At 69.4% G+C, this 57,671-nt stretch carries 47 protein-coding genes and 1 pseudogene (1 of these 48 running past the window's edge); 34 read left to right on the top strand and 14 right to left on the bottom strand.

The features are described from left to right. Nucleotides 1-366, top strand: the 3' portion of a protein-coding gene (locus ABZ193_RS13020) for a LacI family DNA-binding transcriptional regulator (RefSeq protein ID WP_084022780.1). The gene continues 672 nt to the left of window position 1, outside the view; 366 of the gene's 1,038 nt are visible here — the last part of the coding sequence; the start codon falls outside the window, past its left edge; it ends in the stop codon at nt 364-366. Between the two features lie 23 nt (nt 367-389). Here the strand turns inward: ABZ193_RS13020 and ABZ193_RS13015 are convergent, their stop codons facing one another. After that, nucleotides 390-1,547: a mandelate racemase/muconate lactonizing enzyme family protein gene (locus ABZ193_RS13015; RefSeq protein WP_237336894.1), complete on the bottom strand. Its 1,158-nt coding sequence runs from the start codon at nt 1,545-1,547 to the stop codon at nt 390-392. 213 nt (nt 1,548-1,760) lie between these two features. Between ABZ193_RS13015 and ABZ193_RS13010 the strand changes: the two genes are divergently transcribed. The 11 genes from ABZ193_RS13010 (at nt 1,761) to ABZ193_RS12960 (ending at nt 22,361) form a co-directional block, all read left to right on the top strand. Then, the gene (locus tag ABZ193_RS13010; RefSeq protein ID WP_237336895.1) at nt 1,761-2,660 is read left to right on the top strand and encodes a PhzA/PhzB family protein; all 900 of its coding nucleotides are present in this window, start codon (nt 1,761-1,763) and stop codon (nt 2,658-2,660) included. A 2-nt stretch (nt 2,661-2,662) separates the two neighbouring features. Continuing rightward, on the top strand, nt 2,663-4,129 hold the full coding sequence (locus tag ABZ193_RS13005) for an aldehyde dehydrogenase (RefSeq protein WP_237336896.1): 1,467 nt from the start codon (nt 2,663-2,665) through the stop codon (nt 4,127-4,129). Nucleotides 4,130-4,178: 49 nt separating this feature from the next. Then, complete coding sequence (locus ABZ193_RS13000; protein ID WP_354709982.1) at nt 4,179-5,579, top strand: MFS transporter; 1,401 nt, start codon at nt 4,179-4,181, stop codon at nt 5,577-5,579. Between the two features lie 10 nt (nt 5,580-5,589). Beyond that, complete coding sequence (locus ABZ193_RS12995; protein WP_354709981.1) at nt 5,590-6,627, top strand: helix-turn-helix domain-containing protein; 1,038 nt, start codon at nt 5,590-5,592, stop codon at nt 6,625-6,627. Beyond that, complete coding sequence (locus tag ABZ193_RS12990) at nt 6,624-7,427, top strand: CmcJ/NvfI family oxidoreductase (RefSeq protein ID WP_237336899.1); 804 nt, start codon at nt 6,624-6,626, stop codon at nt 7,425-7,427. Before ABZ193_RS12995 ends, ABZ193_RS12990 begins: the two co-directional genes overlap by 4 nt. Nucleotides 7,428-8,809: 1,382 nt before the next feature. After that, the gene (locus tag ABZ193_RS12985; RefSeq protein WP_354709980.1) at nt 8,810-9,199 is read left to right on the top strand and encodes a hypothetical protein; all 390 of its coding nucleotides are present in this window, start codon (nt 8,810-8,812) and stop codon (nt 9,197-9,199) included. Beyond that, nucleotides 9,180-10,250: a DNRLRE domain-containing protein gene (locus tag ABZ193_RS12980; protein ID WP_354709979.1), complete on the top strand. Its 1,071-nt coding sequence runs from the start codon at nt 9,180-9,182 to the stop codon at nt 10,248-10,250. Before ABZ193_RS12985 ends, ABZ193_RS12980 begins: the two co-directional genes overlap by 20 nt. 2 nt (nt 10,251-10,252) lie before the next feature. Further along, nucleotides 10,253-13,069 (top strand): LamG domain-containing protein, encoded by a 2,817-nt coding sequence (locus ABZ193_RS12975; RefSeq protein ID WP_354709978.1) that lies wholly within the window; start codon nt 10,253-10,255, stop codon nt 13,067-13,069. 40 nt (nt 13,070-13,109) lie between these two features. Beyond that, nucleotides 13,110-19,925, top strand: a complete 6,816-nt coding sequence (locus ABZ193_RS12970) for an RHS repeat-associated core domain-containing protein (protein ID WP_354709977.1) — start codon at nt 13,110-13,112, stop codon at nt 19,923-19,925. 113 nt (nt 19,926-20,038) lie between these two features. Beyond that, complete coding sequence (locus ABZ193_RS12965) at nt 20,039-20,422, top strand: hypothetical protein (RefSeq protein WP_354709975.1); 384 nt, start codon at nt 20,039-20,041, stop codon at nt 20,420-20,422. An 859-nt stretch (nt 20,423-21,281) separates the two neighbouring features. Next, nucleotides 21,282-22,361, top strand: a complete 1,080-nt coding sequence (locus ABZ193_RS12960; RefSeq protein ID WP_354709974.1) for a hypothetical protein — start codon at nt 21,282-21,284, stop codon at nt 22,359-22,361. 736 nt (nt 22,362-23,097) lie between these two features. Here the strand turns inward: ABZ193_RS12960 and ABZ193_RS12955 are convergent. Continuing rightward, a complete protein-coding gene (locus ABZ193_RS12955; RefSeq protein WP_354709972.1) occupies nt 23,098-23,538 on the bottom strand; it encodes a hypothetical protein in 441 nt (146 codons plus the stop codon). A gap of 48 nt (nt 23,539-23,586) precedes the next feature. On the opposite strand from ABZ193_RS12955, the gene ABZ193_RS12950 reads away from it, so the two are divergent. The 10 genes from ABZ193_RS12950 to ABZ193_RS12905 all read left to right on the top strand — a co-directional run bounded on the left by ABZ193_RS12950 (nt 23,587) and on the right by ABZ193_RS12905 (nt 33,599). Beyond that, nucleotides 23,587-23,997 carry a hypothetical protein gene (locus ABZ193_RS12950; RefSeq protein WP_237336905.1) on the top strand — a complete coding sequence of 137 codons (411 nt, stop codon included), beginning with the start codon at nt 23,587-23,589 and terminating at the stop codon, nt 23,995-23,997. A gap of 27 nt (nt 23,998-24,024) precedes the next feature. Continuing rightward, nucleotides 24,025-24,159, top strand: a complete 135-nt coding sequence (locus tag ABZ193_RS12945) for a hypothetical protein (RefSeq protein WP_272882755.1) — start codon at nt 24,025-24,027, stop codon at nt 24,157-24,159. Between the two features lie 176 nt (nt 24,160-24,335). Further along, a complete protein-coding gene (locus tag ABZ193_RS12940) occupies nt 24,336-25,448 on the top strand; it encodes a CaiB/BaiF CoA-transferase family protein (protein WP_237336906.1) in 1,113 nt (370 codons plus the stop codon). A 246-nt stretch (nt 25,449-25,694) separates the two neighbouring features. Beyond that, the gene (locus tag ABZ193_RS12935; RefSeq protein ID WP_354709969.1) at nt 25,695-27,245 is read left to right on the top strand and encodes a serine hydrolase; all 1,551 of its coding nucleotides are present in this window, start codon (nt 25,695-25,697) and stop codon (nt 27,243-27,245) included. Nucleotides 27,246-27,288: 43 nt separating this feature from the next. Then, complete coding sequence (locus ABZ193_RS12930; protein WP_354709968.1) at nt 27,289-28,506, top strand: serine hydrolase domain-containing protein; 1,218 nt, start codon at nt 27,289-27,291, stop codon at nt 28,504-28,506. Between the two features lie 155 nt (nt 28,507-28,661). Beyond that, on the top strand, nt 28,662-29,279 hold the full coding sequence (locus tag ABZ193_RS12925) for a TetR/AcrR family transcriptional regulator (RefSeq protein ID WP_167499114.1): 618 nt from the start codon (nt 28,662-28,664) through the stop codon (nt 29,277-29,279). Nucleotides 29,280-29,318: 39 nt separating this feature from the next. After that, nucleotides 29,319-30,284, top strand: coding sequence for an amidohydrolase family protein (locus ABZ193_RS12920; protein ID WP_354709967.1), 966 nt, complete (start codon nt 29,319-29,321; stop codon nt 30,282-30,284). An 81-nt stretch (nt 30,285-30,365) separates the two neighbouring features. Next, on the top strand, nt 30,366-31,109 hold the full coding sequence (locus ABZ193_RS12915; RefSeq protein ID WP_237336910.1) for a 3-oxoacyl-ACP reductase family protein: 744 nt from the start codon (nt 30,366-30,368) through the stop codon (nt 31,107-31,109). 29 nt (nt 31,110-31,138) lie between these two features. Beyond that, nucleotides 31,139-31,999 carry an SDR family NAD(P)-dependent oxidoreductase gene (locus ABZ193_RS12910; protein WP_237336911.1) on the top strand — a complete coding sequence of 287 codons (861 nt, stop codon included), beginning with the start codon at nt 31,139-31,141 and terminating at the stop codon, nt 31,997-31,999. Between the two features lie 112 nt (nt 32,000-32,111). Then, the gene (locus ABZ193_RS12905) at nt 32,112-33,599 is read left to right on the top strand and encodes an SDR family oxidoreductase (RefSeq protein WP_354709965.1); all 1,488 of its coding nucleotides are present in this window, start codon (nt 32,112-32,114) and stop codon (nt 33,597-33,599) included. An 11-nt stretch (nt 33,600-33,610) separates the two neighbouring features. On the opposite strand, the gene ABZ193_RS12900 is transcribed toward ABZ193_RS12905, so the two are convergent. Next, on the bottom strand, nt 33,611-34,831 hold the full coding sequence (locus tag ABZ193_RS12900; protein WP_354709964.1) for an acetyl-CoA acetyltransferase: 1,221 nt from the start codon (nt 34,829-34,831) through the stop codon (nt 33,611-33,613). Nucleotides 34,832-34,999: 168 nt separating this feature from the next. On the opposite strand from ABZ193_RS12900, the gene ABZ193_RS12895 reads away from it, so the two are divergent. From ABZ193_RS12895 to ABZ193_RS12875, 5 genes are read left to right on the top strand one after another with little or no spacing between them, the layout of a single operon-like run. After that, nucleotides 35,000-36,235, top strand: a complete 1,236-nt coding sequence (locus ABZ193_RS12895; protein WP_354709963.1) for an ABC transporter substrate-binding protein — start codon at nt 35,000-35,002, stop codon at nt 36,233-36,235. Next, nucleotides 36,232-37,116, top strand: a complete 885-nt coding sequence (locus tag ABZ193_RS12890) for a branched-chain amino acid ABC transporter permease (RefSeq protein WP_354709962.1) — start codon at nt 36,232-36,234, stop codon at nt 37,114-37,116. Before ABZ193_RS12895 ends, ABZ193_RS12890 begins: the two co-directional genes overlap by 4 nt. Next, nucleotides 37,109-38,896 carry a branched-chain amino acid ABC transporter ATP-binding protein/permease gene (locus ABZ193_RS12885; protein WP_354709961.1) on the top strand — a complete coding sequence of 596 codons (1,788 nt, stop codon included), beginning with the start codon at nt 37,109-37,111 and terminating at the stop codon, nt 38,894-38,896. Before ABZ193_RS12890 ends, ABZ193_RS12885 begins: the two co-directional genes overlap by 8 nt. Beyond that, nucleotides 38,896-39,666, top strand: a complete 771-nt coding sequence (locus ABZ193_RS12880) for an ABC transporter ATP-binding protein (protein WP_237336917.1) — start codon at nt 38,896-38,898, stop codon at nt 39,664-39,666. Before ABZ193_RS12885 ends, ABZ193_RS12880 begins: the two co-directional genes overlap by 1 nt. Before the next feature lies 1 nt (nt 39,667). Beyond that, nucleotides 39,668-41,242, top strand: a complete 1,575-nt coding sequence (locus ABZ193_RS12875; protein ID WP_354709960.1) for an AMP-binding protein — start codon at nt 39,668-39,670, stop codon at nt 41,240-41,242. On the opposite strand, the gene ABZ193_RS12870 is transcribed toward ABZ193_RS12875, so the two are convergent. The 3 genes from ABZ193_RS12870 to ABZ193_RS12860 form a co-directional block, all read right to left on the bottom strand. Continuing rightward, a complete protein-coding gene (locus ABZ193_RS12870; RefSeq protein ID WP_354709958.1) occupies nt 41,214-41,840 on the bottom strand; it encodes a TetR/AcrR family transcriptional regulator in 627 nt (208 codons plus the stop codon). The genes ABZ193_RS12875 and ABZ193_RS12870 overlap by 29 nt on opposite strands. Nucleotides 41,841-42,016: 176 nt before the next feature. Next, nucleotides 42,017-42,343 carry a hypothetical protein gene (locus tag ABZ193_RS12865; RefSeq protein WP_354709956.1) on the bottom strand — a complete coding sequence of 109 codons (327 nt, stop codon included), beginning with the start codon at nt 42,341-42,343 and terminating at the stop codon, nt 42,017-42,019. Between the two features lie 157 nt (nt 42,344-42,500). After that, nucleotides 42,501-42,740: a TetR family transcriptional regulator gene (locus tag ABZ193_RS12860; RefSeq protein WP_308191159.1), complete on the bottom strand. Its 240-nt coding sequence runs from the start codon at nt 42,738-42,740 to the stop codon at nt 42,501-42,503. Between the two features lie 35 nt (nt 42,741-42,775). On the opposite strand from ABZ193_RS12860, the pseudogene ABZ193_RS12855 reads away from it, so the two are divergent. Next, nucleotides 42,776-43,054 (top strand): annotated as a pseudogene (locus ABZ193_RS12855) (SDR family oxidoreductase); the annotation flags it as partial. A gap of 83 nt (nt 43,055-43,137) precedes the next feature. Then, nucleotides 43,138-43,272 (top strand): SDR family oxidoreductase, encoded by a 135-nt coding sequence (locus ABZ193_RS12850; RefSeq protein WP_354710020.1) that lies wholly within the window; start codon nt 43,138-43,140, stop codon nt 43,270-43,272. Between the two features lie 6 nt (nt 43,273-43,278). Here ABZ193_RS12850 and ABZ193_RS12845 read toward each other — a convergent pair whose 3' ends face one another. Continuing rightward, a complete protein-coding gene (locus tag ABZ193_RS12845; protein ID WP_354709954.1) occupies nt 43,279-44,349 on the bottom strand; it encodes a pyridoxamine 5'-phosphate oxidase family protein in 1,071 nt (356 codons plus the stop codon). 67 nt (nt 44,350-44,416) lie between these two features. Here ABZ193_RS12845 and ABZ193_RS12840 point away from each other — a divergent pair, with 67 nt between their 5' ends. After that, complete coding sequence (locus tag ABZ193_RS12840) at nt 44,417-45,067, top strand: TetR/AcrR family transcriptional regulator (protein ID WP_354709952.1); 651 nt, start codon at nt 44,417-44,419, stop codon at nt 45,065-45,067. Here the strand turns inward: ABZ193_RS12840 and ABZ193_RS12835 are convergent. Next, on the bottom strand, nt 45,049-45,399 hold the full coding sequence (locus ABZ193_RS12835; RefSeq protein WP_020419963.1) for a helix-turn-helix transcriptional regulator: 351 nt from the start codon (nt 45,397-45,399) through the stop codon (nt 45,049-45,051). The genes ABZ193_RS12840 and ABZ193_RS12835 overlap by 19 nt on opposite strands. Nucleotides 45,400-45,438: 39 nt before the next feature. On the opposite strand from ABZ193_RS12835, the gene ABZ193_RS12830 reads away from it, so the two are divergent. Further along, the gene (locus tag ABZ193_RS12830) at nt 45,439-46,824 is read left to right on the top strand and encodes an MFS transporter (protein WP_354709951.1); all 1,386 of its coding nucleotides are present in this window, start codon (nt 45,439-45,441) and stop codon (nt 46,822-46,824) included. On the opposite strand, the gene ABZ193_RS12825 is transcribed toward ABZ193_RS12830, so the two are convergent. Then, nucleotides 46,800-47,735 carry a helix-turn-helix domain-containing protein gene (locus ABZ193_RS12825; protein ID WP_354709950.1) on the bottom strand — a complete coding sequence of 312 codons (936 nt, stop codon included), beginning with the start codon at nt 47,733-47,735 and terminating at the stop codon, nt 46,800-46,802. The genes ABZ193_RS12830 and ABZ193_RS12825 overlap by 25 nt on opposite strands. 101 nt (nt 47,736-47,836) lie before the next feature. Here ABZ193_RS12825 and ABZ193_RS12820 point away from each other — a divergent pair, with 101 nt between their 5' ends. Continuing rightward, on the top strand, nt 47,837-48,856 hold the full coding sequence (locus tag ABZ193_RS12820) for a saccharopine dehydrogenase NADP-binding domain-containing protein (RefSeq protein WP_354709949.1): 1,020 nt from the start codon (nt 47,837-47,839) through the stop codon (nt 48,854-48,856). On the opposite strand, the gene betA is transcribed toward ABZ193_RS12820, so the two are convergent. The 3 genes from betA to ABZ193_RS12805 are packed head-to-tail and all read right to left on the bottom strand — an operon-like array spanning nt 48,835 to nt 53,540. Then, a complete protein-coding gene (gene betA, locus ABZ193_RS12815) occupies nt 48,835-50,493 on the bottom strand; it encodes a choline dehydrogenase (RefSeq protein WP_354709947.1) in 1,659 nt (552 codons plus the stop codon). The two genes, ABZ193_RS12820 and betA, sit on opposite strands and share 22 nt — an antisense overlap. A gap of 11 nt (nt 50,494-50,504) precedes the next feature. Then, the gene (locus tag ABZ193_RS12810) at nt 50,505-52,025 is read right to left on the bottom strand and encodes an amino acid permease (RefSeq protein ID WP_020419958.1); all 1,521 of its coding nucleotides are present in this window, start codon (nt 52,023-52,025) and stop codon (nt 50,505-50,507) included. A gap of 45 nt (nt 52,026-52,070) precedes the next feature. Continuing rightward, nucleotides 52,071-53,540 (bottom strand): aldehyde dehydrogenase family protein, encoded by a 1,470-nt coding sequence (locus ABZ193_RS12805; protein ID WP_354709945.1) that lies wholly within the window; start codon nt 53,538-53,540, stop codon nt 52,071-52,073. 158 nt (nt 53,541-53,698) lie between these two features. On the opposite strand from ABZ193_RS12805, the gene ABZ193_RS12800 reads away from it, so the two are divergent. Beyond that, the gene (locus ABZ193_RS12800; protein WP_354709943.1) at nt 53,699-54,277 is read left to right on the top strand and encodes a TetR family transcriptional regulator; all 579 of its coding nucleotides are present in this window, start codon (nt 53,699-53,701) and stop codon (nt 54,275-54,277) included. A gap of 742 nt (nt 54,278-55,019) precedes the next feature. Here ABZ193_RS12800 and ABZ193_RS12795 read toward each other — a convergent pair. Together ABZ193_RS12795 and ABZ193_RS12790 are read right to left on the bottom strand one after the other, a co-directional pair. Then, nucleotides 55,020-56,183 (bottom strand): FAD-dependent oxidoreductase, encoded by a 1,164-nt coding sequence (locus tag ABZ193_RS12795; protein WP_354709941.1) that lies wholly within the window; start codon nt 56,181-56,183, stop codon nt 55,020-55,022. Further along, the gene (locus ABZ193_RS12790; protein ID WP_020419952.1) at nt 56,183-56,503 is read right to left on the bottom strand and encodes a bifunctional 3-phenylpropionate/cinnamic acid dioxygenase ferredoxin subunit; all 321 of its coding nucleotides are present in this window, start codon (nt 56,501-56,503) and stop codon (nt 56,183-56,185) included. The genes ABZ193_RS12795 and ABZ193_RS12790 overlap by 1 nt, the downstream gene beginning before the upstream one ends. A gap of 120 nt (nt 56,504-56,623) precedes the next feature. Between ABZ193_RS12790 and ABZ193_RS12785 the strand changes: the two genes are divergently transcribed. After that, nucleotides 56,624-57,412 carry an IclR family transcriptional regulator gene (locus ABZ193_RS12785; protein ID WP_237336929.1) on the top strand — a complete coding sequence of 263 codons (789 nt, stop codon included), beginning with the start codon at nt 56,624-56,626 and terminating at the stop codon, nt 57,410-57,412. The last annotated feature ends 259 nt before the right edge of the window (nt 57,413-57,671 follow it).

The raw sequence follows: 57,671 nt of genomic DNA, 5'->3' as shown, positions 1-57,671 counted from the left end.
CCGCTCGATGCCGATCACGGCCAGGCGGCGACCTCGCGGCTGCTGGACATGCGGGAGCGGCCGACCGCCCTGGTCGTCGGCGGGAACCAGCTGCTCAAGGGATGCTTGCGCGAACTGCGGTCGCGCCGCGTGGTGGTCGGGGCGGACCTGTCGCTGATCAGCTGCGACGAGACCGATTTGACAGAGATGCACGATCCACCCATCGCGGTCGTGCGGCGTGACACCCACCAGCTGGGGCGGACGGCGGCTGGGCTGCTCCTCCGTCGCATCCAGGATCCCGAAGAGGGCCCAGTCACCACCGTCCACCCCACGCAGTTCGTTCCCCGGGCGAGCGTCGTCCCGGTCCGCGAGACCGCCGGCGCCTGAGGGGCGGCGCCCGCCGCGTGCTGCTACCCGGCCTCGACGCGGTGAAAGCGGATGTAGTCCTCGTCGAGCTCCCAGCCCAGTCCGGGCCGGTCGGGCAGCGTGATGACGCCGTCGACCAGCGACGGCCGGTTCGCGATCAGGTTCCACCAGATCGGGTCCCGCTGCGGATCGAAGCACTCCGCGTAGAGGCCGTGCGGGATCGAGGCGAGGAGGTGGCTTGAGAGCTGGGGCTCCTCGTGGTGAGCCATCTGCACGTCGAAGGCAGCCGCCATCCCGGCGACCCGGCGCCACTCGGTTGGCCCGCCCGTCCACGACGCGTCGAAGTTGCAGACGTCGATCGCGCCGGCGACCATCAGATCGCGGGCACCGCCGGCCGAGTACTCGCTCTGGCCCGCGCACACGCGCACCCCGGTGGCGTACCGGACGTCCCGCATCGCGCGCCGGTCGTTGTGCCACTGGCAGGGTTCCTCCAGCCAGTGCAGGTCGAGGTCGGCGACCCGGCGGGTGAAAGTGATCGCGTCCTGCACGGTCCAGCCCTGATTGGCGTCGGCGGCCAGGATGAAGCCCGGGCCGGCAGCCTCGCGGGCGCGCCGGAACCGCTCGGCGTCCTCGACCGGGTCCGCGCCGCCCACCTTGAACTTCATTCCGGCCAAGCCCCGCTCCTTCAGGACGGCGATCTCGTCCTCGATGCTGAGCGGACTGTCGTAGTAGCCACCGATCGAGATCATCGGCACGGCGTTGCGGTATCCACCCCAGAGCCGCCACAGCGGCTGGCCCACCAGTTTGCCCACGGCGTCCCAGATCGCGCTGTCCACGCACGCGCACGCGACCAAGCCGAGCCGCCGGTCTCGCAGGATGTCGAAGGTTGCGGGGCGCGCGAGCGACCAGCAGCGTTCGACCGCCATCGCGTCCTGGCCGATCAGCCGCGGCTCGATCTCGCGGTGAATGATCGCGTCGATCTCCAGAAGGGCCGCGTCCTCGTCGCCGGCGTAGGCTTCGCCGACGATCCCTTCCTCCGTGTACACGCGGGTGACGATGGTCGAACGGTGGCTCATCTGGTAGTAGCTGCCGCGGAACACCCGGGCCAGCGGAACGCGGATCGGAACGGTCTCGATCTTGCGGATGGTCAGTCCCGTCAACGTGGGGATTTCCGCCGCGACCGGCGAAACATCGAGCGGCATGGTTGATCGGACTCCTCTGTCTAATGTCTGGGAACGTTACCAGAATAGCAGCATGGAGAAGTGTCCTCCAACCTTCGCTCCGGCGACCCCAAGTGGCCGTTCATACAGCGGTTGACCAGGGATTATGTGGAACATGATTCAGTGCTTGGCCGATCGGAGCCTCGACTGGTAAGGTTTCCAGCCAGCAAGCGAGTACACGACGGAGGCCGAGCCATGACGACGATCGATGCCGAACTACGCCGGAAGAACCGGGAGGCCGTCGAGACGTTCATCGACACGAACAAGCGGGACCAGTACCTCGACCAGTGGGCCGACGACGGTGTGAAGGAACTGCCGTTCGCCGTGCTGGAGGAGACGCGCTGGGCCGGTATCGCCGAGATCCGCCGGAACAGCGAGGAGAACGCCGTCCGGCGGGCCGGGGGTGACGCCTCCCGGCTCGACCTCCGTATTTTCGAGGGTGCCGATCCGAACGTCTTCTGGGTGACCAACCGGTGCTCCGAGGAGAAGACGTTCAACGGGGCGCCCTACCCGCAGCGGTACGTCCACCAGCTCGTCCTGCGGGACGGGAAGGTGGTCGTCTACCGGGAGTTCTTCAGCTCCTTGGTGCTTGAGCGCGCACTGCTCCGCCAGGCGCCGCCCGGCCTGCCCGGCTGGACCCCGGTCGCCTATGACCCCCCACGGGAATTCGACCAGGCCGCCGCGACAGCCGCCGCGGAGAGTGCGCGCGTCGTCGAGGCCTGGCTGACGGCGGACCTGTCGGACCCGAAGTCCCGGGACGAGCTGTGGGCCGACGATGCGCTCTTCGAGTTCCCGTTCGCCCCGCCGAACCAGGCGAAGGCGGCCTGGCGCGGCCAGGAAGAACTCAGAGCCCGCGCCGAGTGGTTCGCCGAGAATTTCGCGGGCTGCGCCCACGTTGACATCGAGCTGTTCCCGTCGGTGGACCCGGGCCTGGTGTGGGCACGCAGCCGGATGGCGGACACCGCCACCGCTTTCGGCCGGCCCTACCCGCAGAGCTACCTCTTCGCGTTCAACGTGCGCGACGGTCTGGTGCAGCTGGCGCAGGTCTACCACGACCCGCTGCTGGTGGCGACCGTGCTCCCGTTGGCCGGCTGAGCATGCGAGAGTACGAGCTCGCGCTGGGCGGGACCTGGCGGCCGGCGGTGTCCGGGGCCACGTATGAGACGGTGAACCCGTACACGGGGCGGGCCTGGGCGCGGGTGCCGGACGCCGGCGCGGCGGACATCGACGCCGCCGTCCGCGCGGCGCGGACCGCGCTCGACGGCGTGTGGGGGCAGCTGTCCGGATTCGACCGTGCCGCGCTCATGCGGCGGCTGGCGGACATCGTGGAGCGGGACGCCGACCGGCTGGCGGTCGTCGAAACCACGGACAACGGAAAGCTCCTCAGGGAGACCCGTCAGCAGGCGGCCGGGTTGGCGGCCTGGCTACGCTACTTCGCGGGACTCGCCGACAAGCTCCACGGCGACACCATCCCGTCGGCCAAGCCGAACTACTTCGTCTACACCCGCCCAGAGCCGGCGGGCGTGATCGCGGCCATCGTCCCGTGGAACTCGCCGCTGGCCCTGCTGCACTGGAAGCTGGCGCCGGCACTGGCGGCGGGATGCACGCTCGTCGTCAAGCCGTCGGAGTCGACGCCGGTGTCCGCCCTGGAGTACGCCCGGCTGTTCGAGGAAGCCGGCTTCCCGCCCGGGGTGCTGAACGTGATCACCGGGCAAAGCGCCGAACTGGGCAGGGCGCTGGTCGACCACCCGGGCGTCGACAAGATCGCCTTCACCGGATCGCCGGCGGTCGGAGCGGCGATCGCCGCGAGCGCGGGGGCCCGGCTGACGCCGGTCCTGCTGGAGCTGGGCGGCAAGTCCGCCCAGGTCGTCCTGCCGGACGCCGATCTCGAGGCCGCGGCGAACGGCGTGATCGCCGGCATCTTCGCCGCCGGCGGGCAGACCTGCATCGCAGGCTCCCGGCTCGTGGTCCACCGCGACGTCCGCGAGCAGCTGCTCGGACTGATAGTCGATCGGGCAAAGGCCATCCGGCTGGGCGACCCACTCCTGCCCGACACGGAGATGGGGCCGCTGGCGAACCAGCGACAGCTGGACACCGTCCTGGGGTTCATCGACCGTGCGGTCGCGGCAGGCGCCTCTGTAGTCACGGGCGGCCGGCGTGATCCCGAGCTGGGTGGACTCTTCGTGGAGCCGACGATCCTCACCGACGTGGTGCGCGACGCCGAAATCGCGCAGAAGGAGGTCTTCGGGCCGGTGCTGGCCGTGTTGGACGTCGCGAGCGAGGAGGAGGCGATCGCCGTCGCCAACAGCACCGAATTCAGCCTCGGGGCCGGCCTGTGGACCTCGGACGTCGGGCGGGCCCATCGTGTCGCCGCCCGGCTGCGCGCCGGCACCGTGTGGGTCAACAGCTACCGCGCGGTCGCGCCGAACGTGCCCTTCGGCGGCAGCGGAGCCAGCGGCTGGGGGCGCGAAAACGGCCGCCACGCCGTTGACGAGTTCCTCCACACGAAAGCGGTGTGGATCGAGACCGCGGGCGAAGTCCGCGATCCGTTCGTCGTCGGCTGACCGCCGGCATCCCGTCCACCCATGACTGGTCAAAGGAGATCAGGAAGACATGGCCACACCCACCGACCCGCCACGTGAAGCGGGTGAACTCACGTCACGCCGCTCGGCCCGTGCGATCATCGCGGGCAGCGCGGGCACCTTCATCGAGTGGTACGACTACGGCCTCTACGCCTACGTCGCCGGGATCGTATTCGCCCCACTGTTCTTCCCGCCGAGTGCCGGCAGTGCCGCGACGATCGGGACCTTCGGCGCGTTCGCCGCGGGCTTCATCGCGCGGCCGATCGGCGGTATCGTGCTCGGCGCCTTGAGCGACCGCTGGGGCCGGCGCCCGATCCTGCTGGCCTCCATCGTGCTGGTCGGTGTGGCCACCGCGGCGATCGGGTTCATCCCGCCGTACGCGTCCATCGGAGTCTGGGCACCGGTGCTGCTGGTCCTCTGCCGGGTCGCCCAGGGGTTCGGCACGGGTGCCGAGCTCGGCACCGCGATGGTCTATGTGAACGAGTCCGCGCGGCCGCGCACCAAGGGCTTCCAGACGTCGTTCCTCTACAACGCCACCATGGCCGGGTCGATCCTGTCATTGGTCTTCTTCGCCGCGATCAACCTCGTGGTCGGCCAGGCCGCGTTCGTGGCATGGGGCTGGCGCATCCCGTTCCTGTTCGCCGGGATTCTGACAGTGCTCGCGCTCATCCTTCGCCGTGGGATGGAAGAGACCGCGGAGTACCGACGTGTCGAGGAGGCGCGCGCCCAAGGGCGCATCGCTCGCAGCCGGGCGAACCCGCTCGCCGCGATCAGGGCAGCGTTCGCCGCGAGCCCACGGAACTACCTCGCGGCCTTCCTCATGCCGACCGCCAGCAACGTGATCGGGTACGTGGCCAACGCCTTCGGCATCAGCTACATGGCCAACCAGCTCAAGCTCACCTTCTCCCAAACGGCCCTCGCGCTGCTCGTCATGTACGTGGCCGGTGTCGTCGCTCTGCCCCTGTGGGGAAAGGCGTGCGACCGCTGGAGTGCGAAGACCGTCCTCCTCGTCGGCGCGATCGCCGGGATTCTGCTGGCGTTCCCGTACTTCGCGCTCCTCGGCACGCGAAACATGACCCTGGTCGTCATCGCGGGCGCAGTCCTCTGGGCCGTTTGCTGGTCCCCGAGCGTCGTCGCGCAGCTGGTGATCGGCCCGGTGCTCTTCCGCACCGAGTCGCGCGCCGCGGGCTTCACCTCGTCCCGCGAGCTCCAGCAGGCGCTCGTCGCGGGGCCGACCCCGCTCCTCGCTGCGGCCCTGATCATCCAGCTGGACGGCGCGCCGTGGTTGGTCGCGGGGCTGATCGTGGTGGCCCAAGTCGTCACGGTGTTCTCGATCCGGCTCGGCAAGCCGCAGCTCTCGGCCGCCGAGATCGGCGCGGTGCCCGCGCATCGGGGCCTCACCGCCGCCGATCGCGAGCCGGCGAAGGCATGAGGGCGAGCGGATGTCGAGTTCGGCCTTGCTGGAACGGTACTCGGTGCTGCGCGCCTCCGACATCGACGCGTTCCGGACGTCGGTGTCCCAGGTCCTCACCCCGCACCGGCTGACCCCGCACCGCGGACGCGGCGTAGTGACCGCCGATGTCGCCGTTGCCCCGCTGGGTCCACTCTCGCTGGTTTACGGCCAGCATCGCGGCGCCGAGCTCGGGGTGACGCTGACCGAGCAGATCGACTACTACGACGTCAACCTCTCGTGGGGCGGGCACAATCGCATCACCTGCGGCGCCGACGAGATCGTCGTGGACCGGAACACCGGCGGGATCATCTCACCGTCGATGCCGGTGAGCATGCGGCTGAGCGCCGAGTACCGGCAGCTCCACGTCCGGATCGAGCGCGCTGCGCTCGAGGCTCGCCTCGAGGAACTGCTCGACCGCCCGATCACGACGCCGTTGGTGTTCCGCCCCGCGATGGACCTGCGCGCCCCGGCCGCGGGGACGTGGGCGCGGGCGGTGACTCTGCTGGTCGGCGACCTGGGAACGGGCACGGGGCTGGCGGCGGCCTGGACACTCGGCGACAACCCCTGGTCGGCGTTTCTGATGAGCGGCCTGCTGCTCGCCCAACCACACAACTACAGCGCCCAGCTCGCCGGCAGCCGCGCCTACGCCCACCGGCCCGGACCACTGCGGCGGGCTGTCGAGCTCATCGAGACCCGGCCCGGCAGCGACCTGTCATTGGAGCGGCTCGCGCGCCACGCAGGAGTGAGCTCTCGCTCGCTGCAACGCCATTTCCAAGATCACATCGGCGTCTCACCGCGCGAGTACGTTCAGCGCATTCGGCTCGCGCGTGTCCGCGACGAGCTCGCCGCCGCCGGTCCGGGATCCGGCGTGACGGTGACGGAGGTGGCCCTGCGATGGGGCTTCACCCACGTTCCGCGCTTCGCCGGCGCTTACCGACGCCGCTTCGGCGAGTCACCCTCGACCACCTTGCGCGCACTCCCCGAGGGGACGCGCACCGACACTTCGAACCTTCAGGAGGAACTATGACCACACAGGCTCTTTCGTCCGTGACGGTGCCGCTGCAGTACGCAGACCCGGCCGAGCCTGCCGGGATCTTCTACGCCGGCCAGCACGCTGCTTCCACAGCCCGCTTCCGCTCCGTTGACACCACGATCACGAACGCCCGCCCGATCAGCGAGGACTTCCGTCTCGACGTGCACGGGTTCGCTCTGGTCGAGCACCAGACGAAGGTGCAGGACTTCACCGACGTCGAGGAGGTGGAGCGGGTCTACACGGCTGAGCTCGAGGAGCTGGTCAAGGCGGCGACCGGTGCGGTGAAGGTCGTTGTCTTCCACACGATGGCGCGCTTCGAGGACGGCGAGAAGCGGGGCGAACGCCCACCGGCGCGCGCGGCGCACGCCGACTACGACGGCGCGAGCTTCGAGGTCTGGATCCGCCGGGCCATGGGCGCCGAGGCCGACGAGTGGCTGGCGGGACGCTGGTCGGAGATCAACGTGTGGCGCGGCATCCGTCCGGTCGAACGGGTTCCTCTCGCTGTCGCCGACGCCCGCACCACCGGTCTGGACCAGTACGTGCCGGTCCCGATCCACGAACGACCGGACCAGCCGACGCCGTTCATCGGCCTGAACCTCGTGCACCACCCGAACCAGCGCTGGTACTACTTCCCGGACATGCAGCCGGACGAGGCGCTGCTGTTCCGCCTCTGGGACACCGACTCCTCGGTACCGTTCCCGGTGGCGCACAGCGCGATCGACGATCCCACCTCGCGCCCCGACGCAGCCCCGAGGGCCAGCGTGGAGGCGCGCACCGTGGCGTTCTTCCGTTGAGAGAGGCTGATTTGCGCTCGTAGACAAGGTCTGCTCGTCGCGCGGTTGGTCTCGGGGGGCCCGGGGGACCGGCAGCCACGCCGCCTGTGCCGGCGAGCGGAGGGATGCCGCAGACCACGGCCGTCGACACGTTCCGGACGCGAACAGGAAGGTCATATGACGAAATTCTTCCGGCCCATGCCGAATCGAGTCACGGTTCGCGAGTTCGCGATCAGATCGGCCATCTCTTGGCACACAGCCCAAAAGCAGTAATGCCGAGGACTCGAACCTGCGTGGCCAGGCGTACGGGCTGTCCGATTCCGCGGCACATGACGAGTGCAAGTCGCGAGCAGCGCCCTGCGCGGTGATCGGCCAGGAGCGGCTCCTCAATGGACCTGAACGATCCGCGCAGACTTGTGGAAGCCATGTTTCGCGAGTCGGCGCGGCGTCGGCCGCACAGTTCACGCCGAAGGGGTCATTCGTCTAGCCGTCGATGCCAGGTCGCGCCGACGGAGCGGGACGCGCGCAATGGGCTGTGGGGACGGAGCGAAAGTGGAGCCGCGAATGTTCGCATTGTTCGCTGAACCTTCCCGAGCGTGTCGCAACTGTCCCGCCTTACGCAGGGTATTCTCTGTTTTCGCAGGTCAGCGCTCTGTGCCGACCACGCTGGGGGAGAAGTTTGACCTGTAGTAAAGGGGTCGGCCCTTCGATTTCCGGCGGTTGTCTGATCGAAGAACCTTGATAGTAGCTCTCGTCCGCTACCATGCCGCGGCCGGAACCTCGATCAGGGGCCGGGCGCGGTGAGGTGCTGAGTATTCCCGGCGTTCCTCGTTTGCCTCGGCTCGTTGAGGCGTAGGGCGGTGTGGCTGTTGGTCTGCTCGACAAGGCTGGACCCAACCCTTCTTTTGGAGCTTTCGGGTGGCACTCAGCGGTGCGTCGCAGGGCCACGAGGGGCGTGGCCGGCAACCGCCCGGTGAACTGAGTCAAGAAAGCGGCTCGTCGCCTCAGCGTTGTTGTTCATGTTTCGCCGTGCGCTGCCGCGCAGCTCGTCGCTGTTCTCTTCGCGATGGTGCAACTCGACCCCGCCTTGACGTCGCGACATCTGGGAGGAATCCGACACTCCACTTGTTCTGCCATCTTTCGGGCTTTGTGATCCGGGGTTGCAGAGATGTGCTTGAGAGTCGGCAGTTGATGGCTTGTTGTCCGTTTTCTCGGCTGTTGGAAAATAGCGACCGGTTCAACGAGTGGCAATTGGCGACCGTCTTGATCACGCTGTGCTGATTAGCCTTTTCGGACTATTTTACTTACGTCAACTATCTGTGAGTCTGATCTTCGCTCTGGGTGGGTTGGGACCACCCGCTTGGGGATGAGGGGACCTCTTCGTGAAGTCACGTCGTGGGTGGTTGCTGCTCGGAATCGCGGTGGTGACGGCCGTCGCGTCCGCGGTTGCGGTCCCGCCGGCTTCGGCTGTGAGCGCGGGCCTGGTGCCGGATTCGGCTCCGGATGAGGCGACCGCGGCGCTCTGGGCGCAGCAGGGTGATAAGCCCGTGGTGGTGTCGTCGGCGACCACCGAGACCTCGGAAACGGTCGCCAACCCCGATGGGTCCTGGACGCTGACTGAATACACCCATCCGGTACGGGTGAAACAGGGCGCTACCTGGGCTCCGATCGACACGACACTGGTCAAGCGGGCGGACGGAAGCGTCGGGCCGAAGGCGACGACCGTCGATCTGGCGCTGAACCCGGGTGGGGCCGGGTCGTCTGGTGCCGATCGTGACCGCTGGAGATGGTGACGGCCACTCTGTCGGCCTGGTCTGGACCTCCGATCTGCCGGTGCCGACGCTGGCTGGGGACACGGCCACCTACGCGGAGGTGCTGCCCGGCGTGGACTTGCAGGTGGAGGCGGTGCCGGAAGGCTACATGCAGAAGGTGGTGGTGAAGACCCGCGAGGCCGCGGACAATCCCGCTCTGGCCACCATCCCCTTCGGGCTCTACACCAAGAACACCACGGTCGACCTCGCGGAAGGCGAAGGACACGGCACGCCGACGGACTCCACAGAGGCGACCGACGGCTTCGTGGTCAAGGATCCGGAAGGCAAAGTGCTCTTCGACGGGGACGCGTCGCGCATGTGGGACTCCGCCGGTGAGGGATCGGAAGCGGAAGCCCAGCTGGGGGAAGGCGGTGGCCGGCACGAATCCGTGATGGAGGTCGAGCTGACCGATGACCAGGTGAAGGTCTCGCCGAACCAGGAGTTCCTGGATGATCCGGAGACGCAGTACCCGGTCACCCTGGACCCGGACAACTGGTGCACTTCGTGCGGGATTCAGGCGCACGTCGTCGTGCAGTCCGGTTACCCGGCCGCGCACAACTACAACGCCACCGCCGGTGATCTCTCCGATCTCAAGGCCGGGTACGAGAACTACGACGCCGCGGGTGTGTCGCGCTCCTACATCCAGATGAACGCCGCCCAGTTCGCCGGCACCGTCGTGAAGTCCGCATCGTTGAACGCGACGGTCTTGCATTCCTACAACTGCTCGGGAACCAGCCCGACCGACCTGTGGCTGGCCGGCGCGATCGACGGGAACACGACGTGGAACGCCCAGCCGATCTGGGGCTCGAAGCTCGGTTCGAGCAACGTTGCGAACTGCAACGACGCGCCGAACGTGATCGCCCAATTCGACGCGACCGCGGGGGCACAGACGTCGGCGAACCAGCGCTGGCCCAACGCCACGTTCATGCTCATCGGCAGCACCGAGAACTCGGTGTCGGCGTGGCGGCGATTCGCGCTCAACCCTTACCTGCAGGTCAACTACAACTCCTACCGAACACGCCCTGGAACCTGACGATGCAGCACGGCGCGCTGAAGTGCGTCCAGGGTGCCAATCGGCCGTGGATCCAGACCAAGACCCCGCAACTGGCCGGCCTGGTGTCCGACCCCGATGGCGGAACATTGTTCGCGGGTTTCGCGCTGGGGGCCGGCACTGCAGGGCACAGCACCAACGTGCACGACAACGCGGGAAGCCTGGTCACTGTGGGCACCCCGGGCCCGAACCAGGCGGCGACCGCGCAGTTCGCCGCCGTGCCCGCGGGATGGATCACCGGCGACGGTATCTACAACTGGTCGATGCAGGTCAACGACGGCCAGCTGTGGTCACCCTGGGTGGGCAGCTGCGAGTTCTACGTCGACTCGACCGTGCCGCTGGCGCCGACAGTCAGCATGACCGGCACCTCACCCGCCTACCAGGGCGACACCGCGCACTTCAGTGTCTCCGTCGGGATGGCCACAGCCAACTTCTACGACATCGACCACTTCATCTACACCACCGACGGTTCCGAACCACAACCGCAAGGGTCGCCGAGTATCACGGCGACGAAGGCCACCGACGCGAGCGGAAAGATGATCGCGACTGCGAACCTGTCCGCAATCGCCGTCAACGGGAACCAGAACTACATCAAGGTCAAAGCCGTCAACAAAGCCGGCACCCCCGGCCCTGACGCCACCTGCGTCGCCAGCGGGAACCTCGATGCTCCGTCCTGCACCTTCCACGTCCTCCCGTTCACCCCGGCCGTGGGACTGGTCGGCGCGTGGCCGCTCGACGAAATGGGCGGCCGGGTGCTGGCCGACACCGCCAACACCACGCCCGACAACGCCGGGCTGACCGTGCACGGCGCGGAGCTCCTCGGCGGCGGTGACTGGATCGCCGGCTACGACCACGGCAACTCCTGGACCCATCCGGACACCGGGGGCTACAGCGAGGGAACCAAGGGCGCGCTGACCCTGGACGGTTCGAGTGGCTACGTCGACACCACAACCGGTCCCGTGGCGGACACGACGAAATCCTTCAGTGTCGGCGCCTGGGCGAAGCTCAACAACACCAACGGTTACCAGACCGTGGTCTCGCAGGACGGCAACCAGGCCAGCGGCTTTTACCTGCAGTACTCAAAAGCCGACAACGCCTGGGCGTTCAGCATGACCACCGCCGACCAGGCCAACGCCACCACGGTCCGGGCCAAGTCCACGAGCCCGCCCACGGTCGGCGTCTGGACCCACCTCGTGGGCACCTACGACGCATCCACCGGCACCACCACCCTCTACGTCGACGGAGTCAAGCAGTCCACCTCGGTCGGAGCCGGATGGGCCTCGACGGGCAGGCTCGTGATCGGCGCCGCGAAGTTCAACGGCGTCCGCACCGACTACCTCGCAGGCCAGGTCGACGACGTCCAGGTGTGGCAGCGAGTCCTGTCCGCGCAGGAGGCACACGACTTCGCCAACGCTCCCGCGCCCGTGTCGAAGTTCGGCCTCGCAGAGGGCTGCGTCACCGCCCTCGGCACCACGGCACCGTCCCTGCAGAGCAGCTGGGCTCTCGATGAAGGCAGCGGCGCCACCGCGAACGACACCAGCCCGTTCGGCAACGCGATGACGCTCAACAACGGCTACACCTGGACCACCGGCCAGCAGGGGAGCGCCGTCCATTTCGACGGCACCGGCGCCTACGCCAACGCCGCTCCGCCAGTCGACACCACCCAGTCGTTCACGGTGTCGGCCTGGGCGAAACTCGACGACCTCAACGGCTACTACACACTCCTTTCCCAGGGCGGAACCAATGAGGCCGCTTTCCAGTTGCGGTACTCGCCCGACGTCAAGCGCTGGGTCTTCGGGATGACCTCCGCCGACGACAACAGCACCGACCTCTACCACTGGGCGATCGGCTCGCAGGCCCCGCAGGCGGGTGTGTGGCCCCTGCTGACGGGCGTCTTCGACCAATCGACCATGCGGGTGCGGTTGTATGTCAACGGCAAGCTCGAAGGGCAGAACGTCGTCCCGACGGCCTGGAGCGCGGTCGACACCTTCACCGTCGGGGCCTACCTCGGTGTCAACAACTTCTTCAAGGGATCTGTGGACCGGGTCCAGGTGTGGGGCCAGGCGCTGACCGACGACCAAATCGCATCGCTCGCCGGGTTCAGCTACTTCGACTCGATCCGCAAGACCACCGGAACCGGATCCGGCCCCGTCAGCCTCACCGAAGCGCCTGACGCCTGCTCGGCCCAGTTCCCGAGACCATGGACCGGGCAGGTCGACGCCGGGCGCCCGGCAGGCTTCCGCACCGACCGCTCCTACACCGTCGAAGCCTGGGTCTACCACCGGTGGACTTCCGACGACGTCGCCGTCGGCGGCGCGGTCGACCCGAACGGGCGAGCCGTGGTCGGCGTGGACGATTCCCAGTACTCGCCGATCCTGCTCGGGTACCACAGCTGGAACGACGCCAACGGCACCCCGCACCCGAAGTGGACGCTGCTCGTCAGCAACTCCACCACGGGCCCCGGCGCGTGGTACGCGATCAGCGACGCCGACGCCGCGAACAACACCTGGGTCCACCTCGCCGCGACCTACGACGCCTCCACCCACACCATCGCGCTCTACGTCAACGGCGTGAAGCAGCACACCTACGCCAACACCCCAGACGGAGGCGGAGTCACCAGCCGCGCGAGCACCGGAACCCTGTTCCTCGGCCGCGGCGTGTGGAGCGGCCAGAGCTCCGATGGATGGTACGGCGGCCTGGCCGGTGTGCGGATCTACCAGGGTGTGCGCGGTGGTGGCGACATCGCGTACGACGCCAAGACCGATGACCCGGGCAGCCTTTCCGGTGTCAGGCACCTCTGATCCACGTCCCGCTTCCCGAGAGACAAGGGCGATCATCATCATGACCGTGGCAAGGCGCCGGTTGAAGATCAAGCGGTGGGCGCGGACGACGGCCGTTGCGACAGCGGCGATCCTCCTGGCATCGGCACACCAGGCGATAGCCCAGCCCGTGGGCTGGCACGGTCTCGGCTGGGACCTGCCACCCCTGCAAGCGGCGCAGTCGGTGACCGGACGGGTCGTGACGGCTCTCGCCGGTGACGCTCCCGCTTCGACGCCCTCGGCACCGACACCCGCGGTGAACTGGCCCGCACCGGACCGGGCGCAGATGGACCTACCCGCCACGGCCAAGGGCAGCAAGGCCCCGGCCCTGTTGGTCGCGGGCAAGCTTCCAGTGTCGGTCACGCGGGGCCACGGCCGCGACACGCGCACCGGCCGCTACACCGCCGACGCCTCCACGGTTCCGGACGGGCACGGCGCGGGCCGGGTCGAAGTGGCCACTGTGGACCGCCAGGTCACCGAGAGGGCCGGTATCCCCGGAACCCTGCTCGAACTCAAGGCGATCTCCGGCGACACGTCCGGGCCGGTCGAAGTCGCGCTCGACTACCGCGGTTTCGCCGCCGCGTACGGAGCGGACTTCGGCGAACGCCTGCACTTCGAACAGCTCCCCGCCTGCGTGCTCACGACACCGGACAAACCGGAATGCCGCGCCGGGCAGCCGGTCGACTCCGAGAACGACGCGGGTGCCCACCGCTTGACCGGTGAAGCGACCTTTGCCGCCGAGAGCGTGACAGTGCTGGCAGCGACCGCGGACACCGCGAGCGGCGGAGGCGACTTCAAGGCCACGAAACTCTCGCCGGCGGGCTCGTGGGCGTCCGGTACGTCGTCCGGTGACTTCTCCTACACCTACCCGATCTCAGCCCCGAAGGCACCGAACGGGAAGTCGCCGTCGTTCGAGTTGAAGTACTCGTCGGGAACCGTCGACGGGCTGACCTCGGCGACCAACAACCAGGCCTCCGAGATCGGCGACGGCTGGAACTCGACTGCGGGTGGGTACATCGAGCGGTCCTACAAGGCCTGCGCCGGAGACCTGGGCGGCAACAACGGTCAGACCAAGACCGGCGATCTGTGCTGGGGCAGTGACAACGCGACGCTGTCGCTGGGCGGCTCGACCACCGAGCTGATCAAGGACACCGCGACCGGAACCTGGCATCCCCGCGGCGACAACGGCGCGCGCGTGGAGAAGCTGACCGGTGCGGCCAACGGCGCCAAGGACGGCGAGCACTGGAAGGTCACCACGCTCGACGGCACCCAGTACTTCTTCGGGCTCAACCACCTGCCCGGATGGCAGACGGGGAACCCCGAAACCCAGTCGACCTGGACCGTGCCGGTCTTCGGCAACAACGCAGGCGAACCGTGCAACGGCGCCACGTTCGCCTCGTCCTGGTGCCAGCAGGCCTGGCGCTGGAACCTCGACTACGTGGTGGACCCGCACGGCAATGCGACCACCTACTACTACCAGCCCGAGACCAACCGCTACGGTCTGAACCTGAACCTGACCAGCGCCGGAACGCCCTACATCCGCGAGGGCCAGCTGCTGCGCATCGAGTACGGGTTCAACACCCACGTCGTCGGCCTCTACACCCACGCACCCGCGCAGATCGTGTTCGACACGGCCGAACGGTGCCTTCCGAACGGCGCGGTCACCTGTGACCCCGGCCAGCTGGCAGGGAACGCGGCAGCCTGGCCCGACGTTCCCGCCGATCAGATGTGCGCGGAGGGAGCGACCTGCCGGAACGTGGCCCCGGTGTTCTTCACCCAACGTCGGGTGATCGGCATCAGCACCCAGGTCACCGACGGCGGGACCGGCTGGAAAACCGCCACCCAGTGGTCACTGGTTCAATCCTTTCCGGCGAGCGGCGACGGTTCCAGCCCCGCGATGTGGCTGGACTCCATCACCCAGACGGGCAAGGCCGGCGGTTCGGCGAGCATGCCGCCGACGGTGTTCCACCCCAAGGCGCTGGCCAACAGGGTGGATGCCAACAGCAAGTACACGGCGCTGACCCGTAACCGCATCGACGCCGTCACCACCGACCAGGGTGGCGTGATCGCCGTCAAGTACGCCGACCCGCAGTGCGTACCCGGCGTCACCATGCCGGCCAACCCGGAGAGCAACACCCTCGCCTGCTACCCCGTCTACTGGACACCAGGCGGAGCTACCGACCCGGTGCTGGACTGGTTCAACAAGTACGTCGTCACCGACGTGACCGAGGACGGCCGCACGACCTTCTCCCAGCAGGCGCTCACCCATTACGACTACCTCGGTGGCGCGGCGTGGCACTACGACGAGAACCACCTGGGCGATCCGAAGTACCGGACGTGGTCCCAGTGGCGTGGCTACGCCACAGTCAAGACCACCAAGGGGCAGGCCACCAGCGACCCGGCCGGTCCACCGACCGTCAGCCAAGCGCTCTACCTGCGGGGGATGGACGGCGACACCCTGCCCGGCGGCGGCAAACGCTCGGTCTCGGTCACCGACAGTCTCGGCGGGACGATCCCGGACAGCACGGCGCTCGGCGGCTTCCAGCGCGAATCGCTGACCTACCTCGACGGCAACGTCATCGCGAACACCGTCAACGATCCCTGGATCTCGCCCGCGACCGCGACCAACGCCGACGGCACCCAGGCCTTCCGCACCGGCACCGGCACGAGCCGCACGCGGACCTGGATCGCCTCGGCGAACAAGTGGCGAACCACGCGCATGATCACGTCCTTCGATGCGTACGGTCTGCCGACGCAGGTCGAGAACGACGGCGACATCAGTGATCCCGCTCAGGCCACCTGCACGCGGAACACCTACGCCCAGAACACGGCGGCGTGGTTGATGAGCTACACGAGCCAGGTGCAGAAGACCGCAGGGCCGTGCAGTACGCCGGCGAGCAGCGGGACGATCGTGAGCGACAGCCGGTCCTACTTCGACCACCAGGCGTTCGGCGTGGCGCCGGGTACCGGTGACATCACCCGCACCGACACGCTCGACTCCTGGCCCGCCGGCGGCAGCGAGAAGTTCGTCGCGCCCGCGACCACCGCCGAGTTCGACGTCTACGGCCGGCCGACGGCCTCCACCGACCCACTTGGGCTGACCACCAACATCGCCTACACGCCGGCTACCGGAGGCCCGCTGACCCAGGTCGTCACCACCGCGCCGCCCGTCAGCGGCACCAATTCGACCAGGTTCACGACGGTCCAGTACCTCGACCCGATCACCGGCGCCATGACGGCGCAAGTCGACCAGAGCGGGCTGCGCACCGACGCCACGTACGACGCTCTGGGCCGTCTCACGGCGTTGTGGCCACCGGGGCACGACAAATCCACCAATGCGCCCGCTGCCACGACGTACTCCTACACGGTCAGTACCACCGGTCCGAGCGTGGTGACCGCGAACCGCCTCCTGTCCAGTGGCAAGTACGCGTCGACGTACGAACTGGTCGACGGACTCGGCCGCACGGTGCAGACCCAGGCGCCAACGTCCTACGCCGAGGGCGGGCGTGTTGTCACCGATTCGTTCTACGACTCCCAGGGGCGCACGTGGAAGACGCACGACGCCTACTGGAACAAGGACGCCGCCCCGGGCACCAGCCTCCTCGTGGTGCAGGACAACGCCGTACCCAGCACCACAGTCTCCCGGTTCGACAGCGCGGGCCGGGCGGTCGCCTCGATCTACGAGCTTTACGGCACGGAACAGTGGCGCACGACCACTACCTACGACGGGGATCGCACCACCACCGTTCCGCCGGCTGGCGGCATTGCGAGCAGCGTGGTCACCGACGGGCTCGGTCAGAAGACACAGCTCGTGCAGTACAAGGACCGGGCGCACACGAACCCCGGCGACCCCGCCGACGTGACGACCTACGGCTACAACCACACCGGCATGCTCACGTCGACCACCGACAGCACGGGGCGGAACACGTGGACCACCACGTACGACCTCCGCGGGCGCAAGTTCGCCACGACCGACCCCGACACCGGCATCACGACCTACACCTACGACGCCGACAACCGGATGCTCACCAGCACCGACGCCAGCGGCAGGACGCTGGCCTACACCTACGACAACCTCGGCCGCAAGACCGCCGAGTACCAGGGCTCGGTGACCGGGACCAAGCTCGTCTCCTGGACCTACGACACCGTCCTGAAGGGCAAACTCGCCAGCTCGAGCAGGTACGCCGACGGCAGGACCTACACCAACACGGTCGTCACCTACGACTCGGCGGGCCGGGTCACCAGCTCCCGGTTCACCATTCCGCTGACCGAAACCGGGCTGGGCGGAACCTACTCGTTCTCCTGGCGCTACGACCCGCTGAGCGACGTCCTGCGTTCCTACGGCAGCCCGGCCAAGGGAGGACTGTCCGACGAGTCGATGCTCACGGGCTACGACGCGCTGGACAAACCCGCGACCCTGCTGGCCGCCGGAACGAGCGCCGGCACCGAACTCGTGAGCGAGACGGACTACAACCCGTTCGGACAGATCCTCCGGAACAACTACCAGGACCCCGACGACCCCCACCAGATCTCGATCACGCACACCTACGAGGACGGCACGAACCGGCTGGCGAGCACCCTCGCCGAGCGGGCCACGGCGTCGGACTACATGATCGGGAACCGGGCCTACACCTACGACGCGGCACGCGACATCACCAAGATCGCCGACACCCCGCTCGGTGCGCCGTCGGACAACCAGTGCTTCGGTTACGACTACCTGCAGCGGCTCACTGAAGCCTGGACACCGGCATCCGGCGACTGTGCCGCCGCTGCCAGCGCCGCCACTCTCGGCGGAGCGGCACCGTACTGGAAGTCGTGGAGCTTCGACCAGACCGGCAACCGTCTCACCGAAACGCAGCACGCCACGTCCGGTGACACCGCGGCGGTTTCGACCTACCCGCAGCCGGGGCAGCCGCAGCCCCACGCCGTCCAGTCGGTCGACACGACCGGGCCTTCCGGCAGTGCCCGCACCAGTTACACCTACGACGCTGCCGGGCGGACAGCGACCCAAAGCGGTCCGGCTGCACAACTGACCTACACCTACGACGCGGAAGGACGGGTAGCCACCGCGAAGGACGCCGCGGGCAAGGTCACCAGCTACGTCTACGACGCCGACGGCAACCGGTTGCTGACCAAGGACGCCACCGGCACCACCCTCGTCCTCAACGACCTCGAAATCTTCGTCGCGGCCGGCACGTCCACGGCTGTTGGCACCCGCTTCTACACCTTCGGCAGCCTGCCCGTCGCCGAGCGGAAGTCCGGCCAGCTGAAGTGGTTGCTGACGGACAACGTCAACACCACCTACGCGAGCGTGGACGCGGCCGACCTGTCGGTCACCAAGCGCTGGCAGGACCCCTACGGTGTCCTCCGCGGCGCGGCACCCACCTCCTGGCCGGACAAACACGGCTATCTGGGCGGCTACCAGGACACGACCGGCATGGTCCACCTCGGAGCACGCGACTACGACCCTGCCACCGGGCGGTTCACCACCGTCGACCCGGTGCTCGACACGGCAGTTCCGCAACAGCTCAACGGCTACGCCTACGGTCTCGGGAACCCGCTGACCCGACCCGATCCCAGCGGGCTGGAACCGTTGGCCGACCCCTCCTGCATGAACGTCGAATGCCGGAACACTGGCTACGGCGCAACGGCCAACTGGCCCAAGAACGGCTACCCGGTCCCGAACAAGTGGCCGGCGCCGGGTCTGTCCCCGACAGAACTGATGGACACCAGCGTGCCGAAGATGAGCATCCCCACGCCGCTGTCGATCCTGTCCGCGATGCCGCCCAACTACCTGACGTCTTCCGACCCGGCGCCGAAGGAAAAGGGTTTCCTCGCCAGGCTGGTCGACGAGGTCTGGGAGGTCTCCGGTCTCGCCGACGTCGAGCGGTGCATCGACAACCCGAGTGTGGTGGGTTGCCTGAAGGGCGCCATCAACGTCGGGATCTGGTTCATCCCCGGCGGTGGTGTGGTCAAGGGCGCTGAAGCGGCCTATGCCGGAGGACGTGCTGTCGAGTCCTACATCGCCGGCGAGCGTGCGGAGTCCACCCTCGCGCAGGACCTCGCGCGATCCTGCAACAGCTTCGCCGGCGACACGCCGGTTCTCATGGCGGACGGCAGCACGAAACCCATCGCTGCGCTCAAACTCGGCGACGAGATCACGAACGCCGAACCGGACGATTCGAACACCCAGAAACATGTGGTCACAGCGATCCACATCACCGACGACGACCGCGACTTCGCCACCCTCACCATCGCCGCCCCGGACGGGCCGAAGGACATCGTCACGACGGCCCACCACCTGTTCTGGGACACCACGACGCACGCTTGGACCGAAGCGGCTGCCCTCAAGCCTGCCGAACAACTCGACACCCCCGGCGACGGCCACGCGGCAGTGCTGGCGGTCCGGGTGTACACGGGTACGCTGCGGACCTACAACCTGACCATCGACACCGTCCACACGTACTATGTCGTGGCGGGCAGTGCGCCGGTACTCGTACATAATTCCGGAGGGCCCTGCAAGGAAGTTGTCATGGGCGGCTTCGTCAGCTTCGAGCAAGCCCGAAACAAGGCGCTCGATTTGCTCGGCGAGATCGATCCTGCGACTCGACAGCCGTACATTGGTCGTCTAGAGTCTGCGCCGTCGACGTATGGCAAAGTTGTAGGGTTCACTACCCGGGTGAATGGTGAATTCAAGAGGCTGAGGTTGGACTACGACCCGGTGAAGGGGCCCCATATCAACGTGGAAATCGGCAAGGGTGATTCTGCAAGTAAATATGCCGTCGCCTGGAATGGAACCGAAGAAGATTTCGCGAGAGTATTGGACGGTAACTGGTGACGTTCGAGGACGTATACGGAACCAGGCCGGACCTCCTTCCGCGGTCTATGGTTCGACTGGTTCGCTCCGATTTGCCGGGGCATCCCGGGTCGGAGTGGGTTGGGCGGCCAGGGGTGAAGCTGTTGGACCCGGCAGAACATCTTCGCAACGAACGGGAAAGCCTCGGTCGCTACCCGCGCAACTCCGACGGTGCGATCGATTGGACGGCGGTACCCGAAGAGTTGGTGATCAGTTCGACGAATCGAGATTCACCTGGGCTGGACGCAATTATTCAACAATTCGTCTCCGGTGTCGGCAATATTGTAGTGTTCTGGGGCAGCTTGGCGATTCCAAGCTTGGAGTTATCATGTGAAGACTTCCTTGCGCACCTTTCGGACGTGCTGGATAGTAATATTGCAGACTTCTGGATATATTCACCGAGTGATGACGTCGTATTGGAGTTCTGCTTCTTTGGTGTGGTGACCGTCGCTCATCTTCCGATGCTTGCGGATGGGTGAACGTGGACGAGTCTGCGTAATCTATGCCAGATCTGTGTGCGTGTTCACGGGATAAGGTGGCGACGTAAAGATGATGGTGGAAGGGGGTGCCGCCTCCGGCTCGCCGGAGTCTGTTGTCGATCCCGTCGGCCAAGCCGTCTAACTACCTGAAGCGCTCTGATGTCGAGTCTAAGGAAACGGTTTCCTCGAGTCGGTGGAAGAACGACTATGTACTCTCCGGAGTTGCGCCAAGAAGTGGTCCAACTGGTTTCGAAGTCCGAGAAACCGTGGGTGTTAGGGTTCTGCAAATAAGCATTTCCACAATCTTCGAACCCAGGTTCGGCTGGACAAATGCAAACATGGGAGAGACGGCGGCCGAGGGGTTGCCGATAGATGATCGCGCTCGGCGGTCGGTAAGTATGGTTTCAATGACGAAGCGATGGGAGTGCGAAGTAAGTCTATTCCGTCGAGTGTATGTGCGAACTGTACCGGGACAGGCAACGACTACATGTGGGCGGAGTTCGCGGCCATCGGGAAGATTTGTGGGTGTGGCAATCCTTTGGCTCCTGTGGAACGGTGGCCGGCGAAGTGCTGGCGCGCACCAAACGGTCGATTCTGGGCGTGCCTGGCTGGTATGTCCTTTATCGACCCGATCGTCCTACTCGTCCTGGTGGGTCCTGGGCTGGCAGCTCATCAGCGATCTCTGTCGAGCTGCGCGTCGGCGGTCGCCTAAGCTCTGCTCGTTCAGCCTTCGTCAGGAGTCAACTGCATGGTGAGTGCGCTCCCTGCACAAGCAATGCCACGGCGAACGTCGCCGTCAGGGCGCTGCTCGTCGCGTCGAACCTCAGGCGTTGTTGCGCTGCTCGCGATCGTGTCGGCCGTGGTGTTCTGGCTCGTCCACGCGAGCATCATCGATGACTCCTACATCACGCTCACCTATGCGCGGAATCTCGGGCTGCACGGGCACTGGGGTCTCATCGCGGAGCAGACGTCGAACACGGCGACATCGCCGTTGAATGTGCTGCTTCTGGGTGCTCTCACCGCCTTGCTCAGGCACCCGGTGTGGGCCCTCGGGGTCCTGTTCGTGGTCGCCAACATGGCACTTGCGGCCGCGCTGCTACGGGTCATGCGGGCACTCTCCCTGCCGGCCTGGGGTGCGGTTGCCGCGTGGCTGGCCGTGTTGCTCAATCCGCTGCTGTTGTCGGCGGTGGGGCTCGAGGTCGCCCTCGGTGCCGCGGTGCTGGCGCTGATGCTGATGGCAGCGGTGGAGTCGCGGCCGTGGGTCTTCGGCGTGTGTGCGGGGCTGGCGGTGTTGACCCGGTTCGACCTGGCGATCGTTGTTGTGGTGTTGTTCGCGGCGAGCCGTTCGCTGTGGCGCGGGTGGTGGAAGGCCGTCGTCGCCGCTGGGATGGTTGCCGGGCCGTGGTTCGTGTTCAGCTGGGTGGTCCTGGGGTCGTTCGTTCCGGACACGTTGCTCATCAAGACGCAGCAGCGATCGTGGGGTGGTCACCAGTTCGGCGAGGGACCGCTTCTCCTGCTGCGGTTCTATCCTGCGGCGATCGTGCTGGCCTTCCTGCCTGCGGTGCTCGGCGTGCTGGCTTTCGCTGCTTGGACGAGACGGCGGGCGCAGTTGTCCCTGCCGGCCGCGTTCGGGCTGGGGGGGAATCCTGCACTACCTCGCCTACACGATCCTCGGCGTGCCGCCCTACCACTGGTACTACGGACCGTCGCTGATCTGCCTCTCCCTTTTTGCTGCGCTTGCCGCCAGTGCGGTTGCCCGCGGGTTCGCTCTCGCCGCCGTTTTCCTGGTCGTGTGCTAGCTGGGATTCGCCGTGCAGCACGGTCTGCCCTGGCGAATGGCGGCGGTGACGACGAACTGGGCCAGTCCCGCGCAGTACGCGACGGTCGGCCGGGACCTGAAGGCGCTCGTAGGCGATCAACCGGTTCGCCTCGAGGGTGAGATCGGTGCGATCGCCTACTTCTGTGACTGCACGGTCCTCGACCAGTTCTCGGACCGCACTCAACTGGTCTCCGCGATCGATACCGTCACTGCGCAGGCGGGGCCGGTCAAGCAGTGGCTGCTCCGTCTGAACTACCACTTCCTCGACCGCGGCACCCCGCAGGTCACGCCCCGATACGTGCTCCGCGACGTGGCGACGCCGCCCAGCGGGGTCCCGGCTTGGCCCGCCACTTCGCCATGGCACGGCCCCGGCGCTCCGCCCGACGGCTACTACGCGCTGTTCCCCGCATAGGTGGCCCTGGGCATCAGCGTTTTGGGGCGCGAGCGCGTGCGGCGCGGCACGAGTGGTGCGCCGCCTGCCGAGCGGGAGTCAGATATCACCTCCGCAGGGCGACGCAACAGCCTGCAGGAGCGGGAGCAAATGTGGAGCGACGGATAAGCACGTGTTGCGTTGAATCGTCCTCGGCCGGCCACAACTGCCCCGCTCTGTGCAGGCGAATCTCTGTTTGTGCAGGTCAGCGGATTGGATCGGCCACACTGGGGGTCAAGGGGTCGCGGGTTCAAATCCTGTCAGCCCGACGGTCTGTTTGGGCCCGCTGCTTTGGGTAAACGTCCAGGTCAGCGGGCTTTTTCATGTTTTCTTCACGTTCACCCTGCCTTGTCGATTTCAAGATCAACAGGGGTGTGCAGGAGCGATTCTGGAGTGGATCATGCTTCTCGCGGCAAATGGGGTCGCCTAACGGCTCCTCCTCGGCCGCTCTTTGGCCAACTGACCCGAACCTGCTCGAAGCGCCCGAGACCCGGTCCGGGGTCGTGCCGGTTGCGGCGAGATGGGCGCGGTTGCGTACGGCTGACGGCCGCGCTGGACGGCTGGGACAGGTTCCAGCTGCCCCGTTAACCTCGTGCAGCACACCGATCTGCGGGTTGATGACGATCTCACCGTCGTCGAGGTGGGCGTTCGGCGGCGTTGCAGGCCGGTCAGCTCATCCCAGCGAGCACCGGTCCAAGCGGCGGTGATGATGAGCAACCCGGCCCACAGCCCGACCAGCGCGCTGGCCTGCGCCGCGATCGCGACGACCTGCTCGCCGAGGCTGGATGGGTTGACCGGGACGAGGCGCTCGTCGGCGGCGTCGGCCAGCATCATGGTCATCACCTTGATAATCGTGGACACAGTCATGTGCGCGGCAGCAGGGTGGAATGGTGGGGCAGCTAAGGAGAGAAAACTATGACTACAACTGAAGAAGGTCTTATTGGATCGTTAACTGCGTACTTTGACCATGGCCTCCTGTTAATCGAAGACTCTGAAAGTTCGGCAGATCACAGGGGATGGGACGCGTCGATCGATTACGTCCATTTCGATACGGATTCGCTCTACGTCGCGGTGCAGAGTGTCGTGGACGGCCCTGTTGAGGTCGAGGTTTATCGAAGCCCTCCGCTCGCCCCTGTGGCTGTCGGCTTGACCGAGGTGTTTGTCAGACAGTTCGAATCGGAGTTCGGAATGGTCAAGATCCATGATCCGGAGAATAGGGGGGTGCTAGTTGCGAAAGGAAATCGTGGGGTTGTCGGTCTACGGGTACTGGTAGACGAGGTCAATTGGGCTGCTCGCGTAGTTGTGATCATCCAATTTCCATCGTAATGCAGTGGGGTGGCGTGCCCAGGTGACGTGCGGGACCTGGATTCGGTGCAGTCCGCGGTCGCCGAGGTGGAGCAGCGGTACGGGCCGATCACCTTCGCGGTCAACGCGGCGGGCACCGGGGTGGGCACCGGGGTGGGGTCGCCCCCACCGCGAACCTGGTGAACCCCTATCCCCGCTTGCCCGCGCGCGCTCTGGCTGGTAGTTCCGAGCGGATTGCCGACAGTGGCCGGCGGACGGCGATGACGGTGGGCCTTTCCGGTGGTGGCGACACGACGTCGCTGCTGCTCCGGCTCGCCTGAGGTGCACTCCCGCCGGCCGGACCGAGGAGGAGGACAGCCGTGGCGGGACCGTTGTGCGGGTTGCGCGTTCTGGAGCTGGGAGGGATCGGCCCGGGGCCCCACGCGGCCATGCTCCTGGCCGATCTGGGGGCGGAGGTGGTCCGCGTCGAGCGGCCCAGGGGTGGTCTGCGTGTGGTGCCAGAAGGCGCCGATGACTGGCTGCTACGCGGTCGGCGCTCGATCTCGGCCGACCTGAAGCAACCGGAGGGACGCGACCTCGTGCTCGCGCTCGCCGAGAAGGCCGATGTGCTGATCGAAGGCTTCCGGCCGGGGGTCGCCGAGCGGCTGGGCGTCGGCCCGAAGGAGTGCCTGGACCGCAATCCGGGCCTGGTCTACGGCCGCATGACCGGCTGGGGTCAGGACGGGCCCCGGGCCGACCAGGCCGGGCACGACATCAACTACCTCGCCGTGACGGGTGTGTTGAACGCCATCGGCACGGCCGGCGCGCGTCCTACGCCGCCCCTTAACCTGGTCGGGGACTTCGGTGGTGGATCGCTGTACCTCGTCCTGGGCGTCCTGTCGGCGTTGTGGGAGCGCGGGCGCTCGGGCCACGGGCAGGTGGTCGACGCGGCGATCGTCGACGGCGTGACGTCGCTGGCGCAGGGCGTGTGGGCACTGCGTGGCGTCGGCCAGTGGCGGGACGAGGCGGCGTCGAACCTCGTCGACAGCGGGGCGCCTTTCTACGACACCTACCGGTGCCGCGACGGCCGCTACGTCGCGGTGGGCGCGATCGAGCCGCAGTTCTACGCCCAGCTCGTCGACGGGCTCGGACTGGGCGACGCCGACTTGCCGGAGCAGCTCGACCGCTCCGGGTGGCCGCGTCTGCGACAAGCCTTCCAGCAGGCCTTCGAGACGCGGAGCCGTGACGAGTGGGCCGAGCGGTTCGCCGGCGTCGACGCGTGTGTCACACCGGTGCTCGACTTCGCGGAGGCGGTCGAAGAACCGCAGCTCGCAGGGCGCGACACGATCGTCGAGCTGGGCGGCGTCCGCCAGGCCGCGCCGGCGCCGAGGTTCTCCCGCAGCGCACCCGACCTCCCAGAGGCACCGCGAAAGCCTGGGGCGGACACCGAGGCCGTGTTGCGCGCTTGGGGCGTGCGTCACCCGGCTGGGTGAATCCGATCTGAGGCGGACGACTCCCGTCACCTGTTCGAGCGGGCGGCATTGCCCCTGTCCGCCGGTTCCATTATGAACGTTCATACAGCTGAGGCCAGCTACGCCACGTCGGCGTACTTTGCGCGCCCCACTTCGTGCGCAGGCCCTCACCTGAACAGCCGTATATGAACGATCGTTGACAACGGCCGGTCTGGTCGGGTTGAGTACCCGGCCAGACCGACCCTGTCAGGAACCGGAGAGGCATCGATGAAGCTGTCACTCTCGCGCCGGTGGGCCGTGCTCGCCGGTGTGCTGACCGCGGCCCTGGTCGCGACCGCCTTCGCGGCGGTCGCTCCGGAGCGCGCCACGGCCGCGAGCGGAACCAGGTGCGCGGACGCCGGCGACCGGTACGAGACCGCCCGCCCCGAGCAGGTCGGTCTCGATCCCGTCACCCTTGGCCACGCGCTGAACCTCCTCTCGGTCAACGGGTCCGAGACGGTGCAGGTCTACCGGCACAACTGCCTTGTCGGGACGGGGATCTTCGACCCGCTGCTCGGTCATGTCCCGGGCAACAACTGGAGCCAGACCAAGACGATCACCGCCCTGCTCGCCGGCCGGGCCGCTACTCTCGGCCTCCTCTCCGTCGACGATCCGATCGGGAAGTACCTGCCGCCGGACCTCGGGGACGAAGCCCACCGCGCCGTCACCATCCGCCAGTTGCTGACCCAGACCAGCGGCATCAGGGCGAACTGGACACGCGAGCTGAACCTCGCGATGCCCGACCGCGTCCGCGAGTTCCTGTCCCTGCCGTTCGACCACCAGCCCGGAACCTTCTACCGGTACTCGCAGACCGGGCCGTCCGTGGTGGCCTTCGTGGTGCAGCGCGCGGTCGGTGAGGACCTCCAGGACTTCGCGCAGCGCGAGCTCTTCGGCCCGGTCGGCATCCCCCGCGCCCACTGGTTCTGGCTGCGGGACCGCGCAGGCAACACCGACGGCTGGTCCAACCTGTTCCTGCCCGGACACGACTTCGGGCGAATCGGTCAGCTGCTGGCCAACAACGGCACCTTCGACGGAAAGCGGCTGATCTCCGAGAGCTACCTCCGCGAACTGCGCACGCCGAGCCCGACCAACCCCGGCTACGGCTACCTCACCTGGCTCAACGCCGGCCCGTACTGGATCACCCCGTCCGCGTTCGCGTCCACACGCAACCCTGCGCCGATGATCGCCAGTGCTCCCGCCGACATGTACTTCTCCTACGGGTTCTTCGGCCAGCACGTCTTCGTGATCCCCGGGCTGGACATGGTGGTGACCCGCTCGAGCGGGACGCTCAACTGGCCACCGAGCCGGCTCGACGCGGGCGATCCGCTCACCGCCGTCGCGCCGGGCCAGACCACCCGCGTCGAGTACGAGTTCTTCCGCCTTCTGACGCAGTCCGTCGTCACTCCCCGGCAGCCGGCCCCGCCGCCCTACGTCGCGCCGAAGCCGGGTGCGGTCGACCCGAGCCTGTTCGTCAGCGTTCCCGACAACCTCGCGGTGGCGCAGCTGGGCCCGAACGCGCCGAAGGACTGCACGATCTTCGGGTGCGGTGGAAAGCTGGCCGCGGCCGGCACCATCCGGTCCCTGATGGACGTTCCGCGCACCGGTTTCGCGGCGCTGACCGCTCTTCCGGCCGGCACCGCGCAACTGGCACAGCAGGTGCCCGATCTGTTGCCGCGCCTGCTGGACGGCTGGCAACAGACGGCACGCATCGCGGGTGAGCAGCTTCCGGCGGCGCTTCCGGCGCTGCTGGCGTCCCTCCAGCAGTCGGTTGGGGGATGAACACGGGGCGCACGACGGAGTGCGTCCGAGGAAAGGAAGTCCGATGATCGGTGGTAGCTGTGCGGAAGAGTTCTCGCGCGTTCGCGAGGAGTTCGAGCGGAACTTCGCCGACCGCGGGGAGGTGGGCGCCTCGGTCTGCGTGATGATCGACGGCGAACCGGTGGTGGACCTGTGGGGTGGCGTCGCCGATCGGGAGACCGGCCGCCCGTGGGAGCGGGACACCGCGAGCGTGATCTTCTCCTGCACCAAGGGGGCGACCGCGCTGTGCGCCCACGTGCTCGTGTCCCGCGGGCAGCTGGACCTGGCCGCGCCGGTCGCCCGCTACTGGCCCGAATTCGGCCAGTCGGGCAAGGAGGACATCACGGTGGGAATGCTCTTGACCCACCAAAGTGGACTTCCGGTGATCAGCACGCCGTTGCCTGACTGTGCCTTCTTCGACTGGGACCGGATGGTCGCCGCTCTCGAGGTGGAGAAGCCCGCGTGGGAGCCCGGAAGCAGGCACGGTTACCACGCCCTGACCTTCGGCTGGCTGGTCGGAGAACTGGTCCGGCGAGTGTCCGGCAGGTCGCTCGGCGAGTTCTTCCAGCAGGAGGTCGCCGGGCCGCTGCGCCTGGACTTCTGGATCGGGTGTCCGGAGGAGGTCGAACCGCGGGTCGCGCCGATGATCTTCCCCGAGCCGCGCGAGGGCGACGAGCCATCGCTCTTCATGACCATGGCGGCCACCAAGCCGGAGTCCATCCCCGGCCAGATCTTCGCCAACTCCGGCGGGTACATGCTGCCCGGGCCGACCGGGTTCGACTCCCGCGAGGCGCACGCCGCCGAGATCGGGGCCGCGGGCGGGATCAGCAACGCCCGTGGCCTCGCCGGCATGTACGCGCCGCTGGCGTGCGGCGGCGGCCTCGGCGGGGTGCAGCTGGTGGACCGGCGCGCGCTGACGCGGATGTCGACGACCATGTCGGCGGGGCACGACGAGACGTTGCTGATCGGCAGCCGGTTCTCGGCAGGCTTCTTCCGGTCGATCGACAACCGGCACCGCCCCTACGGCTTGCGCGACAGCGTCATCCTGTCCCAGGACGCTTTCGGCCACCCCGGTTTCGGCGGCAGCATCGGCTTCGCCTCGCCTGCCGACCGCATGTCCTTCGGCTACACCATGAACAACATGGGGCCCGGCACCCTGCTCAACGAGAGGGGGCAGAGCCTGGTCGACGCCGTGTACCGCTCGCTCGGCTACACCGACGACAGCGCGGAGGTGTGGTGCTGATCCGCGTGTGCCAGGTCACAGATCGTCGTGTCCGCGGGTTCCGGTAGGGTTGACGGCACGGTCGATGTATGAACGATCATACATCCCGGTGGCCGGGCTCAACGCGCCCGGCCACCGGGCGCACGGCCCAGGTGCACGGAAGTCGGTGGGAAGCGATGGGGACGCCGGTCAGGTCGCGGAGCAGGAACGGGCAGCACCCGCGGGTCCGGTTGCAGGAGGCGGGCACGCGCCTGTTCTACAACAAGGGTTTTCACGCGACGTCCGTGCGGGACATCACGGAGGCCTGCGGACTCACCCCCGGTGCGCTCTACAACCACTTCGGTTCCAAGGAAGAGCTGCTGTACTCGATCATCATGGACGGGCACGCCGCGCTCGACCGCATGCTCGACGCGGTCCGCGCGGACGCGCCCGCGCCGGAGCGCCTGCACGGCTTGATCGAGGCCTTCGTGCTGCACCACACGCGTTACCGCAAGGAAGCCGTGGTGGGCGACGAGTGGCGCGCGCTCGACGAGGAGCACCGTGACGAAGTACGCCGGCTCCGGCTCGGTATCCGGGCCAGGGTCTCCGATGTCATCCGCGAAGGTGCCGCGGCAGGCGCCTTCGAACTGCCCAAGGTGCCCAATGGAGACCCGGTGCGGATGGCCGCCACTGCCGCGCTCGACATGTCCTTCCGGGTGGCCGGCTGGTTCAGTCCGGACGGCCCGGTGTCGGACACCGCGTTCGCGGCCTTCTACGCCGATCTCGTCCTCCGTTCGATCAGCAAGGTTCGCTGAGACCGGTCCCGGCCTCTTCGCGAACCGGAGAGGTGATGCATGACCGTCCACCCGCACCCGATCGTCGACATGTCGGGCATGGTGCTCGACCGCGACTGCTGGCGCGCCTACCTCGGGGGGTTCGCCGAGTACGCGCCGGACTACTTCCGCCTGTTCGGCCAGCGGCTCGCGGTCACCGCGGGGCTGGACCCGCGGGACTTCGCGGCGGCGAGCAAGGATCCCGACGCCGCGCTCGACCTGCTCCTGGCGAGCCCGGTGTTCGATCTCGACCTGGACGCCTACGTCGCCCGCCTGGCGCGGGAAGGGGTGCGGCACCAGGTCATCCACTCGAGCATGCGGCCGCTGCCGGGCGTCGGGATGGTGAGCGACCGGATCGCGGAGTTCGCCGCGCGTCATCCCGAACGCCTGCAGGCGTGGGCGAGCGTGAACCTCGCCGATCCCGCCGCGGCGATCGCGGAGGTGCGGCGCTGCGTGCTCGAACTCGGCATGCGCGGGGTGTCGGTTACCCACTTCCTGGACGTCGCCGAGCCGTTGTCGGAGGGCGCGCACGAGTTCTACCGGACGGTGAGTGAGCTGGGTGTGCCGCTGTGGGTGCACACCGGGCACAACCTGTCGACCCGGGTGCCGATGAACTGGTGTACGTGGCGGGAGGTGGACGAGATCGCGCGGCGGCACCCCGACCTGGTGGTGATCGCCGGGCACGGCGGCTGGCCCTGGGTCCTGGAGATGATGACGCTGTGCCAGCGGCACCGCAACGTCTACCTGGAGTTCTCCACGCACCGGCCGCGGCACATGACCCGGCCAGGATCCGGGTGGGAGCCGTTGCTCCTGCACGGTGCTTCCACGGTCCGGAGCAAGATCCTCTTCGGGGGGATCGAATGGGTGCACGGCATGACCACCGGTGCATTGGCCGCTGAAGTGGCCGCGCTCGCGCTCGACGAGCGCACCAAGTGCGCGTGGCTGCACGACAACGGCGCGCGCCTGCTCGACCTCGATCCGAGCTAGACCGGCCGGATGCCGCGTCTTGACCGGACGGGCCCGCAGTCATAAAAATGAACGTTCATACACAAGGAAGTGGAGGGGTTCATGAACCTCGCAGGACGTGCCGCGCTCGTCACCGGGGCAGGACGTGGCATCGGCGCGGCGATCGCCGAACGCCTCGCAGCGGGCGGCGCCCGGGTCGCGGTGAACGATCTGGACGCCGAGGCCGCGAAGGCGACGGTCGAGCGCATTGAGGCCGCGGGTGGTGACGGGGTGGCGCTGGCCGGCGACATCGCCGACACCTCCTTCGCCCGCGAGCTGGTCGCCACGGCCGCGGACCAGCTGGGCGGCCTGGCGATCCTGGTCAACAACGCGGGCACCATCCACCGCCTGCCGCTGCGGGAGCAGACCGAACAGCACTGGGACCGGGTGATGGACGTCAACCTCAAGGCGCCGTTCGTGCTCAGCCAGGCCGCGGTCGATCACCTCGCCGCGGCCGGGCACGGCGCGATCGTCAACATCTGCTCGGTCGCGGTGATCGGGTTCTTCCGCCAGATCGCCTACGACGCATCCAAGGGCGGCCTGCTCACGATGACCCGGTCGCTGGCCGTCGAACTGGGCCGGGAAGGGATCCGGGCCAACGCGATCGCGCCTGGGTTCATCGACACCGACACCGGCCACGCGGCCGATCTCGGCCGGATCGGGGAGAAGACCGTGGCGACCCTGCCGTTGAGCCGGACCGGGCAGCCGGACGAGGTAGCGGGCGCCGCGGTCTGGCTGGCGTCGGACGAGGCGCGGTACGTCACGGGCCAGGTGCTGTTCGTCGACGGCGGCTGGGTGCGGAACTAGTCATGGCAACGGGAAGGGAACCAACGAGCATGGGAAACACTGACGCCGCGCGGCTGGATGGGCGGGTCGCGCTGGTGACCGGTGGCGCCTCCGGCATCGGGCAGGCGACGGCGCGGCGTCTGAGCCGGGACGGCGCGACTGTCGTCATCGCCGACATCGACGGCGAGGGAGCCGAAGCGGTCGCCAAGGACATCCAGAACGCCGGCGGTCTGGCCGAGGCGGTGCCCTGCGACCAAACCGACCCCGACCAGGTAGCGGTGTTGTTCGAGCGGCTGCAGCGGCATGACCGGCTCGACATCTGCGTGGCCAACGCCGGCTGGGGACGGTTCGGCGCGTTCCTGGAGATCCCGGAGAAGACCTGGCGCCGCACGTTCGACATCAACGTGACCGGCACGTTCCTCATCTGCCAGGCCGCGGCGCGCCGGATGGCCGAGCTGGGCAATGGGGGAGCGATCGTGGTGACCTCGTCGTCCGGGGCCGTCGAACCGGTAGCCCTGTTCACCGCCTACTGCTCGGCCAAAGCCGCGCTGAACATGATGGTGAAGATCATGGCCTACGAACTGGGGCAGTTCGACATCCGCGTCAACGCGGTGATGCCGGGCGTGACGGAGACGGCGATGACCGGTGGTCTGCTGGCGACCGGGGCGCGCAGCTACAACGAGGCCGAATCGCCCCTGGGCAGGCTCGGCAAGCCCGAGGACATCGCCGGTGCGGTCGCCTACCTCGTGTCCGACGACAGTGGTTACGTCAACGGCGCCGCCTTGCTCGTCGACGGCGGTGGCAGCGCGTACAACCCGGGCTGGTTCGGCACCGACTTCCGGCGGCGAGGAGAGGCGTCCTGGATCCTCCGGCACGAGCAGGTGCCGGTTCAGGAAGCCGGAAAAGCCTGACACGGCGGTACTTCCCGTCACGGCCCGCGGTTCTCAAGGGGTACTCGCGGGGCGATGACCGCGGGCCGGGACGGCCGTAGTTTCGCGATGTGCGCTACTGCGGAGGTGTCCCATGACGAGTACCAGCACGGCACCGTCCCGGACGGTGTCGCTGCGGCCATGTTCGGCGACGATCGAAATCGATGCGCCGCGCAAGACCGCTGCGCTCGGCGCGGTCAACGCGGTCCTGAAGCGAGCCGGGTTCCGGACCGTCACCGCCGGCACGGGCGCGGCGGCGTTCTGTGCGGTCCAGGTGGAGAACGCGGCGTTCGGCGTGCACGGCAGCGGTGGTTGCCTGCGTCGTTCGGTCGTCCTGGAAGCTGCGACCCGGATGGCCCGATCCGGTGGTGGCCGGATGGTGCTCGTCACCGACGCCCTGCCGTGGCCGGCTGGTTCGGCCCACGTCGAGCGCTCGGCGCGGCAGAGCGCGGATCTGCATTGGTGGCAGCAGCTCGCCTCCCGGGTGGCGCCGCACGGCGTGCGGATGAACGCCATCCGCATCGGCTACGCGCCCTTTCTCGGCCACTCGTTGCCCCAGCCGGCCGAGGCGGTGCTCCACGCGCACCAGGTGGTCCGCCGCCCGGTGACCGAGGCTGACCTGCAGGCGGCCCTGACACTGCTGCTCAGCCGCGGCCTGAACGCGATGGTCGGCGAGGTGCTGCCGCTCGACGGCGGACTCGAGACCGGGATCGTGCCAGTCAGTGCCACCGGAACAGCCAAAGTGGACGGCAGCACGGTACCGCCGGCGCGACCGTGGTCCCTGGACGGGCGGACGGTGCTGGTGACCGGAGGCAGCAGCGGGATCGGCGCGGAAGCCGCTCTCGAGCTGGCCAGGCGGGGCGCCGATGTCGTGCTCGCGGCACGGCGGCTCCCCGAGCTGGACGAGGTGGCGGCGGCGATCCGGGAGCACCTGGGGCGGCGGGCCTGGACGGTCCGCGCCGACCTGTCCCGCGCCGGCGCCGCCGACGACCTGGTCGACGAAGCCCTGCGCCAGGCCGGCGCGGTGCACGACTTCGTGCACGCGGCCGGCGTCCTGCCGAGGGACGACCAGCCCGAGGCGCGGCGGCACCGCGAAGAGGCCTACCGGATCAACGTCCTGTCCTTCGCCGACGCCGTGGAAAGGCTCGCGCAGCGGTGGGTTTCCTCCGGGCACCGCGGCAACATCGTCGCGGTCTCGTCCACGAGCGCGCAGACCGCGCCGGTGCCGGGGTTGTACAGCTACGGCTCGGGCAAGGCAGCGGTCGCGCAGCTGAGCACACACCTGGCGGTGACGCTGGCGCGCCACCGGATCCGGGTCAATTCGGTGCTGCCGGGCATTGTCCGCACCCCGATGACCGACACCGCCGATCCAGCGTTCGTGACCGCGTCACTGCGGCGGATCCCGTCCGGCCGGCTGTGCGATCCGGAAGACATCGCCGCGGCGGTGGCGTACCTGATCAGCCCGGCATCCGCGATGGTGGACGGAGCCCAGTTGCGCGTGTGCGGCGGCTGGGCGACCTTGCGATCACTGCCCGCGTTCACCCCCGGAGGCGAGCAGCCCGTCCCCGCGGTGTTCGCGTGATGGGAAGCCGCTCACCCGGTGACCACGAAGCTCACCGCCGTGCTGCAGCTGCCCCCGACGTTGAGGGTCGCGGCGGTGCGCGCTCCCGGTACCTGGTAGTCGCCGGCGGTTCCGGTCACCTGCCGGTGCGCGTCCAGCAGCATCCGGACTCCGGTGGCCCCCACTGGGTGCCCTGCGCCGATCAGGCCGCCCGACGGGTTCACCGGCAGGCGCCCGTCGAAGTCGATGTGGCCGTCCTCGATGGCCTGCCAGGCCTTCCCGGGATCGGTCAGTCCGAAGTGGTCGATCGCGACGTACTCGGTGATCGTGAAGCAGTCGTGGGTTTCGATCACGTCGAGCTCTTCCGGTCCACGCACGCCGGCCCGGCCGTAAGCGTCGGTGATCGCTTGCCGGACGTTCGGGAACAGGTAGCGCCCCTCGTGGGTGAACTTCGCGCTCAGCGGTAGTGGTGCGGTGTGGTGGCCCCATCCGCTGATCCGGCTGGCCCTGCGGCCGGGCGACCCGCCCAGCCAGGACTCGGTGAACCGGCTGCCGGCGAGCACGATCGCGCTCGCCCCGTCGGTGATCCGGCCGCAGTCGCTCCTCCGGGTGCGGCCGGTGACGATCGGGTTGGCGATGTCGTCGGCGTCGAAGTGGCCGGGTTCGGCTGTCCAGTCACGGGTCTGGGCGAGCGGGTTGCGGCGGGCGTTGGTGCGGTTGAGCTCGGCGATGCGGTTGAGGTGGGTTTGGTCGAGGCCGTACCGGCGGTCCACCTCCTGGCTGATGCGGTCGAAGAGGTGCGGCCAGGGCAGCTCGCCGGAGTCCAGTTCCTGGGGTGTCCACGCCGCGGAGCCGAGGTTGCGTGCCGCTTCCTCACCCGCGACGTTGCGCATCAGCTCGACCCCGACGACGAGGACGACGTCGTACCGCCCGGCCTCGATCTCCGCCATGGCGGCCAGCGCCGCGGCACTACCGGACGCGCAGGCTGCTTCGTGCCTGCTGGTGGGCAGCGTGGCCCAGGCCGGGGTCAGCATCGGGATCATCGCACCGAGGTGCGACTGCCCGGTGAAGCGCTCCCCGCCGAAGTTGCCGACGTGCGCGGTGTCGATGTCGGACGGTTCGAGTCCCGTCACGCCGAGGCAGTCCCGGACAGCCTGCTCCAGCATGTCGAAGAGCGGGTTGTCGCTCTGTTTGGCCCACTTGACGGCGAAATCGGTCTGGGCGCCGCCCAGGATGTGGACTGTGTCGGCCATGGCGCTCCCTTGCTGGTGAATGAACGTACATGCAATATCGCTTCCCGCTCGGGACTTGGCAAGTCTTCCGGGCTGTTCACCACGTCTCTTGACGTGCGAGAAGCGCGATGTATATAAACGCTCATACACGTACCCGTTTCGGGTGATCCGACGCCAACGGAGGCGCACATGGACACGAGCCTGAGCCGCGGCGGACCCGGCTTGTCCCGCCGGACCGCCCTGTCGGGGGCGCTGGCACTGGGAACCGGGCTCCTCGGCGCCGGACTGACGGCGTGCGCCGGTCGCGGAGCGGGATCCACGGACGGGCAGGCCGAGCTCGGCTGGATCCAGCCGAAGACCGGGCGGCTGGCCAGCGCCTACGCCCCCACCTTCATCGGCACGCGGCTTGCCCTGCAGGAGATCAACGCCGCGGGCGGCCTGCTCGGCACGGCGATCGCGGTGCACGAAGAGGACGACGAGGGATCCCCCGCCACGCAGGCGACCGTCGCCCAGCGGTTGCTCAGCGCGCGACCGGACTTCGTCGTCGGTCCGACGGGCAGTTCCCAGGCCGTCGCGTCGGTCACCGCGCTCGCCCGCGGCAACGCGATCCAGTCCGCGTGGGGCGGCGCCGACCTCCTCGGCGACGGGGCCCGGTTCCCCGGGCACTACCAGCTGGTCTTCAACACCAGCAGGCAGGGCAGGGCGGCCGCGAAGTTCCTCTTCGAGACCCGCGGCCTCCGCCGGATCGGCCTGCTCACCGAGAACTCCGAGTTCGGCAAGTCCATGCAGGAGTCCTTCACCCGCACCCTGCGTGAGGACTACCGCACCGAACTCGCCGGTGTGCAGGTGTTCGAGCCGAACGCCCCGGACATGACGCCCTACCTCAACCAGCTGGCCCGCGCCGGGGTCGAGGGGCTCGGCATGTTCAGCGGACAACCGCAGGCGGCCGTGCTGTCCCTGCGGGCGATGGCCAACGGCGGCTTCGCGCCGGTGATCGTGGCCCACGACCTCAACTACATCGACGCCTACAACGAGATCCCGGTCGAGCTGCTGCGCAACTTCTACGGCACCGCCTACCGCTCATTGACCTACCCCCGGGGTGGTGCCCCGTCGGGCCCCGCGGTCGAGTACGCGGCCAAGATCCGGGCCGAGGCCGGGCAGCTGGCGTTCTCCGCCGCCAACAGCCCGTACTACGACTTCCTGAAACTGCTGGCCACGGTGGTGGAGCAGGAGCGAACGACGGACCCGGAGCGGCTGCGGGCCGCCTTCGACCGGGTGCGGGGTTACCCGGGCGTGCGGGCACCGATCTCGTTCACCGAGACCGACCACTGTGGAATCGGTGACGACGCGATCGCCATCGCGACGCTGCTCTCGGCCCGGGACGAGGCGTCCGCGGGCGGCATCTTCCGGGAGCTGGCCTCGTGAACCCGGTCAGCGAGGTCCTCGTCCCGGGCCTGACGTTCGGCAGCCTGTACGCGCTCGTCGCGATCGGGTTCAACGTGCTCTACCGGCCGACGAACGTGCTCAACTTCGCGCAGGGCGACCTGGTGATGGTCGGCGCGATGCTGATGGCCGCGACCGGCCTCGGGGGGCTGCCGTGGCCGATCGCGCTCGTCTGCGTGGTGGTGGTCGTCGGCCTGGTCGCGCTGCTCGAGGAACGGCTGGCCGTCGCGCCCGTGCTGCGCCGGTCCAGTCACGCCGCGGGCTGGGTCATCACCACGCTCGCCTTCTCGCTGGTCCTGAGCCAGGTCGCGGGCCGGATCTGGACCGCGGAACCGCGATCGGTGGCGCCATCGGAGCCGTTGTCCCTGCGACCGATCGACTTGCTGGGGCTGCAGATCAGCAGTTACCAGCTCGTGGTGATCGGTGTGGTCGTGGTGCTCGTCGTCGCGCTCGAACTCGGGGACCGGACGCGGTTCGGGTGCGCGGTGCGGGCGGTCGCCGCGGACCGCGACGCGGCGCGGCTGCAGGGGATCCGGCCGGACCGGATCGGCCGCATCTCGTTCCTGGCCGGGGGCGCGCTGGCCGGGCTCGCCGGGGTGCTCGCCGCGCCGCTGCTGCTGGCCTCGGTGACCATGGGGTTCGGCCTGCTCATCCGCGGGTTCTTCGCGGCCATCGTGGGCGGTGTCGGCGATCACCGGGGCGCGCTGGTCGCGGGCTGGCTGCTCGGCGTCGTCGAAGCTGCCGGGGCGCGGTATGTTTCGCCGGGCATGCAGACCGCGGTCCTCTTCGGGGTCGTCGTGGTCGTCCTGATGGTCCGGCCCACCGGGCTCCGGCGTGCGGGCGGGGTGCTGCGCCATGTCTGACGCGACACTGGCCGCACGACGGCCTTGGGTGATCGGCGGGCCGCGGGCCAGGGTGGCCGGGATCGCGCTCGCCGCGGGCGCCGCGGCGGCGTTGCCGCTGGTCGCCGGTGACCCGTTCGTCGTGTACCTGGCGACGCTGGTGGGCATCTATGTCCTCGTCGCGATGGGGCTGAACCTGCTGTTCGGCTACGCCGGGCAGGTCTCGCTCGGCCACGGCGCGCTGGTCGCCGTCGGTGCCTACGTCGCGGCGGTGCTGACCACGGCGCACGGGTGGTCCTTCTGGGCCGCCCTGCCGGTCGCGATGCTCGGCGCGGGCCTGGTCGGCAGCCTGATGGCGTTGCCCGCGCTGCGCCTGACCGCCTGGTACCTCGCCCTCATCACGCTGGCGTTCGGGATGGTCGTCAACGGCCTGCTGGTCGAGATGCGCGCGATCACCGGTGGCTTTTCCGGGATCTTCGGCGTGCCGCGCCCGGAGGCGGGCGGGTTGCCGCTGGACGACGCGAGCTTCTTCTGGCTGGTGCTCGCCTTCGTCGTCGTCACGTACTTGGTGCTGCGGAACCTAGTGCGCTCACGAGTCGGCCGCGCGCTCATCAGCGTTCGCGATGCCGAGGAGGCGGCCCGCTCGGCGGGCGCGAACACGGTGCGGCTCAAGGTGTTCGCGTTCTTCCTCAGCGCGGTCCTCGCCGGCGCGGCGGGTGCGTTGCTCACCGGGCTCAAGGGCATGGTGACACCGGACGACTTCACCATCGACTTCTCGGTCTTCTTCCTGCTCGTGGTGATCGTCGGCGGGGCGGGACGGCTGGGCGGTCCGGTCGTCGGCGTGCTGGCGTTCTTCGTGCTGCCCGAGTTGCTGGGAGCGCTGGCCGAATGGCGCTTGCTGGTCTACGGCGCGGCGTTGCTCGTGGTCGCCGTCTACGCTCCGCACGGGATCGCCGGCGCCTGGTCGCGCTGGTGGCGCTCCCGCCGGCCGCCGATCCCGGTGACCGAGCGCCTACCGGATCCGCCGCGGCCGCCGCGGCGGGACGCGCTGAGCCTGACGGCCCGTGGCCTGGTCAAGGGTTTCGGCGGCGTGCGTGCCCTGCGGTCCGCCGATCTGGCGGTACCCGCCGGCACCATCCACGCGGTGGTCGGGCCCAACGGGTCCGGCAAGACCACTCTGCTCAACACCATCACCGGCTACGTCCGGGCCGACGACGGCACCGTGCAGCTCGGAGGGCGGGGGATGGTCCGGCGGTCGCCCGACCGGATGGCCCGCGCCGGCGTCGGCCGCACTTTTCAGACGCCGCGCCTGCTACCGGAACTGAGCGCGCTGGACAACGTCCTCCTCGGCGCCTATGCGCGGGAGCGGTCGCCCGCGGTGGTGATAGCGGCGGGCCTGCCGCCTGCCCGCCGGGAGGCCGCCGCGCTCGCCGCCGAAGCCATGGCCTACCTGCGGTTCATCGGGCTGGGCGACGTCGCGGGGCAGCACGCAGGTGCGCTTCCGCACGGCAAGCAGCGGCTGCTGGAGATCGGCCGCGCGCTGATGGCCCGTCCGAGCCTGCTGCTCCTCGACGAGCCGGCCGCCGGCCTGTCGATGACCGAACTCGACGCGCTGGGACGGCTGTTGCGGGAGATCCGCGCCGACGGTGTCACCGTCGTGCTCATCGAGCACCACATCGAACTCGTCGCCGAGGTGGCCGACGCGGTCACGGTGCTGCACGAGGGCGCGACGCTGGTGTCGGCGCCGCCGGCGACGGCCCTGACCGACGACCGTGTTCTCGACGTCTACCTGGGGCGCTGATGACTCCTCTCCTCGAACTGTCCGAGGTCACCGCCGGCTACGGCTCGGCACCGGTGGTCGAAGACATCACCCTGGCCGTCGAGCCGGGCCAGGTCTGCGCGCTCGTCGGCGCGAACGGGGCAGGCAAGAGCACGCTCCTCGGCACCATCTCCGGTCTGCGGCACCCCAGCCGCGGCCGGATCACCTTCGACGGAGCCGACCTGAGCCGCGCGGCCCCGGAGACCGTCGTGGGACGCGGACTCGTGCACGTGGCGGAGGGACGGCGCATCTTCCGCGGGCTCACCGTGCGGGAGAACCTCGACCTCGGGCTGTGGCGGTCCGGTCTCGGCAAGCCGGAGCAACGCGACCGGCTGGACCGGGTGCTCGGGCTGTTCCCGTTCCTGCGCGCCCGGCTGTCCGCGCAGGCTGAAGTCCTCAGCGGTGGTGAACAGCAGATGCTGGTCATCGGGCAAGCCCTCATGCGCGAGCCGCGGATGCTGCTGCTCGACGAACCCTCCCTCGGGCTGGCGCCGGTGATGGTCGACCGCGTTTTCGACACGATCGAGGTGCTGCGCGCCGAAGGGCTGAGCCTCCTGCTGGTCGAGCAGGTGGTCGAGCGGGCGCTGAGCATCGCCGACCGGGGTTTCGTGATGCAGAACGGACGCATTGTCGCCGAGGGGCCGGGCCCGGACCTGCTGCGCGGTCCCGGCTTGCGCCAGGCGTACCTGGGGGCGTTCGCTGGGGGGAGCCCGTCCGGCGACCCCGCTGATCCGACGGAAGCGAGGCAGTGACATGGACTGGTGGAGTTCGGCCGTTCCGGGGCCCGAGGAGTGCGTGCTGGGGCAGCTGCTGCGGCGGCACGCCCGCGAGCGCGGGGACACCGTGCACGCGGTGTTCCAGGACGGCAGCCGCTGGACCTACGGCGAGACCTGGCGGGCGGCGAACGGGGTCGCCCGCCGACTGGCCGCGCTCGGCGTCCGGCACGGCGACCGCGTTCTGTCCTGGCTGCCGAACGGTCCGGACGCGCTGCGCGTCTGGTATGGCGCCAACCTGCTCGGCGCGATCTACATGCCGCTCAACCCCGCCTACCGCGGCGGCCTGCTCCAGCACGCGATCCGCTTGTCCGGCGCCAGGGTGATGGTCGCGCACCCCGATCTGGTACCGCGCCTGGCCACGCTGGAGGGCGGTCAACTGGACCACGTGGTGCCGCTGACCAGTCGCGATTGGACGGACGCCGGGCCGGAGGTGGTTCCGGAATCGCCGGTCCAGCCCTGGGACCCGTACGCGATCATCCTGACGTCCGGGACGACCGGGCCGTCGAAGGGCGTGGTGTGCTCCTACACGCACGTCGCCACAACTGCCGCGGCGGCGTTCGACGAACGGTTCGGGGAGCAGGACCGGTACATGATCAACCTGCCGCTGTTCCACGCCGGTGGCACGATCGGCTGCTACGCGGCGTTGCTGAAGGGCGCGTCGATCGCGGTCGTCGACCGGTTCGACACCGGCCGGTTCTGGGACCTGGTGCGCACGACCGGGACCACCCACGTGACCCTGCTCGGCGTGATGGCGACTTTCCTCGCCAAGCAGCCGCCCGCTCCCGGCGACCGCGACCACCCCCTGCGGCACGTGTTCATGGTGCCGTTGAACGACGACGTGGCCGGTTTCGCCCGCCGCTTCGGGGTGCGTGTGACGGCGCTGTTCAACATGACCGAGACGTCGATCCCGATCATCTCCGAGGACGATCCGGCGACCCCGGGGACCTGTGGCCGGGTTCGCCGCGGCGTGCAGGCACGGCTCGTCGACGAGTTCGACCGGGAAGTCCCCGACGGGACGCCAGGCGAGCTGGTGCTGCGCACCGACCGGCCGTGGGCGATGAACTCCGGCTACTGGGGCATGCCCGAGGCGACGGCGCGGGCCTGGCGGAACGGCTGGTTCCACACCGGGGATGCCTTCCGCCGCCGCCCCGACGGCGAGTACTTCTTCGTCGACCGCGTCAAGGATGCGATCCGGCGGCGCGGCGAGAACATCTCGTCGTTCGACGTGGAGGCGGAGATCCTGGCCCACCCGGCGGTGCGCGAAGCTGCGGTCGTCGCGGTGCCCAGCCCGCACGGCGAGGACGACGTGCTGGCTGTCGTCGCACCGGTCGAGGGGGCCGTCATCGATCCGGCGGAGCTGCTGGCGTTCCTGTCCGACCGGATGGCGCACTTCATGGTGCCGCGCTACATCCGGGTGCTCGACGAACTGCCCAAGACGCCCACGAGCAAGATCGAGAAGCACCGGCTGCGGGCGGCCGGCGTCACCGCGGACACGTGGGACCGCGAGGCGGCCGGGTTGCGGGTCAAGCAGGAGCGAATCGCTCAACACTGATGGGCGCTGCCGCACCGGCCGTGCGCAGCGCGAGCACGGCGAATTCGTCGGCGAGGTCCGGCACGCTGAGGTGGCCGCCGGGGTGGTACCAGCGGCCCACCTCGGTCCACGTGCTCAGCAGCACCTTCGCGAGCAGGGCGTTGTCGGCCGTCGGCCGGAACACCCCGGTGCGGATGCCGCGTTCCAGCAGCCGCTCGACGAGGTGGCCGAGCCGCAGACGGCTGCTCCGGATTTCGGCTGCCTGGGGCTCGGGGAGGTTGCGCCACTCCGCGTGGCTGATCGAGGTCTCCTTGCGGTAGGTGGCCGAGAACGCGGTCAACGCCTGGGCCACTTCCGCGAGCTGGCGGGCCGGGTCTCCGCCCGCGCGCAGGATCGCGTCGGCCGTGACGCGCTCGGCCTCGGAGTGCGTGCGTGAAACGATGGAGTAGAGCAGTTCCTCCTTCGAGCGGAAGTGGTTGTAGAGCGCACCGGAGGTGAGTCGCAGCGCCGCCGTGATGTGCCGGACGCTGGTGCGGTCGTAGCCCTGCTCGAAGAACAGGTCGACCGCTGCCGCACGGACGCGGTCGGCCGCGGCGGTTCGCGCTGTGGAGTTCCCCATGGCTCGATCGTACTGCTTGAATGAACGTTCGTTGCCCGCTTCAGTACCCGGGGTACCACACTGAGCCTTCGATTCTTCGACCGACCCGAGAAAGGTGCTTTCCGCGGTCCGCGGTCCGCGGTCCGCGGCAGCGGGAGGGATGTGCTCGACGGTCCGCCGCGGGCAGATGGCTGCGGTCAGACGCGGGTCAAGGCTGCCGACACGTCCAGAGGCGCTCCGTGGTCGCGGGTCGAGAGCATGCCATTACCCCCTGTGAGTGGTCGGCGAGGTTTGGCGTCGTCTGGCACTGCGTACGCTTCCTGTGCGTCGTCGAGATGATGGCCGCCCGTGTGGGCGAATTGCGGTGTGATCGCGGTGACGACGCCCGTCGCTGCTGCCTGTTCGACCGTCTTGTATGACGCCTGCGGCTTCAGGTCATCGAGCAGAACCCGGACCTGCTCGGACTGCTCACCCGCACCGCCCCGGAGGTGTTCGAAGGACCTGCAGCGCATGACCGCAGTCATTGGCCTCCTGTTCTCTGACCGCGCGCAGGGTGTTGTCAGCGGCCGAGGGAGCGCTCGGTGATCCGCTGGGTGAACAGTCGTTTCGTTGTAGAGGCGGCATGCGCGGGCCCGCACGTCTTCGTCTTGGGCGCTCAGAGTGCTGCGACGCTGTTGGCTATCAGGCAGCCCTAGCCCTGCGGTGGCAGCTCCATGCGGCCGCCCTCGTTGAAGGTGACGGCTGACGTGACGCCGTGCCATGGGCTCGGGTCCGCGGTCGCTCACGCTTGCTGCCGAAGGCGCCGTAGAGGCTTTGCGTTCCGACCCCGGTGGCGTCGGTGAGGTCCTGGATCGACGTGCCCGCGTAACCGCAGCGCCAGAACGTGTCCCGCGGGGCGGACGGCGCTGGTGACCGGCGGATCCAGGGGAGTCGGCGCCGGTATCGTCGCCCGGCTCATGGCGGTCGGAGCGAAGGTGGCGTTCACCTATGCCAACTCCCGGGACCGCGCGGAGGCGGTGGCGGCCGCGACCGGGGGCGTCGCGCACCCGATCCGCGCCGGCAGCAGGCACGAGCAGGACATCGAGGCCGCTGTCGCCGAGACCACTGACCGCTTCGGCGGCCTGGACATCCTCGTCAACAACGCCGCTGTCGGCAGCTTCGGTCCCATCACCGACCTGAAGATGGACGAGATCGACACGATGCTGATGATCAACGTGTGCTCGGTGATCGTCGCGATCCGCGAGGCTCTCGCGCACCTGGGTGAAGGCGGGCGGATCATCAACATCGGCAGCCCGCCGACGGGCCCCTCGCGCCGGCCATGCTCGGCGTCATGGCGACGGACCGGTACGGCACCGCGGCCGAGGTCGCGGCCTTCGTCTCCTACCTTGCCGGCCCGGAAGCCGCGTACATCACCGGCTCCAGCCTCAACATCGACGGCGGATTCACCGCGTAACCCGGCTCAGCGGGGCGGCTCTTCGTAGCCCTCTTTCCGCAGGCCCGAGCGGTAGGTGCGGTCCATCACCCGGCGCAGCAGCCGGTTCGCGCCCGGGACCGCGTTGAGCAGGAAGGCGCCGCCCGCGGCCGTCGCCGAGTTCGCGGCTACGTGTTTTCCCGCCACGGCAAGGAGATCCGGCACCGGGTCACGGTCGGCGCCGGGATTCCACGGCTGTGAACGCACCACGGCGTCGTTGACGGCGATCGACGCGTCCTCGACGGTGATGAGCAGCGCCGCGTGCGGCGGCTTCCCGCGCAGCGCCAAAGGCTCCAGATGTGCCGGGTCGACGGTGATCGCGCCCCGCCCACGGACGTGCAGCACCTCGTCCCGGCCCGGGACGAGCGCGGCGAACGACAGCCGGTCGTCCTGCAGCAGGTTGTGCAGCGTGTCGGCGCGCTTGTTGCCCTTCCGGTCCGGGATGACGAGCGTGCGGCCGTCCACGATGCGCGCCACCGCCTCCCGGTCCCCGCGCGGGCTCGTGTCGCTCCCGCCGGAGGAGTCCCAAGTGGACAGCGCGAGGAACGGGGCCGCGGCGAGGAACTCGGCGATCCCGGCCTGGCACAGTGGACCGTCACCTCCGGGTGCGGCGACCTGCCCGGCCGGATCGCGGGGCTGCCACAGCCGGGACCGGAGGATGGCCTGCGCGCAGTGGACGTAGGCCTCCGCGACGTCGGCGAAGACCCGCTCGCCCTTCCGCTTGGCCACGGAACCGTTGAGGCGCAACACCTCCCCGACACCCGGCAGGAGGAAGAAGAACGAGACCGCACCCCGCGCGTCGTCGTCCAGGGTGAACGAGAACCGGGTGGCCGAGTGGACGCGGACGAACCCCGGCGCGCCGCCGAGGAACGTCGTCCGGCTCGCGCCGCCGGCGTCCCGGTAGCCGACGGCCGCGATCGGCGAGCTGGCCAGGACGGCCCGGCAGCCCTCGTCGAGGACGGAGGTCTGCTTGAGCGTGATCATCGGCGCCGGGCGCCCGACGATGGACTCGACCTCGTCCACAGTGGTGAGCTGGTGTGGTGCGTTAGGGCAGGTCATGCCACTATTGTGAGCAATAGCTCAGCTTTTTGGCTACTCGCTTTTCGCGCCACGAGGAGGATGTGCGATGCCGTCGGACGACCGTCGCCTTCAAGCACGTCGCAAGCCCCGGCAGGTGCGCGCGGAGCTCACCCGCGAGCGCATCCTCACCGCCGCTGCTCACGTTTTCGCCGAGCACGGCTACGCCGCCGGCACCACCAACCGCATCGCCGAGCGCGCCGCCATCTCGATCGGCTCGCTGTACCAGTACTTCCCGAACAAGGACGCCATCCTCGCCGAGCTGCTGGTGCGGCACATCGACCGCGGCCGGTGGACGCCCGCCGACCAGCTCGACCTGTCACCGGGCAGCCTGGAGGAGCTGGTCCGGGCCCTGGTGCGGGACGCGATCGACAACCACCGCGACGATCCCCAGCTGCTGCGGATCATGATCGAGCAGGCGCCGGTTTCGCGGGAGCTCCTCGACACGATCGACCGGCACGGGAAGATGCGCGTCGGTCAGGTGCGCGACCTGCTCGCCCGGCACCCCGATGTGGGTGTGCGGGACCTGGACACCGCGGCGGAGCTGATCGTGTTCACCGTGGAGACGAACACCCACCGGGCGATGGCCGATCCGCGGACCATCGGGACCGCGGCGCTGGAGAACGAGCTGGTCGCCATGGTGACCCGGTACCTGCGCGGGGACCGCCCCGCGCAGGGCGGTCACGCGGACGCGCGCTGACGGCCCGCCTCCCGGCGGGCGGATTCGATGATCGTGTCCAGCAGGCCGGGGAAGGCGCGCTCCAGGTCGGCCCGGCGGAGCTCGTTCAGCTTCACCGTGCCCTGGTAGTGCTGCCGGATGATCCCGGCCTGCCGCAGGACCTTGAAGTGGTGCGTGCTGGTCGACCGGGTGACGTTGATGTCGAACGTGCCGCACGCCATGTCCTCGCCCGAATCGGCGAGTTGCCGCACGATGCTGCGCCGCACCGGGTCGGTCAGCGCGTCGAGCACGCCCTGCAGCGTGATGTCCTCCGCGGCGGGGTGGTCGTTGATCCGGTCCGTCACGGCACCCATATTACGATGATCGTCGAAGTTTGACCACCATGAAGTTTGATGGCTATCGTACTTACCGTGCGTGACTCCTCCGGGCTGAAACTCGCCGCGCTCGCCACCGGCTTCGTCATGGCCTCGCTCGACGTGACCGTCGTCAACGTCGCCGGCACCGCGATCCAGCAGCAGCTCGGCGCCTCGCTGTCCGAACTCACCTGGATCGTCGACGGCTACGTGCTGGTGTTCGCCTCGCTGCTGATGCTCGCGGGTGGCCTGGCGAACCGCTTCGGCGCGCGGGCCGTCTACCTGGCCGGGATGGCGGTCTTCTTCGCCGCCTCGCTCGCCTGCGCGTTCGCGCCCACGGCCGGGGTGCTCATCGCCGCGCGACTCGTCCAGGGCATGGGCGCCGCGTTGTTCATGCCGAGTTCCCTGTCCCTGCTGGTGTTCTCGTTCCCCGACAAGCGCCGGCGCACCCGCATGCTCGGGCTGTGGTCGGCGATCGTCGCCACCTCGGCCGCGCTCGGGCCGACCCTCGGCGGGCTCTTGGTAAGCGCTTTCAGCTGGCCCAGCATCTTCCTGCTCAACCTGCCCATCGGCGTCGCCGGCATCCTGCTGACCCGGCGCTGCATCCCAGCGGTCGACGGGCGCCGCATCCGGTTGGGCGTGCCCGGGCACGCCCTGTGGATCGCGGCGCTCGCCGCGCTGAGCTTCGCGCTCATCGAAGGTCCGCGGCTGGGCTGGCTGGCGCGCCCGGTGCTGGCCGCGTACGTGGTGCTGGGCCTCGCCGCCGCCGCGCTCGTCACCCGCGAACGGCGGGTCGAGAACCTGGTCATGCCGTGGAAGCTGTTCCGCGGCGCGGGTTTCACCGGCGCGAACCTGGTCGGGTTCCTGTTCAACTTCGCCGTCTACGGCGGCATGTTCATGCTCAGCCTGTACTTCCAGCACGCCCGCGGTGCCGGCCCGCTCCTCGCGGGCCTGGAGCTGTTGCCGATGACGATCTGGTTCCCGCTGGGCAACCTGGTCTACTCGCGCATCGCGGGCCGGATCCCGAACGGGGTGCTGCTGACGGTCTTCCTGCTCGTCGCCGGCATCGCGTCGCTCGCCATGGTCGGCATGTCGACCGAGACGCCGTACTGGGTCCTGGCCGTCGCCGTGGCGGTGGCCAACGTCGGCGCGGGCATCATCTCGCCCGGGATGACCGCCGCGCTGGTCGAGTTCGCCGGAGTCGCGCACGCGAACGTGGCCGGCGCCGTGCTCAACGCCAACCGCCAGATCGGCACGCTGGTGGGCGTCGCGGCGATGAGTGTCGTGCTCGGCGCCGTCACGGACTGGGGCCGCGGCGCCGGCCTGTCCTTCCTGCTCCTCGGCGTCGCCTACCTCGCGGGCGCGGCCGGTGCGTGGTGGCTGATCGCCAGGTCGGAGCTTCAGGCGCGGAACGTGCGGCGGTAGGTGTCCGGCGGCACCCCGACCGCGCGGTGGAAGTGGCGCCGCAGCGTCGTCGCGGTGCCCATGCCCGCGGCGGCGGCGATCGCGTCGATGCTGTCGTCCGTGCTCTCCAGCAGCTCCTGCGCGCGGCGGATGCGTTGCGCCAGCAGCCACCGCAGCGGGGTGGTGCCGGTGACGGCGCGGAAGTGCCGGGCCAGGTGCCGTGAGCTCAGGTTCGCCTGGCGCGCCAGGTCCTCCACCGTCAACGGCTGGTCCAGCCGCCGCATCACCCACGGCAGCAGCTCGGCCAGCGGATGGCCGTCGTCCTCCGGCACCGGCGTGCTGACGAACTGCGCCTGCCCGCCTTCCCGGTGCGGCGGCACGACCAGGCGGCGGGCGACTACGTTCGCGATCGCCGAGCCGTGGTCGAGACGCACCAGGTGCAGGCACAGGTCCATCGCCGCCGCCTTGCCCGCGGACGTGAGGACGCGGCCGTTGTCCACGTAGAGGACGTCCGGGTCCACGGTCACCCGCGGGTAGCGCGCGGCGAGTTCGTCCGTGTGCGCCCAGTGGGTGGTCGCGCGCAGCCCGTCCAGCAGGCCGGCGGCCGCGAGCACGAATGCGCCGGTGCACAGCGACACCACCCGCGCGCCCGACTCGTGAGCCGCGCGCACCGCGTCGACCAGGTCGGCGGGCGGGTCCTCGTCGACGTCGGCCAGCGCGGGGACGATCACGGTGTCCGCCTCGGCCAGCCGGTCGAAACCGCCGTCCGGCTCGACCCGGAACCGGCCGGCTCGCACCGGGCGCGCGCCGCACACGCTGAGGTCGTACCAGGGGACGCGCACGGCGTCCGGCGGCGAGCCGAAGACCTCGCAGGCCAGCGCCAGTTCGAAGTGCAGCATGCCGTCGGTGGTGGCGACGGCGACGGAGTTCATGTCCGAAAGTGTACGGGTCGTGTCGTTCCGGACACTGGGCAGCGGGGGTCCGGCCGGACAGGATTGCCGCAGTGGATCACTTCGAGCACGTGGGAGCAGGCATGGGACGGGTTGCGGTGTACGGGGCGTACGGACACACCGGGCGGTTCGTGGTCGCGGAGTTGCGCGAGCGCGGGCACGTCCCGCTGTTGCTGGGCCGCGACCGGGAGAAGCTCCTGGCGGTGGCGCAGCCGGACCTCGAAGTGCGGGCGGCGGCCGTCGACGACCCGGCCGCACTGGACCGCGCCCTCGCCGGGGCGGACGCCGTGATCAACTGCGCCGGGCCCTTCGCGACGACCGCCGCCCCGCTGATCGAGGCGGCGTTGCGGGCGGGCATCCCGTACGTCGACGTGGCCGCCGAGATCGAGGCGAACGCCGACACCTTCGCCCACTTCGCGGAGCGGGCGGGGGAGAACGTGGTCGTCCCGGCGATGGCGTTCTTCGGCGGCCTCGGCGACCTGCTGGTCACCGCCGCCATGGGGGACTGGACGGCGGCCGACGAGGTGCACCTCGCCTACGGCCTGAGCAGCTGGCACCCCACCGCCGGGACGCTCGCGGCGGGGGCGGTGTCGCGGCAGCGGCGGGACGACCGCCGCGTCCGCTACACCGGCGGACGGCTGGAGTACCACGACGACGCCCTGCCGACGCTGGAGTGGGAGTTCCCCGCGCCGCTCGGGCCGCAGGACGTCATCGGGGAGTTCAGCATGGCCGACATCGTCACCGTCCCCACCCACCTGGACGTGCCCGAGGTGCGCACCTACATGACGGCCAAGGCGGCGGCGGACCTGGCCGCGGCCGGCGCCGCGGCCCCGGCCGCCGTCGACGAGCGGGGCCGCTCGGCACAGACCTTCGTCGTCGACGTCGTGGTCCGCCGCGGCCCCGAGGAGCGCCGGATCTCCGCCGCCGGGCGGGACATCTACGCGATCAGCGCGCCGCTCGCGGTGGAGGCCGTCGCCCGGATCCTGAGTGGACGGACCCGGGCGACGGGCGTGGTGTCCGCGGGTGCGGCGTTCGACGCGCCGGACTTCCTGTGCGCGCTGGCGCCGCACCTGTCGGTGTCTCAGCCGGCGTTGTGCCGGTAGAAGGGCTCCTTGATCGGCGCCAACGGGGTGTTGCCGAGGATCAGGTCCGCCGCCTTCTCCGCGGTCATGATCACCGGCGCGTAGATGTTGCCGTTGGTGATGTAGGGCATCACCGACGCGTCCACCACCCGCAGGCCCTCCGTGCCGTGCACCCGCATCGACCCGGGGTCCACAACGGACATCTCGTCGACGCCCATCTTCGCCGTGCAGGACGGGTGCAGCGCGGTCTCCGCGTCCTTCGCCACCCAGTCCAGGATCTGCTCGTCGGTCTCCACGCCGGGGCCGGGGGAGATCTCGCCGCCGTTGTAGCGGTCCAGCGCGGGCTGGTTGAGGATCTTGCGGGCCACCCGCACGGCCTCCACCCACTCGCGCCGGTCGTTCTCGGTGGACAGGTAGTTGAACCGCAGCGCCGGGTGCCGCCGCGGGTCCGTCGACGTGATCTTCACGCTGCCGCGGGTGTCGGCGTACATCGGTCCCACGTGGACCTGGTAGCCGTGCCCGCCGGCGGGCACCGAGCCGTCGTAGCGGATCGCGATCGGCAGGAAGTGGAACATCAGGTTCGGGTAGGCCACGGTGTCGTTGCTGCGCACGAAACCGCCGCCCTCGAAGTGGTTCGTGGCGCCCGGGCCGGACCGCAGGAACAGCCACTGCGCGCCGATCAGTGGGCGCTTCCACGTCGCCAGGTGCGGCTGCATCGACACCGGTTCCTTGCAGGTGTACTGGATGTACACCTCGAGGTGGTCCTGCAGGTTCTCACCCACACCGGGCAGGTTGTGGACCACGTCGATGCCGAGCCGGCGCAGCTCGGCCGCGTTGCCCACGCCCGACAGTTGCAGCAGTTGCGGCGTGTTGATCGCCCCGCCGCACAGCACGACCTCCTTGCCGTACACCTCGCGCGGCGCGCTCCGCCCGGTCGAGTACTCGACCCCGACCGCGCGGTTGCCGCGGAACAGGACCTGCGACACGAACGCGCGGGTCTGCACGGTCAGGTTCTTCCGGTGCCGCACCGGGTGCAGGTAGGCGCGGGCGGCGGAGAGCCTGCGGCCGCGGCGCACGTTCCGGTCGAAGGGCGCGAACCCCTCCTGCCGGTAGCCGTTCACGTCGTCCGTGCGCGGGTACCCGGCCTGTTCCGCGGCCTCGAAGAACGCCTGGAACAACGGGTTCGACGCCGGTCCGCGCTCCAGCTCCAGCGGGCCGTCGTGCCCGCGCCAGCGCCCGTCCGGCGGGTCGGCCAGGCAGTTCTCCATGCGCTGGAAGTAGGGCAGGCAGTGCGCGTAGTCCCAGCCGGACATGCCGGGATCGGCGGCCCAGCGTTCGTAGTCCATCGGGTTGCCCCGCTGGAAGATCATGCCGTTGATGCTGCTCGACCCGCCGAGGATCTTGCCGCGCGCGTGGTAGATGCGCCGCCGGTTCATGAACGGCTCCGGCTCGCTGCGGTAGCCCCAGTCGTAGAAGCGGCTGCCGATCGGGAAGGTCAGCGCGGCGGGCATGTGCACGAACACGTCCCACTTCGCGTCCGACCGGCCCGCCTCCAGCACCAGCACCTTCACCTTCGGATCGGCCGACAGCCGGTTGGCCAGCACGCACCCGGCCGAGCCGCCGCCGACGATGATGAAGTCGTAGTTCTCGGTGCTCACGTTCGTCCTCCTCAGGAAAGCTCGTCGACGAGCCGGTCGCCGCGGTCGGCCTGGTGTTCGGGGAGCGTGCCAAGGCGGTGGCGGCCGCGGAGCCGGAACCACGCCAGGCCGATCGCGGCGACGATCCCGATGAAGATCAGGGCCATCCAGCGCAGCGCCCCGCCGCCGTAGATCTGCTCGCGCGGCCACGCCAGGTTCACGGCCATCCCGGCGCCCCACAGCACGGCGACGACGTTGACCGGCAGGCCGAGCCGCCCGAGCGAGAAGTGGCCGCCGGCGTCGCGGCCCGACCACCCGCCACGCAGCCGCTTGACCAGCATCGGCACCGTCACCAGCAGGTAGGCCAGGTAGATCATGACCACCGCGACGCTGGTGACCGCGGTGAAGATCTGCGGTGTCCCGATGTTGACCAGCAGGATCGCCACCGCGACCGCGCCGATGAGGATCGCCGGGACCACCGGGGTGCCGGTCTTGGCGTTGATCCGCGCCAGCCGCACCCCGAACGGCAGGGCGTTGTCGCGGGCCATCGCGAACATCAGCCGGATCCCGGCGGTGTGCACGGCCAGCGCGCACACCGTGATGGCGACGACGATGCAGCCCAGGAACACCTTGCCCAGCGGCCCGCCGAGCACCTGCAGCACGATCAGCTGCAGTCCGCCCGACGACGTGCCCAGCCGCGGATCGGACAGGTCGGGCGCGGCCATGATGGCGAACAGCAGGATCAGCCCGCCGATCACGAACGACGCGATGACCGCGCGCAGGATCGCCACCGGCGCGGTGCGCCGCGGGTTGACCGTCTCCTCGCCCAGCGAACTGGCCGTGTCGAAGCCGTACATGACGTAGGCCGAGGCGATCGCGGCCACCAGGAACACGCCGGCGTAGCCACCCACGTGCCCCTCGCCGAGCCCGTGCGTGTCGACGAAGACACCGGGGCCGCGCACCACGTTCACCGCGAGGATGACGACCAGCAGGACCGCCGCGATCAGCTCGATGAACACGCCGATGCTGTTGATGCGCGCCATCAGCTTCACGCCGAAGGCGTTCACCAGCGTGGTGAACAGGATCAGCACCGCGCCCCAGATCACCGCGGAGATCCCGAAGTCGTGGGCGCCGCTGCCGTCGCCGACCAGCTGGAAGCCGGACCACAGCTGCGGCAGCGTGACCTGGTAGGCCAGCACCACGCTGGCCAGGGTGACCACGGAGGCGGTGAACATCATCCAGCCTGCCAGCCACGACGTGGTGGGCCCGGCGAGTCTCTTGGACCAGTTGTAGACCGAACCGGCGACCGGGTAGCGGGCGGCCAGCTCGGCGAAGCACAGGGCCACCGCGATCTGCCCGACGAAGACCATCGGCCAGGACCACCAGTAGGCCGGCCCGCCGGTGCCGAACCCGAAGTAGAACAGCTGGAACGTGCCGGTGAGGATGGAGATGTAGCTGACCCCGGCGGCGAAACTCGCGAACTTGCCGATGCTGCGGTCGAGGGACTGCCGGTACCCGAACTCGGACAGTCCGTGGTCGTTGCTGGTGCTCACGCGCGCCTCCTCTTCAGTACTGCGGCGTGGAGAGGGGAGTCCCGGTCAGCCCTTGAACCAGTGCTGCGGCCGGGGATCGATGTTGTGGTAGATGTGCTTGGTCTCGCGGTACTCGTGCAGGCCGGACGGGCCCAGTTCGCGGCCGATGCCGGACTTGCCGAAGCCGCCCCACTCCGCCTGCGGCAGGTACGGGTGGTAGTCGTTGATCCAGACCGTGCCGTGGCGCAGCGCACCGGCCACCCGCTGGGCGCGGCCGGCGTCGGAGGTCCACACCGCGCCGGCGAGGCCGTAGTCGGTGTCGTTGGCCAGCTCGACGGCCTCCTCCTCGGTGGCGAACCGTTCCACCGTGACGACCGGGCCGAACACCTCCTCGCGCACCACGGCCATGTCGCGGGTGCAGTCGCTGAACACCGTGGGCCGGAGGAAGAAACCGTTGCGCAGCGCGGGATCCTCGGGCCGCGTGCCGCCCGCGCGCAGGGTGGCGCCGTCGGCGATCGCCCCGGCGATGTAGCCCTCGACCTTCGCGCGGTGCTGCTCGGAGATGAGCGGACCGCACTCGGTGTCCGGGTCGAGCCCGTTGCCGAGCCGGATCCGCTCGGCGCGCCGGGCGAGCTCGCCGACGAACCGGTCGTGGATCCCGTTCTGCACGATCAGCCGCGCGCCCGCCGAGCAGACCTGTCCGGAGTGGACGAACGCGGCGTTGAGGGCGAGGTCGACGGCGGTGTCGAAATCGGCGTCGTCGAAGACCACGTTGGGGTTCTTGCCGCCGAGTTCCAGCGCCACCCGCCGGACGCCGCGCGCCGCGGCGGCCATGATCTTCTCGCCGGTCGCCAGCCCGCCGGTGAACGACACCAGGTCGACCCCGGGGTGCTCGACCATCGCCGCGCCGACCGCGCCAGGGCCGAGCAGCAGGTTCACCACGCCCGGCGGCACACCGGCCTCCTCGGCGAGCGCGACGAGCCGGATGGTGGTCAGCGGGGTGAGCTCGCTCGGCTTGAGCACCATCGTGTTGCCCGCCGCCAGCGCGGGGGCGATCTTCCAGGAGATCTGCAGCAGCGGGTAGTTCCACGGGGCGATCAGCGCGCAGACGCCCACCGGCTCGTGCACGATCCGGCTGATCGCGGCCGGGTTCCCGGTGTCCACCACGCGCCCGGCCTCCTGCGCGATCGCCGCGGCGTAGTAGCGGAACACCGCGACCACGTCGTCGACGTCGATGCGCCCTTCGGCGAGGGTCTTGCCGGTGTCGAGGCTTTCCGTGCGGGCGATGTCCTCGCGGTCGCGGACCAGCAGGTCGGCGATGCGGCGGAGCAGTTCGGCGCGTTCGGCCGCGGTGGTGCGGCGCCACGGCGAGACGGGGCGGAACGCCGCTCGTGCGGCTTTGACGGCCCGGTCCACGTCCTCCGGACCGGCGAGGGCGACCGTCTGGATGACGGAGGCGTCGTAGGGGTTGCGGACGTCGGTGCGGGACCCGTCGCGCCCCTCGGTCCAGTTCCCGTCGATGTACAGGTCCTTCATGAGCCCTTTCCGATGCGGTAGCGGGCAACGCCGGCGCGGGAGATGTGATGCGCGGCACTTCAGTGCGTACATTTGTACATGAGAGTGCGTACGGATGTCCATACTCGTCGGCTACGATCGTGTTAACCGGGTGTCTTCGCAGGTGAGGGGTGTGCGCGGTGGTGTCAGGGCAGGCGGCCGGATCGCGCCGGCAGCGTCCCAACGATCCCGGGCGGCGCACGAAGATCGCGCGGGCGGCGATCGACGTGGTGGCCGAGCGGGGGATCGATGGGCTGACCCACCGGGCGGTCGCCGCGGCGGCGGGGGTGCCGCTGGGGTCGACCACGTACCACTTCCGCACGCTGGACGACCTGCTCGAGGTCGCGCTGAGCCAGGCGGCCGAGGACAACGTCCGCCGCCTGCGGGAGTGGGAGCGCAGCGTGCCGCCGGACGCGGACTTCGCGGCCGCGCTGGCGGAGCTGGTGATGCGGTACGTGCGTGACGAGGGCCCGCACACGGTGGTCGAGTACGACCTCTACGTGGCGGCCATGCACCGCCCCCGGTTGCGCCCGGTGAGCGCGGCGTGGGACGACGCGCTGATCGAGCTGTTCGGCTCCCGGACGGACGCCCTGACCGGGCGCCTGCTGGCCGGACTGTTCTGCGGATTGCTGATGCAGTTGGCGATCGCGGACGGCACACCGTCTATTTCGGACATCGAGGCGCTGTTTCGGCGCGCGATCGCCGGTCCTGCTTCCTGAGCGGTTAGCGGCCGCGCGATGAATGGGCCATTCATTGATGCGCAGCTGGTCCACCCGCGCCCCGATGAACGGACCATTCATCGGGGCGACATGCCCAGTCGTTCGGGGCATGAACGGACCGTTCATCGACCCGCCACATGCCCCCCCGGCGGCGGGGTGAATGGACCATTCATCAAGCCAGGACATGCTGGCTCGCTCCCAAGGGATGAATGGACCGTTCATCGCGGCACCGTCGGTCCACTCGCTCGCGAAGGCATGAACGGGTCGTTCAGCGACGCACCACTGGTCCACCCGCGCCCCGTTGAACGGGCCATTCATCGGGGCGCGACATGCCCAGCCGCTCGAAGGCATGAACGGTCCATTCATCGACGCACGATTGGTCCACTCGCGAACCTGTGAACGGACCGTTCATCGGGGCGCGAGATGCCCAGCCGCCCCGCAGGCATGAACGGACCGTTCATCCACCCACGACAGGCCTCGCGGCGGCAGCACGAACGGCCCATTCGTCAAGCCGGGACATGGTGGCCCGCTCCCAGAGATGAATGGACCGTTCATCGCGGAGCCACCGGCCCACCCACTCGGGAGGGCATGAACGGGTCATTCATCGACCCGCGACTGGCCCACCCGCGAACCTGTGAACGGACCGTTCATCGGGGCGCGAGATGCCCAGCCGCCCCGAAGGCATGAACGGACCGTTCATCCACCCACCACAGCCCCCATCATCGCGGCATGAACGGCCCGTTCATACCGGTTCGGGAGCGGTGGCGCGCAGCTCGCGGCGCCAGCGGCCGAACACCTTCGGCTGGTTCATCGCGAACACCGCCACCGGGCGGTCGCCCCGCCGGAACACCGCCGTGAACCGGCGCGCCGCCGGGTCGCCGTCGACGACCTCCATCCGGTCGCCCTCGCGGCGGTGGCCCGCGAACTGCAGGCGCGCCCCGTACTGATCGGACCAGAAGTAGGGCGCGCGCGGGCTGGGCAGCTGCTCGTGCCCGAGCAGGGTCGCCGCGGCGGTGGCCGGTTGCTCGAGCGCGTTGGTCCAGTGTTCGAGCCGGATCTCGGCGCCGGCGAACGGGTTGTGCGACACCGCGCAGTCGCCGACCGCCACCACCGACGGGATGCCGGTCGCGCACCGGGCGTCCGTGCGCACGCCCCGCTCCGCGTCCAGACCGGACCCGGCCAGCCACTCGGTGTTCGGGACCGCGCCGACCCCCACCACCACGACGTCGGCAGGCAGCTCGCGGCCGTCGGTCAGGTGCACCGACCGCACCCGTTCCGCGCCGGTCAGCCCCGCCACGCCGACGCCGGTGATGAGCTCGACCCCGTGCTCGCCGTGCAGCGCCGCGCACACGCCGCCCAGCTCGACGCCGAGCGGTCCGGCGAGCGGCACGGCCTGCTGCTCGACCACCGTGACCGCCAGGCCGAGCCCGCGGGCGGTCGACGCGACCTCGGCCCCGATGAACCCGGCGCCGATCACCACCAGCCGTGCGCCGGGGACCAGTTCGGCCCGCAGCGCGATCGCGTCGTCCAGGGTGCGCAGCGTGTGCACACCGGCGAGCGGCGAGCCCGGCAGGCGGCGGGCCCGCGCGCCGGTCGCCAGGACCACGCCGTCGCAGGTGATCCGCTCGCCCGAGCCGAGCACGATGGTCCGCAGTGCCGGGTCGAGGGCCACGGCCCGCGCGCCCAAGCGCCAGTCCACGTCCAGGTCCTCGTCGTCGCTCTCCAGCGCCAGGTCGGCGGCGGACATCGTGCCGGCGAGGAACTCCTTCGACAGCGGCGGCCGGTCGTAGGGCCGGTGCGGCTCGTCGCCGACGACGACCACCCGCCCATCGAAGCCGGCCTCCCGCAGCGCGCGCGCCGTGGACAGGCCGGCCAGCGACGCGCCGGCGATGGCGATCACGCGCATCAGACCCCCATCCGCTGCGGCGCGTTGACGTTGACGTAGATCTGCCCGTCGACCACGACGACCTCGTGCGTGCGCACCGGCTTCTTGGCCGGGGGCCCGCTCGGCATGCCGGTGCGCAGGTCGAAGCAGGCGGCGTGCAGGGGGCACTCCACCGCACAGCCGTCCAGCCAGCCGTCGGCCAGTGAGGCGTCCTGGTGGGTGCAGGTGTCGTCGATCGCGTACAACGTGCCGTCGACGTTGAACACCGCGATCGGCACTTCGGCTTCGATGCGGACGGCTTCGCCGACGGGGAGGTCCTGGAGAGCGCAGACGGGAATCATGAGGCGGCTCCGTTGTGTAATGCACAACTACACGTGCTATCCGCAACAGAGTGCTGCAGCGTGGGGGGAGCGGTCAAGGCCCGGAAGTGGGAAATTGTGTCATGTGAGTAGAGTTGCGGTATGCGGAACAACGAGCGCTCTACGAACGGGTCCGCGAGTCAGGTCCAGTCGGTGGACCGGGCGATCGCCATCCTGGACATCCTCGCCAGACGCGGCGAGGCCGGGGTCACCGAGATCGCCCAGGAACTGGACGTGCACAAATCCACCGCGTTCCGCCTCGTCGGCGCGCTCGAGGCGTGGCAGCTGGTGGAACAGGTCAGCGAGCGCGGCAAGTACCGCCTCGGGTTCGGCATCGTGCGCCTGGCCGGCGCCACCACGGCCCGGCTGGACCTGTCCCGGGAGAGCCGCGCGGTGTGCGAGCGGCTCGCCGCGGAACTCGACGAGACTGTGAACGTCGCCGTCGTGGACCAGGGGCAGGCGACCAACATCATGCAGGTCTACGGCTCGGCGGCGGTGACCGCGCGGAACTGGATCGGCCAGCGCACCCCGCTGCACGCCACCTCCAGCGGGAAGGTCCTGCTGGCCTGGGCCGGCGACGACGACCGGGAGTCCGCGCTGGCCGAGCTGCCCGCGTTCACGCCGAACACGCGCACCGACCGGACCAAGCTCGCCGAGGAGCTGGAGCAGGTCCGCGAGCGCGGCTGGGCGTGCACCGTGGAGGAGCTGGAGGTCGGGCTGAACGCGGTGGCCGCCCCGATCCGCGCTGCGAACGGGGACGTGATCGCGGCGCTGTCGGTCTCCGGGCCGGCGTACCGGATGGAGCCGTCGTCCTATCCGGACATCGCCGAGAAGATCGTCGCGGGCGCCGAGGAGATCAGCTTCCGCGTCGGCTACCTCGGTCCGCGCTGACGGTTGGTCCGCCGCGGCAGGAGGCGGTGCGCGCGGTGCAGCCGGGCAGCGGGGGATGACCACGTGCCCGCGGACCGCTCGGGACAGCGCCGGCGCCTCGGCGACGCGGGCGGCTGTTCGCGACAGGAGCGGCGCCCACAACGCACGGCCCGGTCGGTCCGCGGGCGCCGGGGGTTGACCGTGCGTCGGCGGAGTGCTGGGGCAGCGCCGCGGCCCGGCATGCCGGTCCCGCGTGTGCGGCGCCGGGCCAGGAGTCCAC

The organism is Amycolatopsis sp. NPDC006125, assembly GCF_040614195.1.
In the GTDB taxonomy this organism is placed as follows: Bacteria; Actinomycetota; Actinomycetes; order Mycobacteriales; family Pseudonocardiaceae; genus Amycolatopsis_E; species Amycolatopsis_E tucumanensis.
The sequence above is the reverse complement of the archived record's forward strand: the minus strand, read 5'-3'. Positions and strand labels throughout refer to the sequence as shown.

What these genes read in the sequence shown, in the direction of transcription:
- ABZ193_RS12785 (WP_237336929.1), top strand. Translation starts at nt 56,624, where the DNA reads ATGCGGAACAACGAGCGCTCTACGAACGGGTCCGCGAGTCAGGTCCAG.
- ABZ193_RS12920 (WP_354709967.1), top strand. Translation starts at nt 29,319, where the DNA reads ATGACCGTCCACCCGCACCCGATCGTCGACATGTCGGGCATGGTGCTC.
- ABZ193_RS12955 (WP_354709972.1), bottom strand. Translation starts at nt 23,538, where the DNA reads ATGACTGTGTCCACGATTATCAAGGTGATGACCATGATGCTGGCCGAC.
- ABZ193_RS12870 (WP_354709958.1), bottom strand. Translation starts at nt 41,840, where the DNA reads ATGGGGAACTCCACAGCGCGAACCGCCGCGGCCGACCGCGTCCGTGCG.
- ABZ193_RS12880 (WP_237336917.1), top strand. Translation starts at nt 38,896, where the DNA reads ATGACTCCTCTCCTCGAACTGTCCGAGGTCACCGCCGGCTACGGCTCG.
- ABZ193_RS12850 (WP_354710020.1), top strand. Translation starts at nt 43,138, where the DNA reads ATGCTCGGCGTCATGGCGACGGACCGGTACGGCACCGCGGCCGAGGTC.
- ABZ193_RS12885 (WP_354709961.1), top strand. Translation starts at nt 37,109, where the DNA reads ATGTCTGACGCGACACTGGCCGCACGACGGCCTTGGGTGATCGGCGGG.
- ABZ193_RS13005 (WP_237336896.1), top strand. Translation starts at nt 2,663, where the DNA reads ATGCGAGAGTACGAGCTCGCGCTGGGCGGGACCTGGCGGCCGGCGGTG.
- ABZ193_RS12840 (WP_354709952.1), top strand. Translation starts at nt 44,417, where the DNA reads ATGCCGTCGGACGACCGTCGCCTTCAAGCACGTCGCAAGCCCCGGCAG.
- ABZ193_RS12835 (WP_020419963.1), bottom strand. Translation starts at nt 45,399, where the DNA reads ATGGGTGCCGTGACGGACCGGATCAACGACCACCCCGCCGCGGAGGAC.
- ABZ193_RS12805 (WP_354709945.1), bottom strand. Translation starts at nt 53,540, where the DNA reads ATGAAGGACCTGTACATCGACGGGAACTGGACCGAGGGGCGCGACGGG.
- ABZ193_RS13010 (WP_237336895.1), top strand. Translation starts at nt 1,761, where the DNA reads ATGACGACGATCGATGCCGAACTACGCCGGAAGAACCGGGAGGCCGTC.
- ABZ193_RS12875 (WP_354709960.1), top strand. Translation starts at nt 39,668, where the DNA reads ATGGACTGGTGGAGTTCGGCCGTTCCGGGGCCCGAGGAGTGCGTGCTG.
- ABZ193_RS12790 (WP_020419952.1), bottom strand. Translation starts at nt 56,503, where the DNA reads ATGATTCCCGTCTGCGCTCTCCAGGACCTCCCCGTCGGCGAAGCCGTC.
- ABZ193_RS12950 (WP_237336905.1), top strand. Translation starts at nt 23,587, where the DNA reads ATGACTACAACTGAAGAAGGTCTTATTGGATCGTTAACTGCGTACTTT.
- ABZ193_RS12930 (WP_354709968.1), top strand. Translation starts at nt 27,289, where the DNA reads ATGATCGGTGGTAGCTGTGCGGAAGAGTTCTCGCGCGTTCGCGAGGAG.
- ABZ193_RS12895 (WP_354709963.1), top strand. Translation starts at nt 35,000, where the DNA reads ATGGACACGAGCCTGAGCCGCGGCGGACCCGGCTTGTCCCGCCGGACC.
- ABZ193_RS12830 (WP_354709951.1), top strand. Translation starts at nt 45,439, where the DNA reads ATGGCTATCGTACTTACCGTGCGTGACTCCTCCGGGCTGAAACTCGCC.
- ABZ193_RS12975 (WP_354709978.1), top strand. Translation starts at nt 10,253, where the DNA reads ATGCAGCACGGCGCGCTGAAGTGCGTCCAGGGTGCCAATCGGCCGTGG.
- ABZ193_RS12865 (WP_354709956.1), bottom strand. Translation starts at nt 42,343, where the DNA reads ATGACTGCGGTCATGCGCTGCAGGTCCTTCGAACACCTCCGGGGCGGT.
- ABZ193_RS12910 (WP_237336911.1), top strand. Translation starts at nt 31,139, where the DNA reads ATGGGAAACACTGACGCCGCGCGGCTGGATGGGCGGGTCGCGCTGGTG.
- ABZ193_RS12990 (WP_237336899.1), top strand. Translation starts at nt 6,624, where the DNA reads ATGACCACACAGGCTCTTTCGTCCGTGACGGTGCCGCTGCAGTACGCA.
- ABZ193_RS13000 (WP_354709982.1), top strand. Translation starts at nt 4,179, where the DNA reads ATGGCCACACCCACCGACCCGCCACGTGAAGCGGGTGAACTCACGTCA.
- ABZ193_RS12820 (WP_354709949.1), top strand. Translation starts at nt 47,837, where the DNA reads ATGGGACGGGTTGCGGTGTACGGGGCGTACGGACACACCGGGCGGTTC.
- ABZ193_RS12935 (WP_354709969.1), top strand. Translation starts at nt 25,695, where the DNA reads ATGAAGCTGTCACTCTCGCGCCGGTGGGCCGTGCTCGCCGGTGTGCTG.
- ABZ193_RS12995 (WP_354709981.1), top strand. Translation starts at nt 5,590, where the DNA reads ATGTCGAGTTCGGCCTTGCTGGAACGGTACTCGGTGCTGCGCGCCTCC.
- ABZ193_RS13015 (WP_237336894.1), bottom strand. Translation starts at nt 1,547, where the DNA reads ATGCCGCTCGATGTTTCGCCGGTCGCGGCGGAAATCCCCACGTTGACG.
- ABZ193_RS12845 (WP_354709954.1), bottom strand. Translation starts at nt 44,349, where the DNA reads ATGACCTGCCCTAACGCACCACACCAGCTCACCACTGTGGACGAGGTC.
- ABZ193_RS12825 (WP_354709950.1), bottom strand. Translation starts at nt 47,735, where the DNA reads ATGAACTCCGTCGCCGTCGCCACCACCGACGGCATGCTGCACTTCGAA.
- ABZ193_RS12795 (WP_354709941.1), bottom strand. Translation starts at nt 56,183, where the DNA reads ATGCGCGTGATCGCCATCGCCGGCGCGTCGCTGGCCGGCCTGTCCACG.
- ABZ193_RS12905 (WP_354709965.1), top strand. Translation starts at nt 32,112, where the DNA reads ATGACGAGTACCAGCACGGCACCGTCCCGGACGGTGTCGCTGCGGCCA.
- ABZ193_RS12915 (WP_237336910.1), top strand. Translation starts at nt 30,366, where the DNA reads ATGAACCTCGCAGGACGTGCCGCGCTCGTCACCGGGGCAGGACGTGGC.
- ABZ193_RS12925 (WP_167499114.1), top strand. Translation starts at nt 28,662, where the DNA reads ATGGGGACGCCGGTCAGGTCGCGGAGCAGGAACGGGCAGCACCCGCGG.
- ABZ193_RS12900 (WP_354709964.1), bottom strand. Translation starts at nt 34,831, where the DNA reads ATGGCCGACACAGTCCACATCCTGGGCGGCGCCCAGACCGATTTCGCC.
- ABZ193_RS12970 (WP_354709977.1), top strand. Translation starts at nt 13,110, where the DNA reads ATGACCGTGGCAAGGCGCCGGTTGAAGATCAAGCGGTGGGCGCGGACG.